This is a genomic window from Pseudomonas sp. UYIF39 (assembly GCF_029963765.1).
Taxonomy (GTDB): Bacteria; Pseudomonadota; Gammaproteobacteria; order Pseudomonadales; family Pseudomonadaceae; genus Aquipseudomonas.
The window spans coordinates 165,929-221,167 of sequence record NZ_JALBYU010000008.1 but is presented as its reverse complement, the minus strand read 5'-3'; the positions used below and the strand labels follow the sequence as shown (position 1 = coordinate 221,167).

Here is a 55,239-nt window from a genome sequence, read left to right as displayed (position 1 = left end):
AAAGGCTTCTGGCTGGATCTGGGCAAACCCTCGTTCGGGCCTGACGCGGTGGGGGCTAAAGGGGTTGAAAGCGTGGAGTTGAACGGTCGCGACGTCAGCCATGTGCAGCCGTTGTCGGCGCTCGATCCCGCCTGGTCTCGAAGCCAGTTCGTGCGCATCGGCAATCCTCATTGCGTGACACTTTTAGAGAGCGCCAAGGCATTGCCGAGCAATGAGCAGATGCGCGAACCCGGGCTGTCCGAAGGGCTGACGCGTATCGCTTATGCCATGCCGACCGGGGTAGGGGAGCCGTGTGCTGCTGGCGTCAATCTGCAATGGGCGATGTTTGAGTCAGAAGGGCGAGTCGTCGCGCGGGTATTCGAGCGCGGAGAAGGGCCGACGGCCTCGTCGGGCACCAGCGCCAGTGCGGTGGCTTGCGCGGCGTGGCGGGTGGGTTGGGTCAGTGCCGGGGAGGTGAAAGTGGTCATGCCCGGTGGTACGGCGCCGATTTTATTGGAGGAAGCGGGTGGTGAATTGAGTCGGGTCAGCCTGTTTGGTACGGCTCGATTGATGAGCTGAATGTTAGATTGCCATCGCGAGCAAGCTCGCTCCCACATTGGATCTGTGTCGTTCACAAATTTCCTGTGGGAGCGAGCTTGCTCGCGATGAGGCCCGTCCAGTCAGCGAAAATTCAGGGCTGATCCGCCCATTCCACCACCGGCATCTGCCGCTTCATCAACACCTTGCCATCGCGCACTGAATACAGCGGCAGGCCCTGACTGCGGATCACCTCGTAATCACTGTCCGCCGACAGAATCAGCAAATTCGCTGGCCGCCCGCGTTCCAGTCCATAACGATCACCCAGGTTCATGGCCTTGGCGCTGTTGTCGGTGACCAGGTCCAGCGCGCTTTGCAGGTTGCGGTACCCGAGCATGTGGCAGATGTGCAGGCCGGCTTCGAGCACCCGCAAGATATTGCCGTTGCCCAGCGGATACCACGGGTCGACGATCGAATCCTGACCGAAACACACGTTCATCCCGGCTTCGAGCAGCTCGTTGACACGGGTTACGCCACGGCGTTTCGGGAAGTTGTCGAAGCGCCCTTGCAGGTGAATGCTTTCGGTGGGGCAGGAGACAAAACTGATCCCCGAATGCCCGAGCAGGCGGAACAATTTGGCGCAGTAAGCGTTGTCGTAAGAGCCCATCGCCGTGGTGTGGCTGGCGGTCACTCGCGAGCCCATGTCGCGACTGCGGGCTTCTTCGGCCAGCACCTCCAGAAAACGTGAGTGCGGGTCGTCGGTTTCATCGCAATGCACGTCCACCAGGCAACCGGTGCGCTCGGCCAGGTCCATCAGGAATTTCACTGAACTCACGCCTTGATCGCGGGTGTACTCGAAATGCGGAATACCGCCGACCACATCGGCCCCCATGCGGATCGCTTCTTCCATCAGCTCGCGACCGTTACGGTACGACTCGATGCCTTCCTGCGGGAACGCAACGATCTGCATGTCGATCAGGTGACGGCTTTCCTCGCGCACTTCGAGCATCGCCTTGAGCGCGGTGAGCTGCGGGTCGGTGACGTCGACGTGAGTACGCACGTGCTGGATGCCGTGGGCGGCGAGGGTCTGGATGGTTTTCCTGGCGCGGGTTTTGGTGTCCTCTTCGGTGATGGTCACCTTGCGCTCGCCCCAGCACTCGATGCCTTCGAACAGCGTGCCGCTCATGTTCCAGCGCGGCTCGCCGGCGGTGAGCGTGGCGTCGAGGTGAATGTGCGGCTCGACGAAGGGTGGCACTACCAGGTTGCCGCCGGCGTCCAGATCATCGGGGCCCAGGGTCGGCGCTTCGGTCTGTCGGGCGATGTTGCTGATCAGGCCGTTTTCCAGGTGCAACTCATGCAGGCCATCTTGGTTGCGCAGGCGGGCGTTGATGATGTGCATCAGGCGAATCCTTTTATAGATCTTGTAATGGTGCGTTGGCAGTACGGGCACCCAGCATGCCGGTCAGTAACACATACGTTAGCGCGGCAGCGGCAATCCCTACCAGCGGCGCGACCCACGGTGAGTTGAACGCAGCAACGGTGCCGACTGCGTAGGCGGCCAAACCGGACCAATTGAACGCTGGCAATCGGGCATCGGCCAGACGTGGATACTGACCACGATAACGGTAGAAGAAGTCCGCCATGATCACGCCGCCAATCGGCGGAATCACGGTGCCCAGCAGAATCAGGTAGGGCACCAGCATGTCGTACATGCCCAGCAGCGCCAACAGCGTGCCGATCACCGCGCCCGCCAGGGTTACGGTTTTGCGACGGCGGGTGCGCAGCAGGTTGCAGCCAGCGACGGCGAAGTTGTAGATGGTGTTGTCCTGGGTGCTCCAGATATTGAGCAGCAACATCGCCATCGCCGCCATGGCGAAGCCTTGCAACAGCAACACTTCGACCACGTCCGGTTGCTGGTAGACGATTGCGCCATAGGCACCGATCAACACCATCAGACCGTTGCCGACGAAGAAGCCGATCAGGCTTGCCAGCACCGCGACGCGTGCTGAACGGGAGAAACGCGTCCAGTTGGTCGCCTGGGTTGCGCCGCTGACGAAGGTGCCAAACACCAAGGTAATCGCGGTCGACCAGTCCAGTGTCCCGGACGGAGCCACCGCGAGCAAACCGTCGAGCCCGCCGACCTTCACTGTGGCGACCCACATCGACAGCATCAGCAGCAACATCATCGCCGGCACGGCGATGTACGACAGAATTTCCAGGCCGCGATAACCAACGTACGCGGTCGCGCAAAACATCAGGCCGAACAGCACCATCAGCCCGAGAACGGCGCCCTCGCTCAATTCGAAATATTTGCCCAGCACCACGGCAGCAGTGGCCGTGCCCCAGGCGTACCAGCCGATTTGGGTAAAACCGAGGATCAGGTCGCTGAGCTTGCTGCCCACTTCACCGAAGCAAAAGCGCCCCATCAGCACCGAATTCAGGCCGCTCTTGAAGGCGATGTAGCCCAAAGCTGCGGCGTATATTCCCAGCAGCAGATTGCCGACGATAATCACCGCCATCATCTCGCCGAAGCTGAACGCCACTCCGAGCTTGCCGCCGGCAAACATGGTCGCGGTAAAAAAGGTGAAACCCAGCAGCACCATGGCCGTGGAGGCCAGGCCTTTGCGGGCATGCATCGGGACTTCGCTGAGGGGGTAGTCGTTGCCGGGATCGTTCTGCGTCATGGGGCGTTCCTTGCTGAATGAGTGACGCGGGGGCGTGTTGCAGTGGTCGTGCCAAGCGTGGGGTGGTGTAGTTATTTATAGCCGAGCGGGGGAATTTGGCTTGAGGAAGGCTCGATAGCGGTGCGGCAGTGGTGCAAGTTGGAACACTGCCGTTGATCATTCCCACGCAGAGCGTGGGAATGGTCATGAAGGTAAAAACCGCAGAAGCGCCGCGACAATCGCTTCCGGCGCATCTTCCTGAACCAGATGCCCGGCATTGGGAACCGTCTGAAACCGCGACCCCGGAATCATCTGATGCAACGCCTGCCCGCGCTCAATGGGAATCCACAGATCGTCTTCCCCCCACAGAATCTGCACCGGACAACGAATCGTCGGGTACAGCCCTTCGACCTCACGGGTATAACGCTCATCCATCTGCGCAATCTGCCGATAGAACGCCGCTTGCCCCGGATCGCCGAGCCACGGCTGCACGTAAGGCGCGAGTTCGTCGTCCGGGATTTCGCGCTTGATCGCCCCGCGAATATAGGTCGGCACGATGGCTTGCTGAATGTAATCGGGCAGGCCACTGAATGCCGCCTCATGCTGACGCACATGCTGCACAAACGGCGAACCCCAGGGCGTCAGCGCCACGGGATCAATCAGCGTCAGACTGCGGTAGTCCTTGCCGTTCAGCAGGTGAGCACGCAGAGCTGTGGCGCCGCCGAAGTCGTGAGCAACCACGTCTGGTCGCTCCAGCCCCCAGTGATCGAGCAAGTGAGCCAACAGGTCGTTCTGCACACCCAGCGACACATCGCCCTCGATTTTCTCCGATAGCCCATAACCCAACAGATCAAAGTAATGCACCCGATGCGTGGTGATGAAGTGCGGCGCAATCCGGTGCCACACGTAAGAAGAGAAGGGCGTGCCATGCACGAACACCAACGGCGGACCGTCGCCCCGTACGGCGTAGCGAACGGAGTGCCCGTTGAAGCGATAGGTCTGAGGCAGCGGCCAGTCAGTCATTGGGGGTGTCCTCTTGGCGTGTTCGAGTCAAAAAGCATAGGCATAAAAAAACCACCGGTCTCGGTGGTTTTTTTGATCTATCGGTTTACTCACCGTGATAGATGCAGCCGCTGGTGCATGTCTCGTGAATGCGGATCGCGCTGAGTTCCGGCAACAGAGGCTTCAATTCCTGCCAGATGAATTTGGCCAGCACTTCGCTGGTCGGATTTTCCAGGCCAGGAATGTCGTTCAGGTAGTTATGGTCCAGGCGCTCATAGAGCGGCTTGAAGATCGCCTTGATTTCCGAGAAGTCGCGGATCCAGCCCGTGTGCGGATCAAGATCGCCGCTCAGGTGGATCGCCACTTTGAACGAGTGACCGTGCAGGCGGCCGCACTTATGGCCGTCCGGTACGTGGGGCAGGCGGTGGGCGGATTCGAAGGTAAATTCTTTGAAGATTTCCACAGTGATTTCAGCTCTGTCAGGTGGCAATCGCCGCGGCGATATGGGCAGGCGGCGAGTTTACCAGTTTGCGTTTGGCGTTGCGGGAAAACACTGACTAAAGGGTCAGCAAGCGCTCCCCGAGGCGACCGCTGGCGGCCAGTTCGAGGAACTCATCGCCCATACGACGGCTTTCATCCATCGTCGTGCGCCAGTATTTCTGCCGACTCGGGGCATCGCCCATGAAGCGTTTGAAGTCGTTGCGGTCCGGGAGTTTGCCGTAGGGCAGGCGCGCCAGGTAATCCTTCGATGGCGCCAGCAACAGGACATCCTGCAAACGCGCAGGACACGCTCGTCGCCACGGCAGGGTCTTGTCGAACCAGCCGGGAATGACCCGGTCGGTGAAATGCGGATAGAGCACGATGTCGTTGCCGCTGTAGGGCAGGTCGAGGTGATAGTCCAGCAGACCGCCATCGCGAAACGTCCCGGCACCGGCCCCCGGCAAATCACGCACGCCTTCCATCACCATCGGGATCGAGCCTGAGGCGAGCAAGGCCTGGCGCAGGTTGCCGGCATTCAGCGCAATGAAGCGCGAGGGGAAATCGTTGAGTGCATGGACCGGCGGTGCCAGACGCGGATCGTGAATGATCAGCCGTTCGAAATGCCGCGACAGGCGCGCCCGGCCGCGCAGGTTGTCGGCAATCACCGATGACAGGCCCAGCCCCAGTCGGCCGCGATGATCGTCCGCCAGCAGGCCGTGGCTTTTGACCACCAAGATGTTCAGTCGGTAATGAGCGTTGTCCAGAATCGAAGCGTCGCGGCCGTCGAGCAGGTCATCGAGCATGCGCCGAGAGCTCTGGCTGATCTGCGCCATGGTCACGCCCTTGACGAAGTTCTGCTCGGTGTAGAGGTGACCGAGGCGGCGGATACCTTCGGCGGCATCCGGCAGGCAAGCGCTGGCGAAGCGCCAGGAACCCACCGACGCACCGATCAACGAGCGCTCCCGCGGTGCCGCCGGCAGCCATTCACCGAACAACGCCAGGTCCAGACCTTGAATCCCCAGCGCCTTGGGACCACCGGCGGCACCCGGCAGTGTGCCGACATCGGCGGCGCTCAAACCGTTTTCACGGATGCGCGCCAAGGCGCGAGGGCCGGCCTTGAGAGTCAGCGAGGGGAACTTGATGTGGATAGCTGTCATACCGGTCTCGAATGCAGGCAAGCGGGGGATTATAAGTGCATGAATCCCCTGTGGGAGCGAGCTTGCTCGCGATAGCTGTGTGACAGTCGACATATTTGTTGAAAGTTAAGCCGCCATCGCGAGCAAGCTCGCTCCCACAGGTTTTGTGTATGTCTGCGATGTCGGGTTGTCATGACCAATGATGGCAATTCAGTTTCAGTTAAGTTCGGATCGCTAAGGTGGCTCCCGTAGGCGACACATAAAAAAATATGGAGACACCCCATGAAAACCCTGACTGCCCTGTTCACCGCGTCCATCATCGGCATGACCGCCAGCATCGCCCACGCTCGCGACCTCGGCCCCGACGAAGCCCTGAGACTGCGCGACGCTGGTACCATTGTGTCTTTGGAGAAGCTCAACGCCACCGCTCTGACCAAACACACTGGTGCCACCATCACCGAAACCGAGCTGGAAGAAGAGTACGGCAAGTACATCTATCAGGTGGAATTGCGCGACCCTCAGGGCATTGACTGGGGCCTGGAATTGGACGCTGTCAGCGGGCAGATTCTCAAGGATCATCAGGATACGTAATGAAGGTAAATCTATGCACCAGCAGTCGAATGGCGCTGGCGCTTCTGGCTTTTTGCTCGGTGGTCATGGCCCGCGACCTGGATCAGGACGAAGCCCTGCGCCTGCGTCAACAGGGGGTGATCCTGCCGCTGGAGCAGCTGTTGCAGCAAGCGCTGGACCGCTACCCCGGGGCCAAATTGCTGGAAGCCGAGCTTGAAGAGAAACACGACGTCTACGTGTATGAAGTCGAGCTGCTGACCACCGAAGGCGTGGTTCGCGAACTGGACCTCGACGCCACCACCGGCCAGTTACTGAAAGACAAGGAAGATTGATCGATGCGTTTGCTTCTGGTGGAAGACCATGTGCCGCTGGCCGACGAACTGATGGCCGGCCTCAACCGTCAGGGTTACGCCGTTGACTGGCTGGCCGACGGTCGCGACGCGGTGTATCAGGGCAGCAGCGAGCCTTATGACCTGATCATCCTCGACCTCGGCCTGCCGGGTTTGCCAGGGCTCGAGGTGCTGACGCAATGGCGGGCCGCCGGCCTGTCGACGCCAGTGCTGATTCTCACTGCCCGTGATTCCTGGGCCGAACGGATCGAAGGTCTCAAGGCCGGCGCCGACGATTACCTGACCAAGCCCTTCCACCCCGAAGAGCTGCACTTGCGCGTCCAGGCGCTGTTGCGCCGTTCCCACGGCCATGCCAACCAGCCGACGCTCAAGGCTGCCGGACTGCACCTGGACGAAGGCCGCCAATGCGTGACCCGCGACGGTGCCGACATCCAGCTCACCGCCGCTGAATTCTGCCTGCTGCGTTATTTCATGCTGCACCCCGAGCAGATACTTTCCAAAAGCCACCTCGCCGAACACCTCTACGACGGTGAAACCGAGCGCGACTCCAACGTGCTCGAAGTCCGCGTCAACCACCTGCGGCGCAAACTCGGGCGCAGCGTCATCGAAACCCGTCGCGGCCAGGGTTACCTGTTCGGCGGGCAAGCCCAGTGAGGTCGATCCAGCGTCGCTTGAGCCTGGGGCTGATCAGCGTGATGGTGATCGTCGGCCTGGTGCTGGCGCAGACCAGCCTGTGGCTGTTCGAAATGGGTTTGCAGCGCTACCTCGAAGCCGGGCTGCGCAACGACAGCGAAAACCTGCTGGTGGCGCTGGTGCGTGGGCCGCAGGGTTTGCAGCTGGATGAGCGACACCTGTCGCCGGCCTATCAGCGACCGTTTTCCGGGCATTACTTCCGCATCGATTTTGCCGACAGCCATTGGCGCTCCCGTTCGCTGTGGGATCAGGAACTGCCGCGCCTCGACCATGCCGGCCTGCACAGCAACCTGGAATTGGGGCCGGAAGGCCAGCAATTGTTGGTGCTGCGTTCGGACTATCGGCGCCTGGGCCAGTCGATTTCAATCAGCGTGGCCCAGGATTACACGCCGGTACGCGAGAGTTTCCAGCGCATGCGTCAAGTCGGATTGGGCCTAGGGCTGACGGGACTGCTGCTGATTTTGCTGCTGCAACGGATCACCGTGCGCCGCGCCTTGCGCCCTCTGGAAAAGGCGCGAGAGCAGATCGCCCAGTTGCAGCAGGGCCAGCGCTCGCAACTCGATGACCAGGTGCCGGTAGAGCTTGAACCGTTAGTGGCGCAGATCAACCATTTGCTGGCGCACACCGAAGACAGCCTCAAGCGTTCGCGCAATGCGCTGGGCAACCTCGGCCACGCCTTGAAAACCCCGTTGGCGGTGTTGTTGAGCCTGGCTTCAAGCGAGAAACTCGACGCGCATCCGGAGCTGCGCAAGGTGATGCAGGCGCAGCTGGAGCAGGTCCAGCAACGACTGAATCGCGAACTTAATCGCGCCCGGTTATCCGGCGATGCATTGCCGGGGGCGTTGTTTGATTGCGATGCCGAATTGCCTGGGTTATTGGCGACGTTGAACATGATTCATGGTGAGCATCTGGACCTCAGCTATGTGGCGCCGAAGGGGTTGCAACTGCCTTGGGATCGCGAGGACTTGCTCGAACTGCTCGGTAACTTGCTGGACAACGCCTGCAAATGGGCGGACGCCGAGGTTCGTTTGAGCGTGGTCGAGACGGCCGAAGGGTTTGAGTTAAGCGTGGAAGACGATGGGCCGGGGATTCCCGAAAACCAGCGCGATCAGGTGTTCAGCCGGGGTACTCGGCTTGATGAACAAACGGATGGGCATGGGTTGGGATTGGGGATTGTGCGGGACATCGTCGATACGTGGGGCGGGGTGTTGCGGTTGGCGGAGAGTGAGTGGGGTGGGTTGAAGGTCGTGATCGAATTACCCAAACGCTGAGTAACCTGTGGGAGCAAGCTTGCTCCCACATTGGATCTTCAGTGGGTACTGAATTTGGGTTAAACCCGGAACTGATCCATCAAACTCTGCTGCTGATTCGCCAGGCTATTGAGCGACTGACTCACCCGCGCCGATTCATTGGCCTGCCCCGACAGCGACTCCGTCACATCCCGAATCGTCGCCACGTTGTTGTTGATCTCCTCGGCCACGGCGCTTTGCTCTTCCGCGGCACTGGCGATCTGCAGGTTCATGTCGCTGATCACCGTCACCGCCTCACCAATCTGCCGTAGCGCCGTCACCGCCTGACCCACCTGTTCGACACTGCCCTGAGCCTGACGATGGCTGTTGTTCATCGAGCCAACCACGTCCTGCGTGCCGCTCTGCAACTGCTCAATCACCAGACGGGTTTCTTCGACAGACTCCTGGGTCCGGCGTGCCAGATTGCGCACTTCATCGGCCACTACGGCAAAACCGCGCCCGGCTTCACCGGCACGAGCGGCCTCGATGGCGGCGTTAAGCGCCAGCAGGTTGGTCTGTTCTGCGATGGCCCGAATCACTTCCAGCACCGAACCGATCTTCTCGCTGTTGGCCGCCAGGCCTTCGACTTGAACCATCGCCGCGCTCATGTCGGCGGCGAGGCTGTCGATGCTGGCGGTGGTGCGGTCGATCACGGTCAGACCGCGACGGGTGGCCTGATCTGCATCCCGCGCTGCCTGTGCCGCTTGCGCTGCACTGCGAGCAACGTCTTGAGCGGTGGCGCTCATTTCGTGGGAAGCGGTAGCGACCTGATCCACCTGACGGTATTGCTGCTCCATGCCAGCGCTGGTCTGGGTGGCGATGGCGGACGACTGATCCGCCGTGCTGCGTGCGTCCTGCACCGAGCGTTTGACCTCGGCGATGATCGGTTGCAGCTTGTCGAGGAAGCGGTTGAACCAGCCGGCCAATTGGCCGAGTTCGTCCTTTTTGTCGTAGGCCAGGCGGCGCGTCAGATCGCCTTCGCCGCTGGCAATGTCCTCGAGCATGTGCGCCACGCCCAGGATCGGCCTGGTCACGCTGCGGGCCATCAGCCACACCAGCAACAGGCCAATCAACGCCGCCAGCACACCCAGGCCGAGTTCGACCAGGGTGCCGGCGGTGTTGCTGTCATCGAGTTGCTTTTTCAACGCTTCGGCGGGGCCGACCAGGACTTTCTCCGGCACCTCGAGCAACACGCCCCAGGACTTGCCGCCGGGAATCGGCTGGAACGGCGACAGCACTTTGAGCTGTTGATTGTTGTGCAGGCTTTCGGTCTTGCTGCTGGCGGCGAGCATGCGGATCAGCTCGGCACCGTTGGTCTTGTCCACGGCGTCCAGGCGCTGGCTGAGTTTGCTGGCGTCCGGGCTGTAGCCGGCCAGCAAACCGACCGGGCTGATGATGCTGACGTTGGTCTGGCCGTCATAGAGCTTCTTGCTCGCACCTTGGCTGACGGCTTGCAGGCTGTTGAGGTTGATGTCCACCGACAGCGAAGCAATGACCTTGCCGTTGACCGTCAGCGGGAAAACGATGCTGGTCATCAGCACGTTCTGGCCGTCGATCACGTAGAAGTAGGGTTCGATCACGCAGGGCTTGAGGGTCGTGCGCGGGCAGGTGAACCAGGCATTGGCCGGTTCGCCGCTGGGGCCGGTGCTGATGTCGGCCATGTCGCTTTCCGGTAGCGCCATCGACGTCACCTTGCCAGGCGTCGGTTGCGACCAGTACAGGGCAAAACGGCCCTTGTCGTTGCTGCCCAGTTCGGCCTGGCCGGCGAACAGATCGTCCTTGCCGTCCAGCGCGTTGGCTTCGAACACCAGCGAGAGGCCGAGCAGTTCCGGGTTGGCTTGTAGGGCTGACTTGACCTGACGTGTCAGGTCTTCACGCAGGTCAAAGGCATCGAGGAAGCGCTTCTCGGCCTGGTCGCGCAGGAACAGCACCTGACGCGAAAAGCCGTGGCCATATTGATAGGCATCCATGAACTGCTGGCGAATCCCCAGCGCCTGGTTTTCACCCTGGGATTCGATCCGGGCCTGGGCAGCTTCGGTGAGCATCTCCATGCTGGATGCTTTCACCATCTCGGAGCTGTGCTCCATGCGATACAGCGAAAGACCCACCAGCAGGGTCACGATGCCGGCCAGGCACAGCCCGGCCAGCAGGGTGATTTTCCATTGAATGGAAAGTTGTCTGAGCGACATGGAGACGTCCTTTATTCGATAAATATCTGAGACTTTGCACTGTAACGGCCGCGATTCGGCTTTCTTTATGCGGTACACCAAAGCTTTTGTGGCGAAGGGGATTACCTGTGGCGAGGGGATTTAGCGAAACGTCGCACCGCCCCGTTGGGTCGCGAAGCGGCCCCCTGCATTACGTCAGCCACACCGAATTGTCAGGTTTTACGACTGCTTCGCAGCCGAACGGGGATAAATCCCCTCGCCACAGGAGATCACAGGCAATTGCCCATCATTTACTGGCCGGGCGCTTTGACACCGGGCCGACTCTGCGGCACAGTGCGCGCCCTCTAATAAAACCCTCTCATTTAATCCGCTGGCGGCTCTTTGCAGGCTGCCGGCCGGACTCTTTCCGTTTGTCTTGAGGTAACGATGATTAATGCTGTAATTGCCGCGGTCGGCGTCATGCTGATCCTCAGCCTGTCCCGCGTGCACGTCGTAATCGCGCTGATCGTGGGCGCCCTGGTGGGCGGTTTGACCGGTGGCCTGGGGATCGACGCCACATTAAAAGCCTTCAACAGCGGCCTCGGTGGCGGCGCGACGGTCGCGTTGTCCTACGCACTGCTTGGCGCTTTCGCCGTGGCCATTGCCAAGTCCGGCCTGGCCCATGCTTTGGCCGACAAAGCCCTGTTGATGGTCGACCGTCAGCACGCCAGCGGTGGCCGGCAGGTCAAATGGCTGTTGATCGGTTTGCTGTGGGTGGTGGCCATCGCGTCCCAGAACATCTTGCCGATACATATCGCCTTCATTCCGCTGCTGGTGCCGCCGCTTTTATATGTGCTGACCAAGCTGCAACTGGATCGCCGGTTGATTGCCTGTGTCATGACCTTCGGCTTGATTACGCCGTACATGTTCTTGCCCGTGGGCTTCGGCAACATCTTCCTTAATGAAATCCTGCTGGCCAACGTTGCGCGTAGCGGGGTAGACATCAGCGGCATCAACGTCACTCATGCCATGGGGATTCCGGCGTTGGGCATGGTCGTCGGGCTCGCGGCAGCGTTTGTCAGCTATCGCAAGAAGCGCGTCTACGATCTGGAGAAGATTGAGCAAGTCGAACAGGTCGCGGTGCAGTACAACCCGTTGAGCCTGATGGTTGCCGGTCTGGCCATCGCGGTGGCGTTTATCATTCAGCTGTTGCTGGATTCGATGATCATCGGTGCGCTGACAGGCTTTCTGATTTTTTCGGTGTCGGGGATCGTGAAGTGGCGTGAAACCGACGATCTGTTCACCGAAGGCATGAAGATGATGGCGATGATCGGTTTCATCATGATCGCCGCGTCCGGTTTTGCCGAGGTGATGAAAGCCACCGGAGAGGTGCAGACGCTGGTCGAAGCCTCGGCTTCGTGGATCGACCACAGCAAAGGCATTGGTGCGTTGCTGATGTTGCTGGTCGGACTGCTGGTGACCATGGGCATCGGTTCGTCGTTTTCCACCGTGCCGATACTCGCCGCGATTTTTGTGCCGTTGTGCGTACAGTTGGGTTTCAGCCCGATCGCGATCGTTTGTCTTGTCGGGACGGCCGGTGCGCTGGGCGATGCCGGTTCGCCGGCGTCGGACTCGACCCTCGGCCCGACCTCGGGTCTGAACATCGACGGCCAGCACCACCACATCTGGGACACCGTGGTCCCGACCTTCCTGCACTACAACCTTCCGTTGCTGGCGTTCGGCTGGGTGGCTGCGATGGTCCTCTAAACACATTTCCCCTGTGGGAGCGGATTCAACTTTTGGCCTGGCGTGCCGTTAAAGCCTTTAACCACGCCAATAAAATCAAAAGAGTGAACCGTCATGCGCATGAGCCTGAAGGCTAAAGTCCTGTCCCTTGCCGTCCTCCCGGTGTTGCTCTTTGCGCTGGTCATCAGCCTGACCACGTTGTTCATTCTGCAGGAGCAGGCCCGCAAGGAAGTCGAGGAAACTCGCCAGCGTCTGCTCAGCGATGCCAAGGCAACGCTGCAAAGCTACGTCGCCGTGGCCATGACCACGATCAAACCTCTTTACGATGCGGCCGCCCCCGGTGATGACGCGGCGCGGGCCCAGGTGGTCAAGTTGCTGTCGAGCATCACCTACGGCAAGGAGGGCTACTTCTTCGGCTACGACTCCAACACCGTGCGCCTGTTCAAGGCCAACAGCCCTGAAGGCGTGGGCCAAAGCTTCAAGGACAACCGCGATCCGAATGGCGTGTACGTCAACCGCGACCTGGTGAAAGTCGCCAAGGACGGCACTCACTACCTGCAATACAGCTCGCCGCTGCCCGGCAACACCCAAGTGCTGGTGCCCAAGCTCGGCTACACCGAATACCTGCCGAAGTGGGACATGGCCGTCGGTACTTCGGTCAACCTCGATGGCATCGAAGCCCAAGTGGCGCTGGTCGAAGTCAAGGTCCAGGAGCGCATGCAAGGCGTGGTGCTGAGCATCGTCGGGATTGCCGCCGTGGTGCTGTTGGTGATCGCGGCCGCCGGGATGCTGCTGGCTAACACCATCTTGCGTCCGCTGAACCTGATGAAAGCCAACCTCGATGACATCGCGGCGGGCGAGGGTGACCTGACGCGTCGCCTGACCATCACCAGCCAGGATGAACTCGGCGAGCTGGCCGGCTCGTTCAACCGCTTCGTCGACAAGATCCACGGCCTGGTGCGCCAGATCACCGAAATGACCTCGCAACTGACCGGGCTGGTGAATCAGGTCTCCGACCAGGCGCAGCGCTCGGATCAGGCCATGGAGCGTCAGCGTCACGAGACCGATCAGGTCGCCACGGCGATCAACCAAATGTCCGCCGCTGCTCAGGAAGTGGCGAAAAGCGCTCAAAACGCCGCGGTGGCTGCCCAGCAGACCGACGAAGAAGGCCAGGCTGCCAAGCGTGTGGTGGCCGGCAGCATCGTGAAGATTCATGCATTGGTGGACGACATTCGCAGCAGTGGCGTGTCTCTGGACAGTTTGCAAAAAGACGTGTCGTCGATTGTCAGCGTGCTTGGGGTGATTCGTTCGATTGCCGAGCAGACCAACCTGTTGGCACTCAACGCCGCCATTGAAGCCGCTCGTGCCGGTGAGGCCGGGCGTGGCTTTGCCGTGGTGGCCGATGAGGTTCGAGCGCTGGCCAGTCGTACACAAATCAGCACCCAGGAAATCCAGGGCATGATCGATCGCTTGCAGGCCGGCACTCAGTCGGCGGTGGAAGCGATGCGCCGTTCCAGCGAGGCCGGCGACGGCACTTCGGCTCAGGCCAACGAGGCCGGCGCTTCGCTCGATACCATGGCCCAGCTGATTGGCACCATCAACTCGATGAACGCGCAGATCGCCAGCGCTGCCGAAGAGCAGACCGCCGTGGCCGAAGAGATCAACCGCAGCGTGCATCAGATTGCGGTGGCGGTGGACAGCGTTGCCGATGAAACCCAACTCGGCGCCCAGACTTCCCGCAGCCTCGCCGACCTCGGTCAGCGCCTGGGCAAACTGGTGGGGCAGTTCCGTATCTGACTTTATTCACCGAATATTGGAGGCAAGCACTGAACCTGTGGGAGCAAGCTCGCTCCCACAGGGATTGTGGTGCCGACAGATACTACGGCCTGTCCCAGTAGGGCACCGTTCCAAAACACTCGACAAAAAAATCAATCACCGTCCGCACCTTCACCGACAACCGTCGGCTGCCCGGCCACAGCACCGCAATCTGCTGCGGCTCAAGGCTGTTGGACACCTGATACGCCCCCAGCACCGGCACCAGCGTGCCATTGCGCACCGCCTCACCAATCAGCCACGACGGAAACATCACCAGCCCCAAGCCTTGTTCGGCGGCTTGGGTCAGGGTGTCGGCGTGGTTGCCGGTGATCGGCCCCTTCACCGACCAGGGCGTCCAGTCCTGCTGATCCTTGCGGAAAAACCAGCGTTGCTGGCCGGTCACGCCCTTGTAGGCCAGGCACTGATGCGCGGCCAATTCTTGGGGATGGTGCGGCGTGCCGTGACGTTCCAAATAGGCCGGGCTCGCGGCGACTTGAAAACGATGGGGCGCCAGAATCCGCGCCTGCATGCTCGAATCGTGCAGCGGGCCGATGCGAAACAGCAGGTCGGCGCCTTCCTGCAGCGGGTCGACGTAGCTGTCGGTCTGCTGGATATCCAGTTGCAGTTTCGGGTAGCGCTCACAGAGCTGCCCCAGCCACGGCGTCAGGTGCCGCTGGCCGAACACCACTGGCGCATTGATCCTCACCAGTCCGCTCGGTTCGCTTTGCTGTTCCTGCAGGGCCTGTTCGGCCTCTTCGAGTTGCACCAGCACCAGCCGCGCGTGATGACCGAGCATGCGCCCGGCTTCAGTGGGCGAGACGGCGCGGGTGTGGCGATAAAGCAATTGCTGGCTCAGGGCTTGCTCCATCAATTGGATCTGCCGGGAAATCGAAGAGGGTGCCAGGCCTTCGCGGCGGGCAACTTCGGAAAAACTGCCGTGGTCCAGCACCGCTACAAACAGCCGAAGTGCCTTGAATCCCAGTTCGTTTAGGCCATGCATGACGAATCCTGCTGTGCGAGTTACGCAAAAGTGTTGTCTGGATGCTCCCATTTATCGCAAAGGACCGCCAGCCGATAATGCGCGCCATTCCAACTGAAGTCCGACCCCCTCTGTAGGAACTGTCGAGTGCAACGAGGCTGCGATCTTTTTATCTTGATCTTTAAAATCAAAAGATCGCAGCCTCGTTGCACTCGACAGCTCCTACAGGGGGGATACGAGGTGCTACTTATGCAAGCTGCGTTAAATGAACAAGCGGGTGTCATCGCGACGCCTGTCACCAAACCGGGGCTGCGGCTGTTGCTGCTGCCACTGGTGATTCTGGCCGGCATGGGTCTGTCCGTAGAGGCCGGTTTGCTCGGGCCGCTTGGCGTTCAGGTCGGGCACTTGTGGGCGACCTTGAGCATCTTCGGTGTCGGCTCGGCGATTCTGTTTTTGCTGTTGCTGTTCAGCGGTCCGCAACAGGGGCCCGCTTTGAATGAGCTGCCGCGCTGGCAGTTGATCGGCGGGTTTTTGGGGCCGATGTACGTGATCGTGCTGACCTTGGCTACGCCGCACATCGGCATTGCCATGACCATGATCGCAATCCTCTCCGGGCAGGTCGGCAAAAGCGTGTTGATCGACCACTTCGGCTGGTTCGGCGCTACCCGAAAAAAGGTCAACGGTGAACGTTGGCTGGCCTTGTTGCTGATTGTCGCGGCACTTGTTCTGATCGCTCGGGGTTGATGATGAATCTGATCATTTTGTTGGCGGTGGTCGTGGCGGCCGGTGCGGTGTTGAGTGTCCAGGCGGCGATCAATGGGCGATTGGGCGAAACGGTAGGTGTGTTGCGCAGCAGTTTGCTGACCTTCGTGGTCGGTGCAGTGACTACCGGGCTGCTGATTCTGTTTTTCGAACCGGCCCATGCCGTGAGTTTGCTGGACGTGCCGAAATGGCAGCTCAGCGGTGCGTTGTTCGGGGTGGTCTACATGATGGTGATGGTTGGCGCGGTGCCGCGGGTCGGCACGGCGGTGGCGACGGTGGCGGTGATCGTCGGGCAACTGGGGATGGGGATGTTGATCGATAACTTCGGCTGGCTGGGCAACCCGGCGATCGAGTTGTCCAGCAGCCGGATACTGGCGATGGTGTGTCTCGCGTTGGCGTTGCTGTTCATGTATCGCAGCAGTACGCGGCAGGGCTGACGCAAGCTCCTACACTGGTGGTACGGGTCGCATTTGCCAGACCCGGACGACCACAACCAATGGAGTCAGGCTCATGATCGACAGTAAAAGTAAATGCGACTGCCCCAAATGCTCCTGCAAACTGGGCGAACATCCGATCGCGCGCCACGGCAAGCACTTTTGCTGTGAAGCCTGCGCCAAGCACCACGAACATGGCGAAGAATGTGCCAGCAAGGGTTGCAAGTGCGCCCAACGCTGACCACTCATCCAAAAAAGGTGGAGCCTGATCGGGCTCCACTTTCATTTCAATTTGCCGGTCGCCACTTGACGTTTTCCACGCCGAACTTCTCCGCCATCGGCTTGCTGGTTTTTTGCACCTTCTCTCGGCCGAAGCGAGGGATTCGTCCGACCCCCGCGTCGCAACTTGCCCAATGCCAGGCATCCGCATTATCCATCTTGTCCAGGCGGATGATGAAAGACTTGGGCGCGCCATGAAGGGTGTATTCAATGACGAAAAGTTTTGCGTTGTTCATAAAGCCCATATTCCTCCCTGTGGTAATACAAGGATCGTCGGAGTTACGGAAAATTCAGTCGAATTGTCAGATGGATGCCGCCCGTAGCGACAAGGCCCGTGGCTCGTTACCATGCAAACTCTGAAACCTCCAATGATTGCTGCCCATGGCCCTTGCCGCGCCCCCAGACCTGAGTGACACCGATGTGCCCGTGCAACCGCTGGCGCGCACCTATCCGCGCGGCTTGTACATCGAGCCGCATGAGCATGTCTGGGGGCAGTTGCTGTATGCAATGAGCGGGGTAATGTGGGTCGAGACGCCCCATGAAGCGCTGGTGGTGCCGCCGCAACGAGCGGTGTGGCTGCCGCCAGGTGTGCCGCACGGGATTCGCGTGGTCTCGGATTTACAGATGCGCAACATTTACCTGCGGCCCTCATTGGCGGTGACACTGGACGACACGGTTCAAGTGATCGAAGTCGGCGGACTGCTGCGTGAGCTGATCGTCGGGTTGGTGGAGCAGGGCAACGATGGCGCGCCCGAGTATTACGAAGCGCTGGTCGGTCTGGCGCTGCTGGAGCTTAGGCGAGCCAGGCGCTCGCTGCTGAAGATTCCTTTGCCGGATGATTCCGACCGGCGCCTGATGAACCTGTGTCAGGCGGTCATGGCCGCGCCGTCGCTGGACATTGCTTTCGAGCAGCACGCCGAAAACGCCGGTGCCAGCGTGCGTACCCTGGCGCGGTTGTTCAAGGACGGTTTGGGCATGGGCTTCGCCGAATGGCGGCGCCAGGTGCAACTGGCAACGGCGGTGGCAGAATTGATCCAGGGCGTGCCGGTGAGTGCGATTGCCCGGGAGCTGGGTTATTCGCCGAGCAGCTTTAGCGACATGTTTCGGCGGGAACTGGGTGTCGCGCCTTCGCAGTTTTCGGCGAGCCAGCGCCAGCCCTAGCCATAACGAAAACGTGTAGCAGCCTTCGGCAGCTGCTACAAGTGGCCTTGCGTCCGGCATTAATGCTTTGGCCGATATTCAGAAGCACTTGGCCGGTGCTCGTCGCTACCGATCTTTAGACTCCGGGCATACCTTAATTAGCCACGGAGTCTGCCATGAGTTACCTCATCTCATTGGCCATCGGTCTGGGCGTCGGTCTGCTCTACGGCGCACTGGATTTTCGTTCCCCCGCACCACCGGCCATCGCGCTGGTAGGGCTGCTCGGCATGTTGGCCGGTGAGAAGGTGTGGCCCATGGGCCGGCAACTGGTCGCTGGCTGGATCTCCTGAACCGTTTATTCATTCGAGGGAAACGCTCATGAAAGCACTGCAATTCGACAAGACCGGTGACCTCTCGGCCCTGCGCTACGTTGAGGTGCCGACCCCCGTCCCCGGCGCCGATGAAGTGCTGGTCCAGATCAAGGCCGCCGGCCTCAACCCCAGCGATGTGAAGAACGTGCTCGGGCGCTTTCCCTACACCACACTGCCGCGGATTCCCGGTCGTGATTTCGCCGGTGTGGTCGTTGACGGCCCGCAAGCGCTGATCGGCCAGGAAGTCTGGGGCACCGGCCGTGAACTGGGCTTTTTCGCCGACGGCTCGCACGCACAATTCGTCAAACTGCCGGCCAATGGCGTGGCGCAAAAGCCGACCCATCTGAGTTTTGCCCAGGCGGCAAGCCTCGGCGTGCCGTACACCACGGCGTGGGATGCGTTGGAGCGCAGTGGGGTGACGGCCGAAACCCGGTTGTTGGTGATCGGCGGCGGGGCGGTTGGCACTGCGGCGCTGGCGCTGGCCAAGGTGCGTGGTGCTCAAGTACTGGCAGCGGCGCGGCGGCCCGAGCAAATCAAGGATTTGCAGACCCAGGGGTATCAGACGCTGCAACTGGATAAACCCGAGGACCTTGGCGCACAGGTGAGCGCCGTGTATGCCGGCGGCGCCGATGTGATTTTCGACACCACCGGTTTCTGGCTGCCGGCCTCGGTCCCGGCGCTGGCCGCGTTCGGTCGCATCGCAATCATCGCCGCGCCGGTGGACGGCCAGGTGCAATTGCCGGCCCTGGCGCTGTATCGCAAGGGCGGTTCGGTGGTGGGGATCAACTCGTTGTTGTACGGCGTCCAGGCATGTGCGGCGATGCTTGATCAGTTCGGCACGTTCTTCGATCAGGGCTTGTTGCCGTTGCCCGAGGGTCTGTTTGAATCGCCGTTGGCAGAAGGTCTGGAGCGGTATGCGGAAGTGAACCAGGGCGGCAGTGACAAGGTGATTTTGTTGCCTTGACCGACATTGATATTGAATGTGCCGCCCCATCGCAAAACTCAGAACTGATAGCCGATACCAGCGTAATACCCCCAGCCATTGGAGCGGGCGCGGAAGTTACCATCGCCGAAATTCAACTCACTGCCATCCTCCCAGTTGCCGCCGTTGTGGAAATAACGGCCGACCAGGGTGAAACGCAAGTGGGTGAACGAGTAGAGCAAGACGTTGGTGGCGACGGTGGCGTTGGCGGTGCGAGCCGGGTTGTCCTTGTGCAAATCCGAGCCGAAGTCGAAGTTGGTGAACCCGATGTAGGTCAGCGACGCGCCGTTGCTGAAGCTGCTGATCGGCACGATGTATTTGAGTTGGGCGCGATAGCCGTCCCATGAATACTCGTTGCTGGCGCCGTAGTTTTCCCACTGGTAGCGCCCATAGAAGTTGGCCGACAGGTTGACCCGCGAATGGGTGTCGATGTCGGTGCCCAAACCGCTGTATAGCGTACTGGCGCGGTTGGCGCTGTTACTCCCGTGGTCGTAGATCCAGTCAAAGGCGACGTACCACTCCTTGAACGGCCCGATGGCCAGGCTGCGGCCGGCGAGGTAATCGATGGAGATCCTCGGTTCGTGCTCCATGAACACCGGCGAGCCGTGGTCCCACACGCCTTTGTCATGGCTGTTGCCGATGTCGAAAATCTTCGGGATGTCGATGTAGCCGTACAACTCGAACGGCCCCTTGCGCCCGAAGTACTCGTATTCCAGGTAGATATCGTCGGCCGGTTGCGGGCCGAAACTGATGTCTTTGCTGCCGATGACGGTCAGGTCCTGATTGAACCAGTCCGAGAGGTACACGCCTTTTTTCGGTGGGCTCGCTTCGGGGCTGAGGCTTTCGCCTTGGGCGGATTCTTCGGCGGGATCGGGTTGTGCCAAAACGGTGCTGCTGAGTAGTCCTGTAACGCTGGCCAGCAGCAAGGAAACAGCAAAGGTGCGCGAGCAAGTCACGCGGCTGGACGTGCGGTGCATTAAAAGTCCCTTTTCGTGCGGATCGAAGGCCCGGTTCTGCGGGCTTGCGCTGTTATGTAGCGAAAACGCTTGTATCAGCGACTAGCAAACGTTTGCACAAGGCATACCAATTTTGCTCAAGGCATGGAAAAGGTTAAGGAGTTGGTGGTTTAACTGTCGTTTCGGTCAGGGTTTGTGCGCCAAAGTGGTATCGCTTGCACGATGATCGTTCGATTGGGGGCCGCTGCGCAGCCCAACGGGGGCAAGCCCCCTCGCCACAGGGTTGATGTAGACTCTTCGGCACTGACTTCACGAGGTGTGTCCCCAATGAGCGAACCGATTCGTCTGACCCAATACAGCCACGGCGCAGGTTGCGGCTGCAAGATTTCTCCTCAGGTACTGGAGGTGATTCTGGCCGGCAGCGGGGCGCAGAACCTTGATCCGAAACTCTGGGTCGGCAACGCCTCGCGTGATGACGCGGCGGTGTACGCCATCGATGAAGAACGCGGCGTGGTGTCGACCACCGACTTCTTTATGCCGATCGTCGACGACCCGTTCGATTTCGGTCGCATCGCCGCCACCAATGCCATCAGCGACATCTACGCCATGGGTGGCGATCCGTTGATGGCGATTGCGATCCTTGGCTGGCCGGTCAACGTACTGGCGCCGGAGATTGCCCGGGAAGTGATTCGCGGCGGGCGTTCGGTCTGCGATGAGGCTGGGATTCCGTTGGCCGGTGGACATTCCATCGACGCGCCGGAGCCGATCTTCGGCCTCGCCGTGACCGGTCTGGTGGAAAAGCGCCATATGAAGCGCAACGACACTGCCACCGCCGGTTGCCTGCTTTACCTCACCAAACCGCTGGGCATCGGCATCCTCACTACCGCCGAGAAGAAGGGCAAATTGCGCCCTGCCGACATCGGCCTCGCTCGCGACTGGATGTGCACCCTGAACAAACCCGGCAGCCGTTTCGGCAAACTCGAGTGCGTCACCGCGATGACCGACGTCACCGGTTTCGGCCTGCTGGGGCATTTGGTGGAAATGGCCGACGGCAGCAACGTGACCGCTCGCATCGAGTATGACCGTGTGCCGCGTCTGCCGGGTGTCGAGTATTACCTCGACCAAGGCTGCGTGCCGGGCGGGACGCTGCGCAACTTCGACAGCTACGCCAGCAAGCTGGGGCGTCTTCAGGAAATGCACAAACGCGTGCTCTGCGATCCGCAGACCAGCGGTGGTCTGCTGGTTGCGGTCGCCCCCGAAGGCAACGAACACTTCCTCAAAGTCGCCGCCGAGCTGGGCCTGACCCTTGAGCCGATCGGTGAACTGATCGAGCGACAGACGAACGCGGTTGAGGTGTTTTGATGTCCATCGAATTCACCGATTACCGCGACATTTTCCTCAACGACCGACCGATGATGGATGCCCGTGCGCCGGTCGAATTTCTCAAAGGCTCATTCCCCGGCGTGATCAACCTGCCGCTGATGAATGACCATGAACGGCAACGGGTCGGCACTTGTTACAAGCAACACGGCCAGCAAGCGGCCATTACGCTGGGGCACCAGTTGGTGTCCGGCGAGATAAAAGCCGAGCGTATCCAGGCCTGGGCCGATTTTGCCCGGGCTCATCCTGATGGGTATTTGTATTGTTTTCGCGGCGGTTTGCGTTCGCAGATCGTCCAGCAATGGCTCAAGGACGAGGCGGGCATCGACTATCCGCGAGTCGGTGGCGGCTACAAAGCCATGCGAACCTTCTTGCTCGACACGCTCGATCAGGCGGTTGTCCAGTGTGATTTCGTTTTGCTGGGCGGCATGACCGGCACCGGCAAAACCGAAGTGCTCACGCAGTTGCGCAACGGCCTGGACCTTGAAGGTCACGCCCATCACCGCGGCTCCAGTTTCGGTAAACGCGCGACGGGCCAACCCTCCAACATCGATTTTGAAAACCGCTTGGCGGTGGACGTGCTGAAGAAGCGCGCCCACGGCATTGAGCAGTTTGTACTGGAAGACGAGAGCCGCGCGATCGGCAGTTGTGCGCTGCCGTTGCCGCTGTTTCAGGGCATGCAGCAGTTTCCGATGGTCTGGCTGGAAGACAGCCTGGAAGGGCGAGTCGAACGGATCCTGCGCGATTACGTGGTGGACTTGTGTGCCGAGTTCATCGGCGTGCATGGCGATGAAGGCTTCGCGCTGTTTTCCGAGCGCTTGCTGGAGAGCCTGAACAATGTGCAGAAACGTCTGGGCGGTGAGCGTCATCGGCGGATGTTGATCTTGATGGAAGATGCGCTGGCGGAGCAGGCGAACAGCGGGGCAGTGGACTTGCACCGGGGCTGGATCGAAGGGTTGCTTCGCGAGTATTACGACCCGATGTATGCGTTTCAGCGGGAGAAGAAAGGGGCTCGCATTGAATTCGTCGGGGAGCGGGCTGCAGTGCTCGAATACTTGCGCGAGCGGGTCAGTCAACGAGATTGATGGTGTTTTTTCCGGCCCCATCGCGAGCAAGCTCGCTCCCACATTAGATTTTCAGTGAACATAGATTTTGTGTATCACCGAGATCCAGTGTGGGAGCGAGCTTGCTCCGGGCGGCGTTCCGACGATGAGGCCCTGGCAGGCGCCAAACCTCTTAAAGCTTACGTCGGGCAGGTCTGCGAACCGTTATTCAGACCTTGCTTGTAGCTGTGGCTCACCAGGCTGGCCTTGCCGTCGCGCCAGGTCAGGGTGAGCACGTACAGCGAGTCGTAGTCGCTAGAATCCCAGTCATCGGTGATGGTTTGTTTCTTGCCGACGGCATCCCCGGCAACCGTGTTGATCAGTTCGGGCAGGTAGCCGTGGGACCAGGCGGTGTAGATGACCGAGTTGTGATACTTGTCGAGGAGCAATTCATCGGCCAGGTCGCTGGTGTCGTTGGCCGAGAAATCGATGTTCACCGGCAAACCGAGCTTGATCGCGCTGGGGTTGATGGTCATCAAGGGACGGATGTAACTATAGGAATTGTCCAGTTCGCCTTCCTCGACATTGCGCGTCGGGTTGGCGGCAAACACGTAGTTGGCCTTGCCGAATTTTTCCGGCAGCAAGGTGGCCAGGTCGATGGCGCGGTTCAGGCCCTGGCAGTTGAGCTGGCCGAGGCCACCCTCTGGTTTTTCCGCGTGACGCAGGAACACCAGCGTCTGAGTGCCGTCTGCCGGTTGGGCGCGGCTTTCGCGGGAGTCCAGCACCAGAAACAACGCGCCGGCCGCCAGCAGGGCGGGCAGTAACAGATAAGCGCGATGTTTGAAGCGGTTGGCGAACTTCAGAGGGTTCATCATGGAATTAAAGGTTCTCCAGCGCATTCGGTTAAGGCTGACAAACCTTTCACACCGCGAAATTCCTGCGTCGGGTGTTTTCCATGTCATTAAGCCGGTCCGTTTCAAAGGGGCAGTGCTCAGAGTCCCCTGAAACTCATTTGGTTCGATTCCGGCGAGTGCGCAGCAATGTACCGGTAACTTTGAACGGGATGGAGCTTAGGTTATTAACAGGATGTTTCAAATTTGTGGACACGTTACACGTAGTGGAGCAGACGCAGGCTGCAATTTTTTGATCATGTTCATCAGCGATATCAATAACGCCAAAAGGTCGCAGTTCTTCGGCCGCTCACATTATGATCGTCACTCTCAATTTCCTCGTGGATCCTCCCCATGACCGATCTGTCCGCGTTCCCGATTACCCAAAAATGGCCGGCTCAATACCCCGAGTGGATCCAGCTTTACTCCTTGCCGACACCCAACGGCGTCAAGGTGTCGATCATGCTCGAAGAGATTGGACTGCCCTACGAACCGCATCGTGTGGGCTTCGACACCAATGACCAGATGTCCCCCGAATTTCTTTCGCTGAACCCCAATAACAAGATCCCGGCCATCCTCGACCCCCACGGTCCGGGGGACCAACCCCTGGCGCTGTTCGAGTCCGGGGCGATTCTGATTTACCTGGCCGACAAGAGCGGGCAACTGCTGGCCCAGGAATCGGCGGCGCGGTACGAGACCATCCAGTGGCTGATGTTTCAGATGGGCGGCATCGGGCCGATGTTCGGCCAGCTCGGTTTTTTCAACAAATTTGCCGGCAAGGACTACGAGGACAAACGTCCCCGCGACCGTTACGTCGATGAAAGTAAACGTTTGTTAAAAGTTCTTGATGGACGTCTGGAAGGGCGCGACTGGATCATGGGCGAGCGCTACACCATCGCGGACATCGCGACGTTCCCCTGGGTGCGCAACCTGATCGGCTTCTATGAGGCCGGTGAGCTGGTGGGCATCGAGGACTTCCCGAACGTCACGCGGGTGCTGGAGCGCTTTCTGGCGCGGCCGGCGGTGATGCGCGGGCTGGAAATTCCCAAGTAAACGCTTCGATTTGATCAAGACCAAGGCAGGCCATGCACTCATTCGATTTCAAGCAAGTAGATGTCTTCAGCCGTGTTGCGCTCAAGGGCAATCCGTTGGCGGTGGTGTTCGGCGCCGATGAGCTCAGTGATGAGCGCATGGCGGCGTTTGCCAGCTGGACCAACCTCAGCGAAACCACATTCATACTCGAACCGCGCGACCCTCGCGCCGATTATCGTGTGCGGATCTTCACCACCCTGAACGAATTGCCGTTCGCCGGTCATCCGACACTGGGCACCTGCCATGCGTGGCTGGAGGCCGGTGGCGTGCCCAAGGGCGAAGAGATCATTCAGGAGTGCGGCGTGGGGCTGGTGCGGGTTCGTCAACAAGGGGCAGAGCTTGCCTTTCTTGCACCGCCATTGCTCAAGTCCGGGCCGGTGGAGGTGGATGTGGTGGAACGGGTACGGCGGGGGCTCGGGCTGGAATCGGGGGCGATTGTGCGCACTCAGTGGGTCGACAACGGTGCCGGATGGCTGGCCGTGATGGTCGAGGATCGCCAGCAGGTGCTGGACCTGCGCCCGGATCATTCGCAAATGCTTGGCCTGGCCGTCGGTGTCATCGCGCCATGGCATCCCGAGCGCGATGGTGATGACGCACAGTTCGAAGTGCGGGCGTTCATCTCCGCTGACGGCATGCCGGAAGACCCCGCCACTGGAAGCCTGAACGCCGGAATTGCCCAATGGTTGCTCAGCGAAGGACTGGCGCCGGCGTCCTATGTGGTCAGCCAGGGCCTGACCATGGGCCGCGCCGGACGCATTCAGGTCGAGCAAGTGGGCGACGAGATCTGGATTGGCGGCGCGGTGGTGACCTGCATCAGCGGGACCTTGAATCTGTAGCGCTGAGCGTCGCGGCCTAACGGTTACTCGCCGCCAGTTTGATCCCGAACCCGACCAGCGCCATGCCGGCGACGCGGGACGCGATTTTTCGCGCCATGGGGATGGCTTTCAAACGACGGGCCGCGGCATTGCCCAGCAGAACCAGCAAACCCTGATACAGCGCGCTGATGAACGAAACATGCAGCATCATCGCCACCAGGGTCAGGCTGGAGGCATCTGGGCGAATGAACAGCGGAAAAAACGCCACAAAAAACAGGATGACCTTGGGGTTGGTCAGGCTCACCACCAGGGCGGTGCGAAAGTAGACCCGGGCCGACCGTTTCGGCTCCAGCCCCGCCGAGTCCCGGGCCGCTGGCGCGCGCAGCAATTGCACGCCGATCCAGCACAAGTACGCGGCGCCGAACCACTGCAGCATCTGGAACAGCAGGGGATTGGCTTGCATCACGGCTGCCAGACCGATGGCCGCAGCAATCATGTACGTCGCATCCCCCAGCAGCGTGCCACCTACGGCGCCGAACCCGGCGCCCAGGCCATTGCGGGCGGTGGCGTTGAGAATGGCGAAGGTGCCCGGCCCTGGCATTAACTGGAAGATCAGAATTGCGGCAATGAAGCTGCCGTAGTTTTGGATTTCAAACATGCTGCGTCACTCCCTGTGTTGGTTTCGCTCAATCCTGAACGTTGTCTTCAGCCGGCGCAATAAAGGCAGATTATTGCCGGGGCCGTAATAAAGTCTTCCACAATCGATGTTTGTGCCCCTGACCGTTCAGGGCATAAGCTTTGGCCCTTCGACTTTCGTCTTTTCCTCCGTTTTCAGGAACCCCTCATGTCCAGTCAGTTCCCCGAAGCACGTCCACGCCGTCTGCGCCGCAATGCGAGCCTGCGCAGCCTGTTCCAGGAAACCGAGTTCAGCTTGAACGATCTGGTGCTGCCGATTTTCGTCGAGGAAGAGATCGACGACTTCGTACCGATCAAAAGCATGCCCGGCGTGATGCGTATTCCAGAGTCGAAACTGGCGGGTGAGATCGAGCGTTATGCCCGGGCGGGGATCAAGTCGGTGATGACGTTCGGCGTGTCGCACCATTTGGACGGTAACGGCAGCGACACCTGGAGCGACAACGGTCTGGTGTCGCGCATGTCGCGCATCGCCAAGGACGCCGTACCCGACATGATTGTGATGTCCGACACCTGCTTCTGTGAGTACACCGACCACGGTCATTGCGGTGTGCTGCACAACCATGAGGTCGACAACGACCAGACCCTGATCAACCTCGGCAAACAAGCGGTGGCCGCGGCCCGTGCCGGCGCCGATGTGATCGCCCCGTCGGCCGCCATGGACGGGCAGGTTCAGGCCATTCGCCGGGCGCTCGATGAAGCAGGTTTCAACCAGACCGCGATCATGGCCTATTCGACCAAGTTTGCCTCGGCGCTCTACGGTCCGTTCCGTGAAGCCGGCGGCAGCGCACTCAAGGGCGACCGCAAAAGTTATCAGATGAACCCGATGAACCGCCGCGAAGCCGTGCGCGAATCATTGATGGACGAGCAGGAAGGCGCCGACGCGCTAATGGTCAAACCGGCCGGCGCGTATCTGGACATCATCCGCGACATCCGTGAAGCCTCGCGTTTGCCGCTGTCGGCATATCAGGTGAGCGGCGAGTACGCGATGATCAAATTCGCCGCACAGGCCGGGGCGATCGATGAGGCTCGCGTGGTGCGTGAGAGCCTTGGTGCGATCAAGCGGGCCGGGGCGGATTTGATCTTCACTTACTTTGCGATGGACCTGGCGCTGGCCGGGATCTAAACCCCACCACAAAACCCTGTGGGAGCGAGCAAGCTCGCTCCCACATTTGATTTTCGGTGTCTTCAAAATTTGCCGAAAAACGGCCTGATCCCGTGATCCTGGAAGTACCGCTCGATCATCTTGGGGTCGGCAGAATTGTCGGCAATCGCCACATACGTATCCGGCCGCAACAGGTAAAACCCGTTACGTCCCAGGCCAGCCGCTTCAAACGCCGGCCGCCAGTCAAACACATGCAATGGCAAATGATGTTCGTGGCACCAGGCGATCATTTCGTCGCTGGTGTCGCCATACACATGCACCTGCCAGGTCAGACACTTCAGCGATTCGAAATTGTCCCCCTCACCGTCGTGAGCCCAGGGCAGGCGGTCGCCGCCGTGAACATGACCGGCAACACCCGTGCTCAACGGCATCCCGCGATAATTCAGGGTGATCTGCGACACCGTGCGAAACAGGAATTCGCGGGACGCCTCAAACGATGCCATTTTCGGAATCACAAAGGGCGCCAGACGTGTGCGCAGCAAATCGGCCATGCGCCCTTCGGCCGTGACGAAACTGAACACCCGATCGGTGGTGGCGACCAGTTTGCGGGCAAACGCGATGCGTTCGGTTTCGTATGTGTCGAGGAGTTTGGCCTCAGCGGCGCCACTCAGCACCGCCGCGAGTTTCCAGGCGAGGTTGATGGCATCGCCAATGCCGGTGTTCATGCCCTGGCCACCGGCGGGGCTGTGGACGTGGGCGGCGTCACCCAATAGAAACGCGCGTCCGGTACAAAAATGATCCGCCACCCGATGATGCACGCGGTAGGTCGAGAACCAGTTCAGTTGCTCGATCTTTACTTTCATATGCTCGATGGCCCGGCTGCTGACGTCTTCAAACTGGAGGGTTTCGGCCTGGTCGGCGCGTTCGTCGCGTACGGTGCCGATCAAACGGGCGCGGCCTGTACCGGCCAAGGGAAATACCGCGAGAAAATCCGCTTCATCGAGATCCACGTGCAGTTCGCCGTTGAACGTCGGCCCGCTGGCTTGCACGTCGGCGACGTAGAAAATCTGCTGGTAGGTGCCGCCGGGAAATCCGGTGTCCAGGGTCTTGCGCACGATCGACCGGGCACCGTCACAACCTGCCAGATAGCAAGCCTGGCAGGTTTCCTCCTGACCATCGGCCAAGCGCAGATAGGCGGTGATGCCGTCACCGGTTTCCAAGAAACTCTCCAGCACCGTGTTGCGCTCCACCTTGATGCCAAAGGCTTCGAGGCGGTCTATCAGCAGCCGTTCGTGTTCGTCCTGAGGAAAAATTTCGAGGAACGCGTAAGGCGTCAGGCCTTCGCCGATGCGGCTCAGCGGCAAGCGCGCCACGGGTTCGCCCTTGACCCAGAAATTGGCGGCGGCCACTCGATGACCGTTCTGCACAATAGCGTCGCTGAGGTCGAGCTGGCGATACAGCTCCAGCGTCCGCGCCTGCACGGCCAGCGCCCGCGAAGTGGTTCCGGGTGCCGATGTCTTGTCGAGAATCCGCACCCGAATCCCCAGTTTGCTCAGCCACAGCGCCAGCACCAGCCCGGTCGGGCCGGCGCCGATAATCAGTACGTCGCTACGGTTCATGAGCCTGTTCTCCACGGTGTGTGGCTCAAGTATGGTTCAGCCGAGATGGACGGGCCGGTTGTCTGCCCAACGGAAAAAGGCCCCGCGTTGCTACGGGGAACAGTGGGAGGCGGCGAGAGTCATAGCGTGCGCCATGCCATTGAACGTATGGTTTACCCGGCTCAACGGATTTGATGGAGCAACATGCAAGCCAATCGATTAATGATGAGCATCGCCGCGCTGCTGGTGCTGGCCGGTTGCGGTACTCAGCGCACGCAAGAGCTCCCTGTGCGCAAGCCTGCCGAGGTCAAGGCCGAGATCGTGCGCCTGCTGCCGGCCCAAACCGCCGATCGCCAGGGCTGGGCTACCGATATTTACGCAGCATTTGCTGCCCAGAACATTTATCCATCCACCCAAAACCTGTGCTCGGTACTGGCCGTCACCGAGCAGGAATCGACCTTTCAGGTGGACCCGCCGGTACCGGGCCTGGGCAAAATCGCCCGCGAGGAGATCGACCGCCGTGCCGACAAAGCCCACATTCCCGGCCTGCTGGTGAGCGGTGCGCTGCAGGTGAGTTCATCCAACGGCAAAAGCTACAGCGACCGACTCAATGCGGCGCGCAGCGAAAAAGAGCTCAGTGCGATTTTCGATGACTTCATTGGCATGGTGCCCATGGGCCGGACGCTGTTCGGTGGGTTCAATCCGGTGCACACCGGTGGGCCGATGCAGGTCAGCATCGATTTCGCCGAGCAACAGGCGAAGGCGTATCCGTACCCGGTGGAAGGCTCGATCCGTCATGAAGTGTTCAGTCGTCGCGGCGGCCTGTACTTCGGTATCGCCCACTTGCTCGGTTATCCGGTGAGCTACAAACAACCGCTGTATCGCTTTGCCGATTTTAATGCCGGTTGGTACGCCAGTCGCAATGCCGCGTTTCAGAACGCGGTTAGCCGCGCGTCGGGCATACCGCTGGCGCTGGATGGTGACCTGGTCCGGTACGATTCGATCATGCCTGGCACCACGGAATTGGCGGTGCGCACGCTCGGCAAGCAACTGGGCATGCGCAATCCGACCATTCGGGACCAATTGGAGGAGGGCAAAAACTTCGAATTCGAGGACACCCAGCTCTATGCACGGGTTTTCGCCCTGGCCGAAGAGGCGGAAGGTCGGCCATTACCGCGCGCGGTGTTGCCGGGGATCGTGCTGCAAAGCCCGAAAATCACCCGAAAACTTACGACGGCGTGGTTTGCCAAGCGGGTCGATGAGCGTTATCAACGTTGCATGGCGCGTGCCGGAAAGTGACAGAGCGCAAAAAACAGGCGTAAAAAAACCCGGCTGATAAGGCCGGGTTTTTCATTGAGTACTGCGGTAAAACCATTCATTCATGCCGCGCGGTTTTCGATCAAACGATCCGAGCCACCCTCAGCAACGCGGTTCTCGATCAGACGATCAGAACCACCTTCAGCAACGCGGTGCTCGATCAGACGATCCGAGCCACCTTCGGCGACACGACTTTCAATCAGGCGATCCGAGCCGCCTTCAGCGACAACCGGGTGAGCAGAGGTAGCGGCGAAAGCGTTAACTGCAAAAACCGAGAAAGCGATGCTGAGGATAGTTTGGCGTTTCATGATGGTGTGCTCCGGGGGTGTAGTTGTTGGGTATGGAGCGGATGTTACGCCGCGGATTTTTTATGAGAACTTCATTGCCGTGATGGTGAACATCGACGGCAATGATAGGACCAACAATCCTCCCCGCGTGGGCGTGATGGTTCAGTCGTCGGGTGGCGGCCGCTCGCAAGGCCGGCATGCAGATTTTCTACGTCCCGCATCACCGCGCAGAGCCCGACGAACTGGCGCGCTGGACCCCCCCAGCCCCTACCAACAAGGTGCCAGCAGTGCGCAAGTGTTTGCGGCAGGACGTGGGGCGGGGAATGCCCACTCGATTGTCACAACGATGGAGTTGATCGCGGCGTTCGGCTGATCGCGGTCAGATGACTTTCACCGCCCGACCGATGAATTGAATCGGCCCGGTAGGCTTGCCGATCGGCGAGCCATTGGGATTTTCCAGGGTCAGTTCAAACAGCTGGTTAGGTTGCAGTGGCGGCAGTTTTTCGAGCGGGATGGACAGTGTCTGTCCCGGTTTGACCAACCCCAGTGACACCGGCCCTTGCCAGCCATCGGCCTTGGTCCAGAACTCGAGTGCCTTGTCGGCCGGAATCTCAAAGATACCCAGCGGGATCAGCTGGATTTCCCTCGGATTGCTGGCCTGAATCACCCAGCCGGGCGCTTTGTCTTGTGGACCGACCAACACCACCAGATAGGTAGGCTTGACGGTGGTTTGCGTCAGCATCAATGCACCGAGCAGCAACGTGGCGACCAGTCCCGCAGCGGCGAACCCGCGCCAGAGAGGCAACAGATTCCACCAGGATAAAGACTGAGCCGCGATTAGCGAAGGTTGCCGGCTCACGCTGTTCACGCTGCGCTCGATGCGCTGCCAAAGGTGTGGTGACGGCGGGTGAGGTCCGGCCAGATCGGCCAGGCCGAGCAGGCGACGCTCCCAGGCGTCCACGGCGGCCCGTAACTCAGGTTCGTCACACAGGCGCTGCTGGACCTGGGTGCGAAGTTCTGCCGACAGTGTGCCCAACACATATTCGCTGGCCAGTTCGTCGAGTTCTTCCGGAGTTTCATTCGTCGGTTTGCTGATCATCCCATGCACTCCCGCAATGCCGTCAGGCTCCGCTTTATCCAGGCTTTGACGGTGCCCAGCGGGGTGCCGAGTTTGTGTGAGATTTCAGCTTGAGAGTACCCGTCGACGTATGCATGCAGGATACAGGCGCGCCTTGCAGGCTCCAGTTGTTCCAGGCATTGATGAATGCGCCCGGAATGAGCCTGAGCATCGAATGTTGCCGTGTCGTCCACCCCATCGAAATCGCCTTGAATCTCTCGGCTGTTGTCACGAATGAAATTCAGGGCCAGATGCCGCGTCAAACTGAACATCCAGCCGCGTGCCGATCCTCGCGCCGGGTCGAACTGTGTGGCGCCATTCCATATCTTGATGAAGGCATCGTGGACGATGTCTTCCGCCAGTGCAGTGTCACGCACCAGGCGTTTGGCAACGCCCAGCAGGCGCGGGCTCTCCTGCACATACAAATCACGCAGGGCCTGACGTTCACCGCGGGCGCAGGCGGCGATGTGGGCTTCGTAATCGAAAAGAGTTTCGGGCAAGGACACTGATCTCAGCCGTCAATAATGGGCAGCAGCCCCGGGCCATAGGGCCGGGGCATGTGCGGAGCAGCGTAGACCAATTCCCGCAGGACTGGTTTCAGTTGGCCGCCCAGAAAATATAATCCGCCTGGTACTTCACCACTTCTTGCTTGCCCTTATTGGCCGCCGAGCATTCAACGCTCGGGGCCACGCCACCTTTGAGGGCTACGCGCTGGATGTAGCTGACGCCCGTCATCGCGCCTTTGCCTTCAGCCGGATTGGCCTTGACCAATTGATAGGGTAGGTTGCCCGGGCTCGAAGGCGCGACAGCCAACTGGGTGCCGGTGACTTTCGAGCCATCCTTCGCTTGCCAGGTGGCAGGTGGCCCGAAATAGGTGCCGATCTGGTTGCCGCTGCGATCATTGAGTACCGCTTTGGGCCCGACAAAGAACCATTCTGTCTGGCCGGCGGCATTGACCTTGTCACGGCATTCGTAAGTAATCTCACCGACCCCGGTGGTTTCCAAGGCGACCTTGTGCCCGTCCGGGACCTTGATGCTGTCGGGCAGACCCGTCTGGGCGTAGACCATAGGGCCAGCGACGAACAAACCGGCAAGGCAAATCAGCTGTTTGGCATTCATAATTAGCTCTCCGTAAATGAGTAATCTGCTCGGCAGCCTCAGGGGCTGCTACAGGTACTACCCATCGGAAAGCGATTTGGATGCAGTGGCATAAAAAGAAATTTTCCAGCATGGTCAGAGTCAGCTGCTACAAAGAGACAATCGTAAAAGGGGGGTGCTTATGTACCAGCTCTACGGACACCAGAACTCCGGCGCAGCCGCGATTGAAGCCGCACTCGAGCTTTGCGAAATTCCTTACCGCTTCATCGACGTTGAATCCTCTCCCGAGGCGACCCACGCGCTGGAGAAGCTCAACCCGCTCAAGCAGATTCCGACCCTGCAATTGCCCGATGGCAGTGTTCTAACCGAGAGCGCGGCGATTCTGATTCACCTGGGGCTCACGTTCCCCCAATCAAACCTGTTGCCGAAAAACACCGCCGCGCGGGATCAGGCCATTCGCGGCCTGGTGTACATCGTCAGCAATTGCTATTCGGCCATTGGCATCATCGACTACCCCGAGCGCTGGTTGGCCGAGGCGGATGAATCGTCCAGGCAAAACCTCATGGCCGGCGCCCGCTCGCGATTGCACAGGAGTTGGGAAGTGTTTGCCGATCAGTTTTCAGGCGATTTGTACCTGGGCGATGAGACGCCGGGGGCGCTGGATGTGCTGGCGGCGGTGGTTTCCAGATGGGCGGGCAGTCGGGAACATTTGCGCAGTGCCCGACCCGGGTTTTTCGCATGGCTTACGCGCATCGACCGGCACCCGACATTGGCACCGGTCTTTGCGCGGCATTGGCCGGACTGATCTATTCGCCGCGAATGTACTGCTCCAACTGGCGAATCAGTTCAGCCTGTTCGGCGATGGCTTCCTTGACCAGGTCGCCGATCGAGAGCAAACCGATTAACTGGCCGTTTTCCACCACCGGCAAGTGGCGCAGGCGCTTGTCGGACATGATGCCCATGCAGGTTTCGACGGTTTGATGGGTATCCACGGTGATCACCGGCGACACCATGATGTCTTCGACCGGCGTACCGACGGAGGAGCGGCCCTTGAGCACGAGTTTGCGCGCATAGTCACGTTCGCTGATGATGCCGACGACCTCGCCATTCTTTACGACCGGCAATGCGCCGACGTTTTTGGCGGCCATGACCATCAGCGCTTCCAGCACCATTTGATGCGGTGCAATGGTGTGGACTTCATGATTCTGTTCAGCCTTTAACTTCAGCAGTTGGGCGACGGTTTTCATGGCAGTTTCTCAGGTGTTGTCGTTGTCCTTGAAGAATCGTAGACACGGGCGCTGAGGGCAAGGCAGAAAGCGGCAGATAACGCGCAAAAAACGCCATTCAGCGGTTTTTCTGCGGAAAACCTCTAGCGCCCGGTCTCAAACGTAAAGGATATACCGTTTGTTACCGGGACCCACACACTGCCAAATCCTTAAGCCTCCACGCTATCCACGCAATGACGCGTAGAATTGCGCCTTGAATCAAATCTTGAGGTTGCAGTGGTGGATTTACAGCGGGGCTTCGTCCTGACCCGGCATTGGCGCGATACCCCGGCCGGTACGGAAGTCGAGTTCTGGCTGGCGACCGACACCGGTCCCCGGCGGATCCGTCTGCCTCATCAACCGTCGGTGGCGTTCATCCCCGCAGCCCAGCGTGAGCAGGCCGAAGTGCTGCTGCGCGGCGAAAAGAACGTCGAGCTGCGGCCGTTGGCGTTGCTGGATTTTGAGCACCGCCCGGTACTCGGTTTGTATTGCCAGCAGCACGGTCAGTTGATGCGCCTGGAAACCGCGCTGCGCAGGGCCGGCGTCGACATGTTCGAAGCCGATGTGCGCCCACCGGAACGCTACATGATGGAGCGCTTCATCACCGCGCCGGTCCGGTTCAGTGGCACGCCGAACGCCGAAGGCCTGCTGCTCGATGCGCAGATGAAACCCGACCCCGACTATCGCCCGAGCCTCAGGCTGGTCTCGCTGGACATCGAAACCACCGCTCAGGGCGAACTGTACTCCATCGCCCTGGAAGGTTGCGGCGAGCGCCAGGTCTACATGCTCGGCCCGCCCAATGGTGACGACAGCGAAGTGGATTTCCAGCTTGAATACTGCGATTCCCGAACCCTGCTACTGAAAAAACTCAACGAATGGTTCGCTCGCCACGACCCCGACGCGATCATCGGCTGGAACGTCGTGCAGTTCGACCTGCGCGTACTACACGAACACGCCCGGCGCCTGGCGGTACCGCTGAAACTGGGGCGTGGCGGCGAAGAAATGCAGTGGCGCGAGCACGGTAGCCGCAACCATTACTTCGCCTCGGCCGCCGGCCGGCTGATCATCGACGGCATCGAATCCCTGCGCTCGGCGACTTGGAGTTTCCCCTCGTTCAGCCTGGAAAACGTCGCGCAAACCCTGCTTGGCGAGGGCAAGTCGATCGACAATCCGTACCAGCGCATGGACGAAATCAACCGCATGTTCGCCGAGGACAAACCGGCCCTGGCCAAGTACAACCTCAAGGACTGCGAGTTGGTGACGCGGATTTTCGCCAAGACCGAGCTGCTGACCTTCCTGCTGGAACGGGCCAGCGTCACCGGTTTGCCGGCGGACCGCAGCGGTGGTTCGGTGGCGGCGTTCACGCACCTTTACATGCCGCTGATGCACCGCCAGGGTTTCGTCGCGCCGAACCTTGGGAACAAGCCTGCGCAAGCCAGCCCCGGCGGGTTTGTCATGGACTCGCAACCGGGCCTGTACGAGTCGGTGCTGGTGCTCGATTACAAAAGCCTCTATCCATCGATCATCCGAACCTTCCTCATCGACCCGGTGGGCCTGATTGAAGGGCTTGAACATCCCGATGACAGTGAGTCAGTGCCAGGCTTTCGCGGTGCGCGTTTTTCCAGAACCCGGCATTGCCTGCCCGCCATCGTCTCCCGAGTCGCCGAAGGTCGCGAAACCGCCAAGCGCGAACACAATGCACCGCTGTCCCAGGCACTGAAAATCATCATGAACGCCTTTTACGGCGTGCTCGGTTCCAGCGGTTGCCGCTTCTTCGACACACGCCTGGCGTCATCCATCACGCTGCGCGGTCACGAGATCATGCTGCGCACGCGACAGCTGATCGAAGCCCAGGGCCATACGGTGATTTACGGCGACACCGACTCAACCTTCGTCTGGCTGCGCCGGGCCCATGGTCAACAAGAAGCCGCACAAATCGGCCGCGCGCTGGTGGATCACGTCAACCAATGGTGGCGCGAGCATGTGCAGCAGCAATACGGTCTGGAAAGTGCGTTGGAGTTGCAGTTCGAAACCCACTACAAGCGCTTTTTGATGCCGACCATTCGCGGCGCCGAGGAGGGCAGCAAGAAGCGCTATGCAGGGCTTGTGACCCGCGCCGATGGCACTGACGAAATGGTCTACAAAGGCCTGGAAACCGTGCGCACCGACTGGTCGCCGCTGGCCCGGCAATTCCAGCAGGAACTGTACCTGCGCATCTTCAATCGCAAACCCTATCAGGACTATGTACGCGACTACGTGCGCAAGACGTTGGCGGGGGAGTTCGACGATCGCCTGATCTACCGCAAGCGCCTGCGCCGCACCCTCGATGATTATCAGCGCAACGTGCCGCCTCACGTGCGGGCCGCGCGGATGGCCGATGAGTACAACGACCAGCAGGGCCGTCCGCGGCAATACCAGAACGGTGGCTGGATCAGTTACGTGATCACCGTCGCCGGGCCCGAGCCGCTGGAAATCCGCGGCGCGCCCATCGACTACGACCACTACGTCTCCCGGCAACTGCAGCCGGTGGCGGACGCCATTCTGCCCTTCTTGGACGACGACTTTTCAACCTTGATGGGTGGGCAGTTGGGCCTGTTTTGAGTCCAGCAGCAACAACGTCCAGTCATCCAGGATACCGTGGAAATACTGGTCAAGTGCTCGATGAAAGTCGCTGTTGGCACCGGCAACCTGGGCGAACAGCGTCATGGAAGAGTGAAACTTGAGATCGTCGGGATGGCCGAATATGCCGGCAATCGAGCTATTTTCGATGTTCAGCACCATTTGCGTGCAGGTGCGCAACCGTGAGCCCAGCAGTGGATGATTGAGGTACGCCGCAGCTTCCTCTTTGGAACGAATGGCAAAGTGGCGGGACATCTCGCTGCCGCCCAGCCCTGAGAATTGCGGAAAGATGAACCACATCCAGTGACTGCGCTTGTGGCCGGCGTTCAGCTCGGCCTGGACCCGTTTGAACACCGGGTCCTGTGCCTGGATAAAACGTTGCAGATTAAAGGAATCGTCCTGATCAGTGCTTCTCATGCCGAAGCCCTCTGACAGACTGCGATGGCTCAGACCATGGCCAACCGCTGTTTGCGTTGTGGCGCGCGAAACGCCTGGTCCAGCGCCTCCAGATCCCCAGCCTCCAGTTGCAATTGCGCGGCTTGCGCGTTCAGTTGCACGTGCTCGGGTCGGACCGCTTTGGGGATGGCGATCACACCTTCCTTACGCAGCATCCATGCCAGCGCTACCTGGGCCGGCGTCACACGGTGACGGGCGGCTATTTGCTTGAGCGTTGCATGGTTCAGCATAGGCCCACCCTGACCGATCGGACAGTAGGCCATGACTGGCATTTGATGCTGGTGGCTCCAGGGCAACAGATCAAACTCGACGCCGCGTTCTTCCAGGTTGTAGAGCACCTGATTGGTGGCACAGGCCGTTGAGGCCAGTTCCTCCAGGTCCTCGACATCAAAATTGGAGACGCCCCAGCGACCGATCTTGCCTTCTTCGCGCAGGCGTTCGAAGGCTTCGACCGTTTCTTCGAGGGGGTACTGGCCGCGCCAGTGCAGCAGGTAGAGATCGATGTAATCGGTATCCAGACGTCGCAGACTGCGTTCGCACGCTTGGGGGATGCCTTTGCGGCTGGCGTTGTGCGGGTACACCTTGCTGACCAGAAACACTTCGTCACGCCTGCCGGCGATGGCTTCACCGACCACTTCCTCAGCGCCGCCCTCGCCGTACATTTCAGCAGTGTCGATGAGGGTCATGCCGAGTTCGATGCCCAGGCGTAATGCCGCCACTTCCTGGGTGTGCCGGGAACGGTCTTCGCCCATGCGCCAGGTGCCTTGGCCGATGACCGGTACGTTGACGCCGGCCAGTTCGAGGGTCCGCATCCAAACCTCCTTTATGAATTTCGATCGATACTTCAGTGGGCAGCAGAATAGCCCGGTGGTTCCGTCGAGCACCAGAAAGGAGGTGTCCCGGGTTGCCAACTTACGGACCGTCGGCACTGCACTTTTCCAGGATTTACGGCTCTATCCTTGGCCAGCCTGCGGCGAATCCCCACCGCCGGCCCATGCCCAAGTTCAATAACCCATGGCTCGAGTTTTACCCCTCACCACCACACAAATCCGCCGCCGTTGCCTGCTGTTGGCCTGCTTGTCGATGCTCGCCGCCTCCGGGTGCAGCCAGCAGCAGGGCAGCGACATCGTCAACCAGTTCCGCGAAGGCACACCCCAGGAATTCCTCCAGACCAGCGTCGACCGCATGGCGACCCTGGCGATGCGCGACAACCTCGACAGCCTCTACCTGCTGATGAGCAAGCTCTACTTGCGCAACCCGGACGAGTTGAAAAAATCCGGCTTCCTCGACGCCCGCACCGCTGGCAAGCAAGTGCGCATGGCCATCGAACAGCAACAGCCGCTGCCGACCCTGGGGGGCAAAAAAGACCTGGCAGCGCTGCGTTTTGCCATGAGCCCGGAGTTTCTCGGCGACCGCGTCGGTGCCTTCATCTATGCCATCGGCAGCATGCTCGTCACTGCCCACGGCAATCGGCTCGAGTTCTACATGACGGATGCGATCAACCCGACGTTCGTCAGCAACGCTGCCCGCAACATCGAAATAGCCACCTGGATACTCAGCCAGCGGCAAAATAAGCACGGCGAGCCTTTGCTGTTTTCCAACGAAATCTCGGAGGAGGGCAGCAACCTGAGTTTTGCCGTGGAGTTCGGCAAGATCGTCGCGCGGCTGGACCTGCTGACGCAGATGCTGGACGAGCGCTACCGCCGGATCGGTTTGAATTACGCGCAGAGTTTGCTGTTTTTGAATTTCTTGCCGGTTCAGTAAGCAAGGAAGTGCATAACGATAGTTCGCATCGATATAACTGGTTATAAGAAAAATCGCTATGCTGCGAGCCAGATTTTTCATGCGTTTCTTGTGGGCGTGTTAATGGAATTCGGTAATTTCGGTTTAGTCGTGGCAGGTCTGGTAGTCGGCTTTATTGTCGGGATGACCGGTGTCGGTGGCGGCTCGTTGATGACTCCCATTCTGTTATGGTTCGGCGTCAATCCGGCCACCGCAGTGGGGACGGATTTGCTGTACGCGGCGATTACCAAGTCCAGCGGTGTGCTGGTTCACAGAAAGAACAAGAACATCGACTGGGCCATTACTGGTTGGCTGACCCTTGGCAGTGTGCCGGCGGTGGTGCTGACGCTGTGGTTCCTGAGCACCTTGCAAACATCGCCCGAGGCGATGAACGCGGTCATCAAACAGGCCTTGGGTTTTGTCCTGTTTGCCACGGCGCTGGCAATTTTCTTCAAGAAACGCCTGCTCGATTTCGCCCATAAACGCGCGGGCGGTCATTACAACCCCAGCGGCAACCGCTTGAATGCGCTGACCGTGATCACCGGCCTGGTCCTCGGCACCATGGTTGCCCTGACCTCCATCGGTGCTGGCGCCCTGGGCACCGTCGCGTTGTTCATTCTCTATCCGCTGCTGCCGACCCGCCGCCTGGTGGGCACGGAAATCGCGCACGCCGTACCGCTGACCCTGGTGGCCGGTCTCGGCCATGCGAGCATGGGCAACATGGATTGGCACGTGCTGGGTTACTTGCTGGTCGGTTCGCTGCCGGGGATTTACCTGGGCAGCCACCTGACGGGCCGCATCTCCGATGAAGTGCTACGACCTTGCCTGGCCACGATGCTGGTGCTGATCGGGTACAAACTGGCCTTCTGATTCCGTCCGTTCCAGAAACAACCCCAAAAATCTGCCGCTGATGCTCAGTGAGCTGCGGGCGCGGCTTAGGGTTGGGTCAGAATTTCCAGCAGATGCCCGTCCGGGTCATCGAAATACACCCGCCGACCTGTGCCGTAAGTATTGATCTCGTTCGGTCGTTGTTTGCCGGGGTCGGCCCACCAGGGTTGCTTTCGGGCTTGCAGGCGGGCGAAGGTCGCATCGAAATCGTCGTCACCGATCAAAAACGCGTAATGCTGGGAGGCAATCGGCGGGTCATTGTCGTAGAAGTCCAGCGACACACCGTTGTCGAGCTTGACGATCAGCATCGGGCCGAAGGGTTCGGGGCTGTGCAGGCCGAGGATGTCTGCCAGATAGTTGGCTGATATTTGCTTGTCGCGGCACCAGACGATGGTGTGGTTCAACTGAGCGCTCATGCAGCGGTCCTCACGGCGGATCAGGGCGTTGTTGTTCAGCGATGAGATTAGCTCAGGCTGTTGCGCAATGACCGCCCTGACCTAAGCTTGGGGCAAGGCGAGACACAATTGCGGTGCGTCACCCGGAACGAACGCCGCGATGCGCAATCATTAGAGCGTGGATATCAAAAGGAGATGCGCATGCTCATCAGGTCATTGACCCTGACTACTCTGCTGGCTTTCGCCGGCCCCTTGCTCGCTGCCGATGACGGCTCACCGCTGGATATAGACAAGGGCAGGGCCCGGCCACTGATTGTCATTGCTCCAAGCACCGCTGACCCGGTTTGGGTGGGCCTGAAAAAGTCGCTGGGCGATGCGGCCAACAAGGAGGGTGTCGCCCAGCGCAATATCAGGGTGTACAGCGTGCTGAACATGTTCGGTCAGCTTGACGGCAAGGATCTCGGCCAACAGGACACGATGGCGCTGATCCGCTCGCTGAAACTCGGTGCGGGGGCGTTGCCCAAAGTCATCCTGGTGGGCAAGGACGGCGAGAAGAAGTTTGAGAGTTCGGGGGATGAATCAAAATCGGTCGATTTGAAGAAAATTTTCGACACGATCGACGCACTGCCAGCGACCGAAAAAGAAGCCGCAGCGGCGACGGTCGCGACGCCTGTTGAAGCTGCAGAACCGGTCAATGGGGCAAAGGGCGCCAAGGGGGCAAAACCAGGCAAACCGGCGAAACCCACCAAGCCGCCTGAAATGCCGGATGATTAAACGCAGTTTTTGTAATTGAATGGCCTCGCCCTCGCTGTCGTTGGCTTCTATAAGAATGCCACCGTGGCGCACAGACGCCTCGGCTTGGGCGAGTCCATTCAATTACAACAATGAAAAATGGGCGTCCTCAAGAGGTCGCCCATTTTTTTTGCTCGGCAGCTGCTAAAAAATCGGGTGTTTCGGCGTGAGATGTACTGGCTTCTATTGGTCTCGGAAGTTTCCTGCAAGTCCTGTCGGTCTTTATGAACTGGTTTCTGTCAGAGAGCACCGCTAGCCTTCGTCAGCCACCGCGAAATCGCGGTCGGACGTGGGAGTCCGCGACACTGAGGGATCCAAGGGACGAAAACACCAATGGCACAAAAAGGAGCCTCGTCTGTGAAAAAGTTCAGCAAGCATCAACCGCAAACCCAAACCGACGCCGATCATCTCGATCCCGCAAAGCCGTGTGAAACCGCAAAAGGCGCAGTCACCCGAAGCCCCATGCGTACCGCAACGACCCAGCAGATTTTCACTGTTGCTCCTGGTGTCGACACACTAACCCTGCTGAATCAGGCCTGCGAAAACCTTGCCTCCATGAATGTCCTGATTGCGAATTTTGCCGGGAAACTGGAAGGCTCGAACCGCAAGGTGCTGCTGTCGATTCAGCAATTGGCGGCGGTCACCGAGTTGTTGGTGAATCAGGCACGGGAAAATCTTGATCCGAGAAGCGATGCACCTGACGCTCAGCCGCCGACTCGGCATTGAGCTGACGCAGTAACGACAATGGGCGACCTCAAGGGGTCGCCCATTTTTTTGCCTGCTAGAGATCTGTAGCAGCTGCCGAGCCTGCGAGGCTGCGTTCGGCGGCGAAGCCGTCGTAAAACCTGCAACCGAGGTCTTTCAGGAAAACCTCACTTGACAGATCACGACCGCTGCGTCCGAACGCGGCCCAAGCCGAACGCAGCCTCGCAGGCTCGGCAGCTGCTACGAAATTTGTGCTTCTCGGCTACTTGCTCAGAGCACTCAATATCGTATGAGCAATCTTGATCCGCTCAGGATTCGGGTAGTTTTTGTTGGCCAGGATCACGATGCCGATGTCTTTCGACGGCACGTACGCCACGTAAGCACCAAAACCGCTTGTTGAGCCGGTTTTATTGATCAATACGTTTTCTGGTTGAGGTTGCGCCGGGGTCAGCCACTGGACTTCGTGAGCCTCCATCGCCATCTGCGTCGAGTTACCCGCCAGCAATGTGTCGAGGGAGACCGGGTAATGGTAGAACTCCCAACCCAGCCCCTGAGTCATCTCGCCCACCTTGTAGTAACCGGTATGCGTCGTGGCGATTGCCCGTTGCATCAAGCCTTCGAGGCTGGCCGGCTTCATGTTTGCCTCAACATACCGAATCATGTCCGCCGCGCTGGTTTTCACCCCATAAGCCTCCGAGTCCAGTGCCCCTGGCCCAACCCGCACAGGTTTGTCTTCCTTGTTGTAACCCTGAGCGTAAAGCCCCATTTGAGCTTGCGGCACCTTGAGGTAAGTGTGTTTCAGCCCGAGTTTCGGCAGCAGGGTATTTTCCATCACGTCATCAAACGGAGCGCCCATGCTTTGGGCGGCGAGGTAGCCGAACAATCCCAGGCTCGGGTTCGAATACTGCCGATGGGTGCCTGCGGCAAAAGTCGGTTTCCACTGCTTGAAATAGCCGAGCATCTTGTCCGGTGCATCGGCGGCGTCGGGGAATTGCAGCGGCAGGCCACCGGCGCTGTAGGTACCCAGTTGCAGCACGCTGATGGTGTCGAACGCGCTGCCACGCAGCTCCGGCAGCACGCTGCTGGCCTTGTCCGACAAGGACAGTTTGCCGGTGGCCTGAGCGTAGGCGGCGAGGGTCGCGGTGAAGGTTTTGCTCACCGAACCGATCTCGAACAGAGTGTCTTCGGTGACGGCTTTGCCGTTTTCCTTCGAGGCCACGCCGTAGTTAAAGTAATGTGGCTGGCCGTTGACGGTGATTGCGATCGCGACACCGGGAATCTGCTGTTGCTGCATCACCGGTTCGATGGCGGCCTTCACGATGGCTTCAATGCGGTCATCAGCAACGCAATGACCGGCGCTGAGGAAAAGTACGATAGCGCTGTAGGACGCGAGTTTGTTATGCATGATTGATTCACTTTCCATGAGTTTCAAGGGTGTTAACCGCTACACTCCGAGCGGCTTTTCAATCCGGGTTGCTGATGGGCGAGCCAAATCTATGCAGTCTGTCGAGGTTCGACAACCGATGATATTTCGGACGAGCCATTAGAAAAATTTGGGAGTGGGCATGATCCGGCCTCAATTACCGCTCAATGCATTGCGCGCCTTCGAGGCCTCCGCCCGGCATTTGAGTTTCACCCGGGCGGCCGTTGAGTTGTGTGTCACGCAGGCGGCAGTGAGTCATCAGGTCAAAAGCCTTGAGTCTCAACTTGGCGTCACCCTGTTCAAGCGCTTGCCCCGCGGGCTGATGCTGACCAGCGAGGGCGAAACCCTGCTGCCGGTGTTGCGCGAGTCTTTCGACCGTATTGCGCGCACCCTTGAGCGATTCGAGGGCGGACATTTTCGTGAGGTATTGACGGTCGGCGCGGTGGGGACGTTCGCGGTAGGCTGGTTGTTGCCACGGTTGACCGACTTCCAGGCGAAACATCCGTTCATAGATTTACGCCTGTCGACCAACAACAACCGCGTGGACGTGGCCGCCGAAGGGCTGGATTACGCCATACGATTTGGTGCCGGGGCGTGGCATGGCATTGAAGCCGTGCGGTTGATCGAGGCGCCATTGTCGGTGTTGTGTGTTCCCGAGATTGCCCGGCAACTGAGAACACCGACAGACCTGTTGCAGCAAACGCTGTTGCGTTCCTATCGCGCGGACGAGTGGCCCGAATGGTTTCAGGCCACGGGCCTCTCGACCCACACAGCGCAGCCACGAAGCATCGTCTTCGACTCGTCACTGGCGATGATGGAGGCAGCGCTGCAAGGGGCGGGGGTGGCATTGGCGCCGCCGCTGATGTTCGCCCGGCAACTGGCGGCGGGTGCAATCGAGCAACCGTTCGCCATCGGGATCACCACCGGCAGTTACTGGCTGACCCGTTTGCAGTCGCGCCCTGAAACGTCGGCGATGGCGGCGTTCAAGAGTTGGCTGCTGCAAGCGGCACACCTGTAGGAGCCCGGAGCAAGCTTGGCTCCTACAGGATTGCGGTGTTCCGATAGACCTAGCGCACCAGACACGGCCGCTTGTTATCGAATTTCCAACCCGGAATCAGAAACTGCATCGCCACGCTGTCATCCCGCGCGCCCAGTCCCATGCCTTTGTACAACTCATGGGCCTTGGCCAGCTGATCCATGTCCAGTTCGACGCCCAACCCGGCTTTCTTCGGCACCTGCACGCAGCCGCCGACGATTTGCAGCGGCGCTTGGGTCAGGCGCTGGCCGTCCTGCCAGATCCAGTGGGTGTCGATGGCGGTGATTTCACCCGGCGCGGCGGCCGCGACGTGGGTGAACATCGCCAGGGAAATATCGAAGTGGTTGTTGGAATGCGAACCCCAGGTCAGGCCCCACTCATGGCACATCTGCGCCACGCGGACCGAGCCCTGCATGGTCCAGAAGTGCGGGTCGGCCAAGGGAATGTCCACTGATTGCAACTGGATCGCGTGGCCCATTTCCCGCCAGTCGGTGGCGATCATGTTGGTGGCGGTTTTCAGACCCGTGGCACGACGGAATTCCGCCATGACTTCCCGTCCGGAATAACCGTTTTCCGCGCCGCACGGGTCTTCGGCGTAAGCCAGGACGTGATGCTGATCCCGGCACAGGCGAATGGCTTCCTTGAGTGACCACGCGCCATTCGGATCGAGGGTGATGCGCGCATCGGGGAAGCGTTCGGCCAGGGCGGTGACGGCTTCGATTTCGTCATCGCCACTGAGCACGCCGCCCTTGAGTTTGAAGTCCTTGAAGCCGTAGCGGGCGTGGGCGGCTTCGGCCAAGCGGACCACGGCGTCGGCGGTCATGGCTTTTTCGTGACGTACGCGGAACCAGTCGTTGTCGGCGTCCGGTTCGCTGCGGTAGGCCAGGTCGGTTTCGCTGCGATCACCGACATAAAACAGGTAACCCAGCATCTTCACTTCATCACGCTGCTGGCCTTCGCCGAGCAGGGCGGCCACCGGCACGTCAAGGTGCTGACCCAGGAGATCAAGCAGGGCGGCTTCCAGGCCGGTGACGGCGTGGATGGTGATGCGCAAATCGAACGTCTGTAACCCGCGACCGCCGGCATCGCGATCGGCGAAGGTCTGGCGCACTTGATTGAGGATCTTCTGATAAGTGCCAATCGGGCTGCCAACCACCAGGCTGCGCGCATCTTCGAGGGTCTGGCGAATGCGCTCGCCGCCCGGTACTTCACCGACGCCGGTGTGACCGGCGTTGTCTTTGAGGATCAAGATGTTGCGGGTGAAAAACGGCCCGTGAGCACCGCTCAGGTTGAGCAACATGCCATCGTGGCCGGCCACCGGAACAACCTGCATGCTGGTGATGATCGGGGCTTTGGCGGTTTCTTGTGTGTTCATTGTCATGTCCTTCAAAACAGATGTTCAGGCGTGGTTGGACGCTGGTTTGGCCAGTGCAATGGTAGGTGCGGATTTCGGTTTGTTGCGTGCGGCGAAGACGATGATTGCGGCGATGATCGAGGTCGCAGCCAAGCCGTACAGCCCGCCCTGAATCGAGCCGGTGCGCTCTTCCAGCAGGCCGAACGTGGTCGGCGCGACGAAGCCACCGAGGTTGCCCACTGAGTTGATCAGCGCGATCACGCCGGCAGCGATCCGTGCATCCAGATACGCCTGAGGAATCGGCCAGAACAGCGACGACGCCGATTTGAAACCCAACGCAGCAAAGCAGATGGCGACGAAAGCGAAGATCGGCCCGCCGGTGGTGGACATGAACATCCCGGCCGCCGCGATCAGCAGGGCAGCGGCGACCCAGGCTTGCTGATGCTTCCATTTGGCCGACAGCGAAGCGAAGGCGTACATGCCGATGATCGACAGCAACCACGGGATCGAGTTGAACAGCCCGACTTGAATATCGCTCAGGTCGCCCATCTTTTTGATGATGCTCGGCAGCCAGAAGGTCGCGGCGTAGATGGTCAATTGGATGAAGAAATAGATCAGGCAGAACAGGATGATCTGGCGATCCTTGAGCAGCTTGCCCAACGACGGTTTGATTGGCGTCGCGGCTTCGCGAGCCAGTTGTTCGTCGTCGATGGCTTTGACCAGCGCGTCCTGCTCTTCTCGACTCAGCCATTTGGCGTCGTGGGGTTTGGAGTCCAGCCAGAACCAGACGAACACGCACAGACCCACCGAGAACATCCCTTCAATGAAGTACATCCATTGCCAGCCGTGCAGGCCGAAACCGCTGATTTGCAGCAGTAACCCGGACAACGGGCCGGAGATCAGCGAAGCAATCGCCGAACCGCTGAGGAAGATGGCAATCGCCTTGCCGCGCTCAACGCCAGGTAGCCAGCGGGTGAAGTAGTAAATCACTCCGGGGAAGAAACCTGCTTCGGCCACGCCCAGCAGAAATCGCAGGATGTAGAAGTGGGTTTCGTTCTGGATGAAGGCCATGCAACCGGCGACCAGGCCCCAGGTCAACATGATGCGGGTCAGCCAGATTCGCGCGCCGACTTTTTGCAGGAGGATGTTGGAGGGGACTTCAAACAACGCGTAACCGATGAAGAACAGACCGGCGCCGAGGCCGTAGGCGGCAGCGCCGATGCCCAGGTCATGCTCCATGTGGGCGCGGACGAAGCCGATGTTCACGCGGTCGATGTAGTTGACGATGAACATGATCACGAACAGCGGCAGAACATGGCGTTTCACTTTGGAGATGGCGGACTTCAGGACCGAATCGGCGCCATCGCTCATCCCGGATATGGATGTATTCACTGCGTTATCTCCCACTGATTATTTTTATGCGGGGTGTGGCTGGGTGTTGCGATGTTGATAGACATCATACAACTACGTTTTTTCATCCCGCAAGAGTGGTTGCTCAACAAAATGGCGCTTTATTGAGCATTTATTATTCTTTTTCGGTGATACATGACCTTTGTAATGGTCTCGAATACGCTATTTGTTGAGTGTTGTCATACAAGCTATGCGGCGTTTTCCTGAGATTCCCGTCCAGCGCAGTGCTACGATTCCGCTAGCCCTGCTTCCGGATGATCGCCATGCAAGAAGACCTCGACGCGCCTGCCCGCAAGCGCACCCACAACCTGGCCCATGACCTGGTCGCCAAACTGACCCAGAGCATCTTGCTCGGCCAGATGCTGCCTGGGGACAAGCTGCCGTCGGAGAACACGATTGTTCAGGAGCACGGGGTCAGTCGCACGGTGGTGCGCGAGGCGATCTCGAAGTTGCAGGCGTCAGGTCTCGTGGAAACCCGCCACGGCATCGGCACCTTTGTGATCGAGCGAGCACCGGAGCAGGGGCTGCGGTTGAACGTCGATACCGCGCTGGGGGTGCGCAGCATTCTGGAGTTGCGCATGGGCCTGGAAACCCAGGCCGCCGCACTGGCTGCAACCCGTCGCACGGAGCATCAATTGGCGCAGATGCGCGAATCGCTAAACGACTATCAAAGCCTGCTGGCCAACAACGACAGCTGCGTCGAAGCCGACAAGCGCTTCCACTTGCTGATCGCCGAAGCCACCGGCAACGTGTGCTTCACCGAAATCATGCAGCACCTGGGCAGCGCCATGATCCCGCGCACCCGGGTCAATGCCGCCGAGCGCGGCGCAGTGGACTTGAGCAAGCTCGGGCAACTGGCCAACCTTGAGCACGAGGCGATTCTCAACGCCATCAAACGTCAGGATCCGGATGCGGCGCGGGCGGCCATGTGGCTGCACCTGACCAACAGTCGCGACCGGTTTTCGGCCGATCGCTGACCACCATTTGGCTACTCGAACAGAACCCGGCCAGTGCGCCGGGTTTTTTGTGGGCGTCAGTCGCATGGGCGCCGGTCTGGATCAGGCCCCGGTGACTTGAGCAACGACCTGCCTGCGCTCCAGATTCAAGGCCAGCACGCTGACCAGCACCACCAGTGCTCCCCCAACGATCATCAATGTCGGCCGCTCGCCCAGCGCAAAAGAGGCAATTGCCATGGCGGTCGGCGGGATCAGATACAGCGTCATCGTCGCGCGGCTCAAATCCACATGAGAGAGCACATAGGCCCAGGCGAGATACGCAAGGGCACTTGGGAAAATGCCCAACCCGATGACCGCAAGCTGCACTTCAATTGGAGCGGTAATGACCTGGCTCACCAGCCCCGGGAGATAAACCAAAAGCAGCAGCGTCCCGAACCACACCGTGTAACACACCAGCGTCAGCCCGTCGTAGCGCCGGGAGTGATGCTTCTGCAAGGCAAAGTAAAAACTCCACGACACCGCCGCCAACAAAATCAGCAATCCATGGGCGTCGATGCTCCCCAGCCCGTGATCCCCGGCCACCACAATCACCACACCGATCAACCCCAGAAGAACGCAGCCCCAGCGCCACACGCTCACCCGGTCCTTGAACACGAAACGCGCCAGCAACGTGCTGAACAGCGGCGTTGATTGCGCCAACACGCTGGAGGCGCCGGCGCTGACACTTTGCTGGCCGAAGTTCAGCACGACATGGTGCAGGCTCACGGCAAAGAAACCGAGCGTGAACAGCAGTGGCAGGTCACGCCTGTTCGGCAGGCTGATGCCTCGGAACACTGCGACCACCGCCATGAATGCCGACGCCAGCAGAAACCGCAGCAAGGCCAGATGACCAGGCTCATAGGCCTGCAAACCGATGTGAATGCCGGTCGGTGAGTATCCCCAGCAGCCGACAACAAATGCCATGGCCAGGATGATTTTGACGGGAGACCCGCTGGAGGGCGTGATTGGCTTCATGATCGGGCACCTGTAGGCGGATGCACCCAGTATCAGAAGCCTGACTGTTCTCCACAACTGACTTATAGTGCGTCAACTCTTCACTTTGGGTGATGTATGGAGCTGGCACAGATACGCATGTTCAAGACCGTCGCCGAGGTCGGCAGCATCGCCCGGGCGGCCGAGTTGTTGCATTGCGTGCCGTCGAACATCACGGCACGGATCAAGTCTCTGGAAGCGGAGCTGGGTGTTGCGCTGTTTCTGCGCGAGGGTCGAGGGCTGCGAATCAGCCCTGCGGGGCAGACCTTTCTGGCTTATGCCTCGAAAATTCTCGCCCTGACGGCGGAAGCCAAGCGCGCGGTGGACCCTTCGGCCCAGCCGTCCGGGCCGTTGCGCATTGGCGCCATCGAGTCGTCGGCGACCGGTCGATTGCCGCGGTTGCTGGCAAAATTCCACAAACGTTTTCCGGCGGTGGCGCTGGAGCTGACCACCGGCACCTGGAGCCAATTGCTCGACGACACACTCAATCACCGGCTCGACGGCGCGATCGTTGCTGTAGATGTCGAGCGCTCACACCTCAAACGCACACCGATGTATCGCGAGGAGCTTTTGTTGATAGCCTCGACGTCCCTGGGGCCGGTACGGAACATCGCGGACTTGCAGGATAAGACCGTGTTCATGTGGCCCCAGGGTTGTCCCTACCGGGCGGCGCTGGAGCATTGGTTGCTGCGGCAGGGGCAGGCGTTGCCGATTGTCAGCCTGGCCAGTTACGGGGCGATTGTCGGCTGCGTCAGTGCCGGGGCGGGTATCGCGCTGGTGCCAAAAGGCGTATTTGATCAGTACGCCAAAGGGGCGGGTTGCGCGGGGTATGAGTTCCCCGAGCTGACGGCGATCGACAACCTGTTTTACTGGCATGAAAACGCCGGGGTTCACCCGGCGCGGGAGGCGTTTGTGGGGATGTTGCGTGAAGAGTTCGAGTAAGCGGATTTCAAGTCACGCTGACATCGCGCATCAATAACCCAAACTGCAAATCCACCGCATCCGGAATCGGCAGGTACACGGTGTGCCCATCCCCCGGCGCCACCTCGATCGGCTCGCCTTTGACGTTTTGCAGATCATGCAAATCGAAATGAAAGTTGCCCTTGGGCGTCATCAGTTCCATGTGGTCGCCCAGACCAAATCGATTCTTCACCTTGACCTCCGCCATCCGGTCACGCCGCTCGCCGGTCAGCTCGCCGACAAACTGCTGCCGCTCCGACACCGAACTGCCGTGCTGGTAGTTCTGGTATTCGTCATGCACATGCCGCCGCAGAAAACCTTCGGTGTAGCCGCGCTGGGCGAGGGATTCCAGGTCCGTCATCAGGTTGCGGTCGAACTCGCGACCGGCCACCGCGTCGTCGATCGCCCGACGGTAAACCTGAGTGGTCCGCGCGCAATAAAAGTGGGATTTGGTCCGGCCCTCGATTTTCAGTGAGTGCACGCCCATCTGCGTCAGGCGCTCGACATGCTGCACCGCGCGCAGGTCCTTGGCGTTCATGATGTAAGTGCCGTGCTCGTCTTCGAAGGCCGGCATCAATTCGTCGGGCCGATTGGCTTCCTGCAACAGGAACACCTGATCGGTCGGGGCGCCGATGCCCAGGGTCGGTTCGGGCTGGAAGGTCTGCACAATCTCTCCGAGCTGGTTTTCCGTGGCCTGCTGCGCCGAGTACTTCCAGCGACAGGCATTGGTGCAGCTGCCCTGATTGGCGTCGCGCTTGTTCATGTACCCGGACAGCAGGCAGCGACCGGAGTAAGCCATGCACAAGGCGCCGTGGACGAATACCTCCAGCTCCATCGCCGGGACTTGCTCGCGGATTTCGGCGATTTCTTCCAGGGACAGTTCCCGCGACAGGATGATTCGGCTCAAGCCTTGTTGCTGCCAGAACTCGACACTGGCCCAGTTCACCGTGTTGGCCTGTACCGAAAGGTGAATCGGCATCTGCGGATAATGTCGGCGGACCAGCATGATCAGGCCTGGATCGGACATGATCAGCGCGTCCGGCGCCATGGCAATCACCGGCGCCAGGTCTTTGAGGAAGGATTTCAGTTTGGCGTTGTGCGGGGCGATGTTCACCACCACATAGAAGCGCTTGCCTTGAGCCTGGGCCTCGTGAATGCCGAGGGCCAGATTGGCGTGATCGAATTCGTTGTTGCGCACCCGCAGGCTGTAGCGCGGTTGGCCGGCGTACACCGCGTCGGCGCCGTAGGCGAAGGCATATCGCATGTTTTTCAGGGTGCCGGCGGGGGCGAGCAGTTCCGGGGGGAGCAGGGTCATGGCAGTGTCGGTCACAAAAGCCGCGGAGAGTAAGCGACTTGCGCCAAGGTTTCATTGATCTGGATCTATGCTTGATGAACAAACGGATGGCACTCGCGCGAACCGTGGCGGACTAAGCATCAGGACGCGACATTGTGTCCTTGCGGACTGACATGGATCGGACATGAACGAAGAGACAGTACAAAACAAATCACTGGTGATCTTGCTAGGGCTGGTCACCGCCGCGTTTATCTGGATTTTGCTGCCGTTTTACGGTGCAGTGTTCTGGGCGGTGATCCTCGGTATCCTCTTCGCGCCCCTGCAGCGACGACTGCAACTGAAGTTCGGCTGGGAGCGCAATCTGACGTCGCTGCTCACCCTGAGCATCTGCCTGGTGATCGCGATTCTGCCGGTGATTGTCCTCAGTATCTTGCTGGTTCAAGAAGGGGCCTCGGTGTACAAGAGCATCGAAAGCGGCGAGCTGGACATCGCCGGGTATGTGACGCATTTCAAACACAGCCTGCCGCCGTACTTCCAGCTCTTGCTCGATCGGGCCGGGGTTGGCGAGTTGGACGGGCTGCGGGAGAAAATCATCAAGAGTGCAGTGACAGGCAATGAGTTTGTCGCCACGCAGGTCTTCAGTTTCGGACAGGGCACGTTTGATTTTTTGGTGAGTTTTTTCATCATGCTTTACCTGCTGTTCTTCTTTCTGCGGGACGGCGCCGAACTGGCCCGCAAAGTTCGCGCTGCAGTGCCGCTGCAGGAGCACCAGAAACGTCGTTTGCAACTCAAGTTCAATCGCGTAGTGCGGGCGACGGTGAAGGGCAACCTGGTGGTGGCGATCACGCAGGGTGCATTGGGCGGTTTGATTTTCTGGTTTCTGGATATTCCGAGCGCGCTGCTCTGGGCGGTGCTGATGGCGTTTCTGTCGCTGTTGCCAGCGGTGGGGGCAGGGATCGTCTGGGCGCCGGTGGCGGCGTTTTTCCTGTTCGCCGGAGCGATCTGGCAGGGCGTGGTGCTGGGGCTGTACGGGGTTTTTGTGATCGGCCTGGTGGATAACGTGCTGCGACCGATCCTGGTGGGCAAGGATACAAAGATGCCGGACTATCTGATCCTTATCTCGACCCTTGGCGGTCTGGCGGTCTTCGGCCTCAATGGCTTTGTGATCGGGCCGCTGATCGCTGCGCTATTTATGTCGAGCTGGGCCATCTTCATTGAAACCAAGCCGCGGGTGCAGCTGCCTTAAGCGCTGATTTGGCCTTGGCAGATGCGTTGCGACAGTGCCTGGGCAGCCGGCAGCGAGGTGAGCGGACCGCTGATCGGTTCGCCGTCCTGCACAAGGTACCAACAGGCGAGCAATCCTAGCTCTCTGAGCGGTGCGGGAACGGCGCTGCCGATAACGGACATGATCTGAACCTGGGACATAAGTACCTCCATCAATCTATGGAGCTACCTTACGGACCTGACGCCTGAACGGACAATCAACGCTTTCGATAGTCGTCATTGATGCCAATGAGGCTTCGCTTCAGTCGACCACCAGATCCAGCATATGAACCACTTCCTGCTCGTTGAGCAGGCCTTTTCGCACCAGGTTTTCTGCCAGCAGCGAAAGAAACTTGGCGCTGCGATGGCCTTCCAGGTGCTTGAGTTCGGTCAGTGCGTTGTACACCTTGCTGGAAGTGCACAAGCCGACAATGCGGTGCGGGTTTTGCGTGGGCATGAGGTCGTCCTTGTTTTTATCAACCTGTTGTTAACGGACAGATCCAAGATTGCGGACCTGACATGACATAAATATGACCGTTTTCCCCAAAGCGGGGGAAGGGTGGCGAGTCAATCTTGCCAACTTGCACCGCAAAGACTGTCCCGACAGCGACCTTGGCGAGATTTATCCAGACCTTTGCCGACGGACGGTCACAAAAAGGCCCCGCTGTTGAGGCGGGGCCTGATGATACCGTTACCAGCGGCCATAGCCGTGGGGAGGGCCGTAATAACCGCGCGGTGGACCGTAATAACCACGTGGCGGGCCGTAGTAAACCGGCGGCGGGCCGTAATAGACCGGTTGTTGCACGTAGACCGGTGCCGGCTGGTAATAAACCGGTGGCGGGCCGTAGTAAACCGGTTGTGGCTGAGCGTAAACCGGTTGCTGTACATAGACCGGGCGGTTGCTGTTGATGATGGCCGAACCGACGATGGCCGTGCCAACGATCGCGCCAAATACCGCCGGCCCTTCCCAACCGTGACCGCCGTGACCGCCGCCAGCCTCTGCCTGCCCGGCGATAGCAAGAGCACCGATCAGCAAGGCTACTGTGGGGATTTTACGGATCATGATAGTTCCTCGGTTCTTCGCCCCGGCGCTTGAGTCTGCAATAGACCCAAGGATTGTCGCGGGGATACTTCTAAGACAGCGTTTTTTTCAAAATCAGCACAGCCGTTGGGTAAATTTTGTGTAAGGTCTGTACTCGCTTCTTTACGGTTCAGTGGGGCCGCGTGCAGACACGCCGTTATGATCGATCAGACCCGATGGATTGGCTAATCCCGTCCATCTGAAAGTGCTATTCAAGGAGATTTTTCATGCAGATGAACCCCGACAGAGACACCCAGCTGTGCATGTCGCTTTCCGCACGTCCCGGGAACTTCGGTTTGCGGTTTCACAATCATCTGTATGAGCAACTGGACCTGAATTTTTACTACAAAGCCTTCAGCAGTCAGGATCTGCCAGGCGCCGTTGTTGGCATTCGCGCCTTGGGGATTCGTGGTTGCGGTGTGTCGATGCCGTTCAAGGAGGCCTGTATTGACCTGGTCGATGAACTGGACGCCTCCGCTGCGGCCATTCAATCGATCAACACGATCGTTAACACTAATGGCCATCTCAAGGCTTACAACACCGACTACATCGCGATCGCCCAGTTGCTTGATACCCACCAGGTGCCGAAGGAGTTGACCTTTGCCCTGCGCGGCAGCGGCGGCATGGCCAAGGCGGTGGCCAGTGCCTTGCGCGATGGTGGCTACAAAAATGGCCTGATCGTTGCCCGTAACGAGCGTTCCGGACGGGCGTTGGCCGAATCGCTGGGCTATCGATGGCAAGCGGAGCTGGGCTCGGAGCGGCCGCAGATGCTGATCAACGTCACACCGCTTGGCATGTGCGGCCCCGAGGCCGATCAGCTGGCGTTCGATGTTGAAACCATCGCTGCTGCCGAGACTGTCTTCGATGTAGTGGCATTCCCCTCGGAAACACCGTTGATTGTGCGCGCTCGTGGTGAAGGCAAGCGAGTGATCTGCGGGCTGGAAGTGATCGCGATCCAGGCGCTGGAGCAGTTCGTGCTCTACACCGGCGTGCGGCCGACCGATGAGCAGTTTCACAAAGCCGTGGAATTTGCCCGCAGTGGCCTTGGCTCTCCTGCTGCCCAGCAAGCGAACCGTGACTGAGGTTACTCATGCATCCTGCCATTCTGGATTATTGGGACGGCGAGTAACGCAGGGTTATTCGAGGCGGGCCAGACGCTCTTCCAGCGCGGCAATTCGCGCCTCAAGCTCTTCGATCCGCTCAACCGATACACCGCCACCCGCGCCACGTTCAGTCGGGTTCTGTCGTGCCGCCAGGATCACTTCGATGTCTGCCGGGTCGCCCAAGGCGTGCATGTAGCGGTCTTCGCGCTGACCAGCCTGGCGCGCAATCAACAGCGCCAGACCGCGAGCGATCAAGCGTTCCAGTTGATGCACCACCTGCTCGGCATCTTCGAAGTCATGCATGCGGCCGCTGCGGGTCAGCAGTTCATTGACCGTTTGCGGACCGCGCAGGAACAGCAGCCCCGCAAGAATGACTTGAGCCGGCACCAGTTCCAGTGCCTTGTCGACCTTGTGTTCCCAGCGATCCGCACGGCTGCCCATCACCAGTTTGGTGAAGCCGCGTCCTTCGAGGGCGCGCAGGCTTTGGCCGACCTGACCCTGGGTCAGGTTCATCACCGGCTCACGGCTGGTTTTCTGGTTGCAGGCAATCACCAGCGCATTGAGTGTCAGCGGATAGGTTTCCGGGCTGGTGGCCTGTTTTTCGATCAACGAACCCAGAATGCGGATTTCCGTGCTGTTAAGCCGCGGGTCGTCGAACGTTGTCTCTTGCTCAGTACTCA

58 protein-coding genes and 1 pseudogene (2 of these 59 only partly in view) are annotated in these 55,239 nt (G+C 59.9%); 30 read left to right on the top strand and 29 right to left on the bottom strand.

All coding sequences use genetic code 11. The features are described from left to right. Positions 1-558 carry the 3' portion of a diaminopimelate epimerase gene (locus tag MO767_RS13745; protein WP_282480927.1) on the top strand. The gene continues 435 nt to the left of window position 1, outside the view, so the window shows 558 of its 993 coding nt (coding positions 436-993); its start codon lies beyond the left edge, outside the window; it ends in the stop codon at positions 556-558. Positions 559-670: 112 nt separating this feature from the next. Here MO767_RS13745 and codA read toward each other — a convergent pair whose 3' ends face one another. The 5 genes from codA to MO767_RS13720 form a co-directional block, all read right to left on the bottom strand. Continuing rightward, complete coding sequence (gene codA, locus MO767_RS13740; RefSeq protein ID WP_282480926.1) at positions 671-1,915, bottom strand: cytosine deaminase; 1,245 nt, start codon at positions 1,913-1,915, stop codon at positions 671-673. Between the two features lie 13 nt (positions 1,916-1,928). Further along, the gene (gene codB / locus MO767_RS13735; RefSeq protein ID WP_282480925.1) at positions 1,929-3,200 is read right to left on the bottom strand and encodes a cytosine permease; all 1,272 of its coding nucleotides are present in this window, start codon (positions 3,198-3,200) and stop codon (positions 1,929-1,931) included. 183 nt (positions 3,201-3,383) lie between these two features. Further along, positions 3,384-4,202 carry an alpha/beta hydrolase gene (locus MO767_RS13730; RefSeq protein ID WP_282480924.1) on the bottom strand — a complete coding sequence of 273 codons (819 nt, stop codon included), beginning with the start codon at positions 4,200-4,202 and terminating at the stop codon, positions 3,384-3,386. Positions 4,203-4,287: 85 nt separating this feature from the next. Further along, positions 4,288-4,644, bottom strand: a complete 357-nt coding sequence (queD, locus tag MO767_RS13725; RefSeq protein ID WP_282480923.1) for a 6-carboxytetrahydropterin synthase QueD — start codon at positions 4,642-4,644, stop codon at positions 4,288-4,290. 94 nt (positions 4,645-4,738) lie between these two features. Further along, the gene (locus tag MO767_RS13720; RefSeq protein ID WP_282480922.1) at positions 4,739-5,818 is read right to left on the bottom strand and encodes a patatin-like phospholipase family protein; all 1,080 of its coding nucleotides are present in this window, start codon (positions 5,816-5,818) and stop codon (positions 4,739-4,741) included. A gap of 261 nt (positions 5,819-6,079) precedes the next feature. On the opposite strand from MO767_RS13720, the gene MO767_RS13715 reads away from it, so the two are divergent. The 4 genes from MO767_RS13715 to MO767_RS13700 are packed head-to-tail and all read left to right on the top strand — an operon-like array spanning position 6,080 to position 8,681. Then, positions 6,080-6,388: a PepSY domain-containing protein gene (locus tag MO767_RS13715; protein ID WP_282480921.1), complete on the top strand. Its 309-nt coding sequence runs from the start codon at positions 6,080-6,082 to the stop codon at positions 6,386-6,388. Next, complete coding sequence (locus MO767_RS13710; RefSeq protein ID WP_282480920.1) at positions 6,388-6,699, top strand: PepSY domain-containing protein; 312 nt, start codon at positions 6,388-6,390, stop codon at positions 6,697-6,699. Before MO767_RS13715 ends, MO767_RS13710 begins: the two co-directional genes overlap by 1 nt. 3 nt (positions 6,700-6,702) lie before the next feature. Continuing rightward, entirely contained in the window at positions 6,703-7,371 is a 669-nt protein-coding gene (locus tag MO767_RS13705; protein ID WP_282480919.1) for a response regulator transcription factor, read from the top strand. Further along, entirely contained in the window at positions 7,368-8,681 is a 1,314-nt protein-coding gene (locus tag MO767_RS13700) for a sensor histidine kinase (RefSeq protein WP_282480918.1), read from the top strand. The genes MO767_RS13705 and MO767_RS13700 overlap by 4 nt, the downstream gene beginning before the upstream one ends. A gap of 59 nt (positions 8,682-8,740) precedes the next feature. On the opposite strand, the gene MO767_RS13695 is transcribed toward MO767_RS13700, so the two are convergent. Then, on the bottom strand, positions 8,741-10,888 hold the full coding sequence (locus tag MO767_RS13695; protein WP_282480917.1) for a methyl-accepting chemotaxis protein: 2,148 nt from the start codon (positions 10,886-10,888) through the stop codon (positions 8,741-8,743). A 408-nt stretch (positions 10,889-11,296) separates the two neighbouring features. Between MO767_RS13695 and MO767_RS13690 the strand changes: the two genes are divergently transcribed. After that, the gene (locus MO767_RS13690) at positions 11,297-12,613 is read left to right on the top strand and encodes a Na+/H+ antiporter NhaC family protein (protein WP_282480990.1); all 1,317 of its coding nucleotides are present in this window, start codon (positions 11,297-11,299) and stop codon (positions 12,611-12,613) included. 93 nt (positions 12,614-12,706) lie between these two features. Further along, a complete protein-coding gene (locus tag MO767_RS13685) occupies positions 12,707-14,389 on the top strand; it encodes a methyl-accepting chemotaxis protein (RefSeq protein WP_282480916.1) in 1,683 nt (560 codons plus the stop codon). 82 nt (positions 14,390-14,471) lie between these two features. Here the strand turns inward: MO767_RS13685 and MO767_RS13680 are convergent, their stop codons facing one another. After that, positions 14,472-15,407, bottom strand: a complete 936-nt coding sequence (locus MO767_RS13680; protein WP_282480915.1) for a LysR family transcriptional regulator — start codon at positions 15,405-15,407, stop codon at positions 14,472-14,474. Positions 15,408-15,635: 228 nt separating this feature from the next. Here MO767_RS13680 and MO767_RS13675 point away from each other — a divergent pair, with 228 nt between their 5' ends. The 3 genes from MO767_RS13675 (at position 15,636) to MO767_RS13665 (ending at position 16,823) form a co-directional block, all read left to right on the top strand. After that, positions 15,636-16,130, top strand: a complete 495-nt coding sequence (locus tag MO767_RS13675) for a DMT family transporter (protein ID WP_140680241.1) — start codon at positions 15,636-15,638, stop codon at positions 16,128-16,130. Next, on the top strand, positions 16,130-16,585 hold the full coding sequence (locus MO767_RS13670) for a DMT family transporter (protein ID WP_282480914.1): 456 nt from the start codon (positions 16,130-16,132) through the stop codon (positions 16,583-16,585). The genes MO767_RS13675 and MO767_RS13670 overlap by 1 nt, the downstream gene beginning before the upstream one ends. 73 nt (positions 16,586-16,658) lie before the next feature. Continuing rightward, positions 16,659-16,823, top strand: a complete 165-nt coding sequence (locus MO767_RS13665; RefSeq protein ID WP_282480913.1) for a metallothionein — start codon at positions 16,659-16,661, stop codon at positions 16,821-16,823. Between the two features lie 46 nt (positions 16,824-16,869). Here MO767_RS13665 and MO767_RS13660 read toward each other — a convergent pair whose 3' ends face one another. Continuing rightward, positions 16,870-17,097, bottom strand: coding sequence for a DUF6555 family protein (locus MO767_RS13660; protein ID WP_282480912.1), 228 nt, complete (start codon positions 17,095-17,097; stop codon positions 16,870-16,872). 145 nt (positions 17,098-17,242) lie between these two features. Between MO767_RS13660 and MO767_RS13655 the strand changes: the two genes are divergently transcribed. The 3 genes from MO767_RS13655 (at position 17,243) to MO767_RS13645 (ending at position 19,336) form a co-directional block, all read left to right on the top strand. Beyond that, positions 17,243-18,022: a helix-turn-helix transcriptional regulator gene (locus tag MO767_RS13655; RefSeq protein WP_282480911.1), complete on the top strand. Its 780-nt coding sequence runs from the start codon at positions 17,243-17,245 to the stop codon at positions 18,020-18,022. A 155-nt stretch (positions 18,023-18,177) separates the two neighbouring features. Next, entirely contained in the window at positions 18,178-18,351 is a 174-nt protein-coding gene (locus tag MO767_RS13650; protein WP_282480910.1) for a DUF1427 family protein, read from the top strand. A gap of 28 nt (positions 18,352-18,379) precedes the next feature. Continuing rightward, positions 18,380-19,336 carry a zinc-binding alcohol dehydrogenase family protein gene (locus tag MO767_RS13645; protein ID WP_282480909.1) on the top strand — a complete coding sequence of 319 codons (957 nt, stop codon included), beginning with the start codon at positions 18,380-18,382 and terminating at the stop codon, positions 19,334-19,336. A 38-nt stretch (positions 19,337-19,374) separates the two neighbouring features. On the opposite strand, the gene MO767_RS13640 is transcribed toward MO767_RS13645, so the two are convergent. Then, positions 19,375-20,331, bottom strand: a complete 957-nt coding sequence (locus MO767_RS13640; RefSeq protein ID WP_282480908.1) for a nucleoside-specific channel-forming protein Tsx — start codon at positions 20,329-20,331, stop codon at positions 19,375-19,377. A 306-nt stretch (positions 20,332-20,637) separates the two neighbouring features. On the opposite strand from MO767_RS13640, the gene selD reads away from it, so the two are divergent. Both selD and mnmH read left to right on the top strand, forming a co-directional pair. After that, on the top strand, positions 20,638-21,672 hold the full coding sequence (selD, locus tag MO767_RS13635) for a selenide, water dikinase SelD (protein WP_282480907.1): 1,035 nt from the start codon (positions 20,638-20,640) through the stop codon (positions 21,670-21,672). Beyond that, positions 21,672-22,775, top strand: coding sequence for a tRNA 2-selenouridine(34) synthase MnmH (gene mnmH / locus MO767_RS13630; RefSeq protein WP_282480906.1), 1,104 nt, complete (start codon positions 21,672-21,674; stop codon positions 22,773-22,775). The genes selD and mnmH overlap by 1 nt, the downstream gene beginning before the upstream one ends. Positions 22,776-22,933: 158 nt before the next feature. Here the strand turns inward: mnmH and MO767_RS13625 are convergent, their stop codons facing one another. Beyond that, entirely contained in the window at positions 22,934-23,608 is a 675-nt protein-coding gene (locus tag MO767_RS13625) for a histidine phosphatase family protein (RefSeq protein ID WP_282480905.1), read from the bottom strand. 369 nt (positions 23,609-23,977) lie between these two features. Between MO767_RS13625 and MO767_RS13620 the strand changes: the two genes are divergently transcribed. After that, a complete protein-coding gene (locus MO767_RS13620; protein ID WP_282480904.1) occupies positions 23,978-24,676 on the top strand; it encodes a glutathione binding-like protein in 699 nt (232 codons plus the stop codon). 32 nt (positions 24,677-24,708) lie between these two features. After that, positions 24,709-25,551 (top strand): PhzF family phenazine biosynthesis protein, encoded by an 843-nt coding sequence (locus MO767_RS13615; RefSeq protein WP_282480903.1) that lies wholly within the window; start codon positions 24,709-24,711, stop codon positions 25,549-25,551. 16 nt (positions 25,552-25,567) lie between these two features. Here MO767_RS13615 and MO767_RS13610 read toward each other — a convergent pair whose 3' ends face one another. After that, entirely contained in the window at positions 25,568-26,188 is a 621-nt protein-coding gene (locus MO767_RS13610) for a LysE family transporter (protein WP_282480902.1), read from the bottom strand. A 186-nt stretch (positions 26,189-26,374) separates the two neighbouring features. Between MO767_RS13610 and hemB the strand changes: the two genes are divergently transcribed. Beyond that, on the top strand, positions 26,375-27,349 hold the full coding sequence (hemB, locus tag MO767_RS13605; protein WP_140894665.1) for a porphobilinogen synthase: 975 nt from the start codon (positions 26,375-26,377) through the stop codon (positions 27,347-27,349). Positions 27,350-27,411: 62 nt separating this feature from the next. Here hemB and MO767_RS13600 read toward each other — a convergent pair whose 3' ends face one another. Continuing rightward, positions 27,412-28,947, bottom strand: a complete 1,536-nt coding sequence (locus MO767_RS13600; protein WP_282480901.1) for an FAD-dependent oxidoreductase — start codon at positions 28,945-28,947, stop codon at positions 27,412-27,414. 183 nt (positions 28,948-29,130) lie between these two features. Between MO767_RS13600 and MO767_RS13595 the strand changes: the two genes are divergently transcribed. Further along, on the top strand, positions 29,131-30,225 hold the full coding sequence (locus MO767_RS13595) for a DUF1615 domain-containing protein (RefSeq protein WP_282480900.1): 1,095 nt from the start codon (positions 29,131-29,133) through the stop codon (positions 30,223-30,225). A gap of 89 nt (positions 30,226-30,314) precedes the next feature. Here the strand turns inward: MO767_RS13595 and MO767_RS13590 are convergent. The 4 genes and pseudogenes from MO767_RS13590 to MO767_RS13575 form a co-directional block, all read right to left on the bottom strand. Further along, a pseudogene (locus MO767_RS13590) lies at positions 30,315-30,551 on the bottom strand (hypothetical protein); the annotation flags it as partial. Positions 30,552-30,909: 358 nt separating this feature from the next. Beyond that, positions 30,910-31,629: an anti-sigma factor gene (locus MO767_RS13585; RefSeq protein ID WP_282480899.1), complete on the bottom strand. Its 720-nt coding sequence runs from the start codon at positions 31,627-31,629 to the stop codon at positions 30,910-30,912. Beyond that, the gene (locus MO767_RS13580) at positions 31,626-32,153 is read right to left on the bottom strand and encodes a sigma-70 family RNA polymerase sigma factor (protein WP_282480898.1); all 528 of its coding nucleotides are present in this window, start codon (positions 32,151-32,153) and stop codon (positions 31,626-31,628) included. The genes MO767_RS13585 and MO767_RS13580 overlap by 4 nt, the downstream gene beginning before the upstream one ends. 91 nt (positions 32,154-32,244) lie before the next feature. Next, positions 32,245-32,766 carry a DUF3455 domain-containing protein gene (locus MO767_RS13575; RefSeq protein WP_282480897.1) on the bottom strand — a complete coding sequence of 174 codons (522 nt, stop codon included), beginning with the start codon at positions 32,764-32,766 and terminating at the stop codon, positions 32,245-32,247. Between the two features lie 160 nt (positions 32,767-32,926). Here MO767_RS13575 and MO767_RS13570 point away from each other — a divergent pair, with 160 nt between their 5' ends. Beyond that, on the top strand, positions 32,927-33,550 hold the full coding sequence (locus MO767_RS13570; RefSeq protein WP_282480896.1) for a glutathione S-transferase: 624 nt from the start codon (positions 32,927-32,929) through the stop codon (positions 33,548-33,550). Position 33,551: 1 nt separating this feature from the next. Here the strand turns inward: MO767_RS13570 and MO767_RS13565 are convergent, their stop codons facing one another. Next, positions 33,552-33,992, bottom strand: coding sequence for a CBS domain-containing protein (locus MO767_RS13565; RefSeq protein WP_046056085.1), 441 nt, complete (start codon positions 33,990-33,992; stop codon positions 33,552-33,554). A 258-nt stretch (positions 33,993-34,250) separates the two neighbouring features. Between MO767_RS13565 and MO767_RS13560 the strand changes: the two genes are divergently transcribed. Continuing rightward, positions 34,251-36,611: a DNA polymerase II gene (locus tag MO767_RS13560; protein ID WP_282480989.1), complete on the top strand. Its 2,361-nt coding sequence runs from the start codon at positions 34,251-34,253 to the stop codon at positions 36,609-36,611. Here the strand turns inward: MO767_RS13560 and MO767_RS13555 are convergent. Both MO767_RS13555 and MO767_RS13550 read right to left on the bottom strand, forming a co-directional pair. Next, positions 36,576-37,046, bottom strand: coding sequence for a DUF1810 domain-containing protein (locus MO767_RS13555; protein WP_282480895.1), 471 nt, complete (start codon positions 37,044-37,046; stop codon positions 36,576-36,578). The genes MO767_RS13560 and MO767_RS13555 overlap by 36 nt on opposite strands. A 29-nt stretch (positions 37,047-37,075) precedes the next feature. Further along, positions 37,076-37,897, bottom strand: coding sequence for an aldo/keto reductase (locus tag MO767_RS13550; RefSeq protein ID WP_282480894.1), 822 nt, complete (start codon positions 37,895-37,897; stop codon positions 37,076-37,078). 202 nt (positions 37,898-38,099) lie between these two features. Between MO767_RS13550 and MO767_RS13545 the strand changes: the two genes are divergently transcribed. Further along, positions 38,100-38,849 carry a hypothetical protein gene (locus tag MO767_RS13545; protein WP_282480893.1) on the top strand — a complete coding sequence of 250 codons (750 nt, stop codon included), beginning with the start codon at positions 38,100-38,102 and terminating at the stop codon, positions 38,847-38,849. A gap of 102 nt (positions 38,850-38,951) precedes the next feature. Further along, positions 38,952-39,737 (top strand): sulfite exporter TauE/SafE family protein, encoded by a 786-nt coding sequence (locus MO767_RS13540; RefSeq protein WP_282480892.1) that lies wholly within the window; start codon positions 38,952-38,954, stop codon positions 39,735-39,737. A 65-nt stretch (positions 39,738-39,802) separates the two neighbouring features. Here MO767_RS13540 and MO767_RS13535 read toward each other — a convergent pair whose 3' ends face one another. Continuing rightward, positions 39,803-40,171, bottom strand: a complete 369-nt coding sequence (locus MO767_RS13535; RefSeq protein ID WP_282480891.1) for a VOC family protein — start codon at positions 40,169-40,171, stop codon at positions 39,803-39,805. A gap of 180 nt (positions 40,172-40,351) precedes the next feature. On the opposite strand from MO767_RS13535, the gene MO767_RS13530 reads away from it, so the two are divergent. Both MO767_RS13530 and MO767_RS13525 read left to right on the top strand, forming a co-directional pair. Continuing rightward, positions 40,352-40,924, top strand: a complete 573-nt coding sequence (locus MO767_RS13530; protein ID WP_282480988.1) for a DUF4174 domain-containing protein — start codon at positions 40,352-40,354, stop codon at positions 40,922-40,924. A gap of 375 nt (positions 40,925-41,299) precedes the next feature. Next, positions 41,300-41,668 (top strand): DUF6124 family protein, encoded by a 369-nt coding sequence (locus MO767_RS13525; protein WP_282480890.1) that lies wholly within the window; start codon positions 41,300-41,302, stop codon positions 41,666-41,668. Between the two features lie 241 nt (positions 41,669-41,909). Here MO767_RS13525 and ampC read toward each other — a convergent pair whose 3' ends face one another. Next, a complete protein-coding gene (ampC, locus tag MO767_RS13520; RefSeq protein ID WP_282480889.1) occupies positions 41,910-43,052 on the bottom strand; it encodes a class C beta-lactamase in 1,143 nt (380 codons plus the stop codon). Positions 43,053-43,212: 160 nt separating this feature from the next. Here ampC and MO767_RS13515 point away from each other — a divergent pair, with 160 nt between their 5' ends. Continuing rightward, a complete protein-coding gene (locus MO767_RS13515; RefSeq protein ID WP_282480888.1) occupies positions 43,213-44,088 on the top strand; it encodes a LysR family transcriptional regulator in 876 nt (291 codons plus the stop codon). A 49-nt stretch (positions 44,089-44,137) separates the two neighbouring features. On the opposite strand, the gene gudD is transcribed toward MO767_RS13515, so the two are convergent. Next, positions 44,138-45,481, bottom strand: coding sequence for a glucarate dehydratase (gene gudD, locus MO767_RS13510; protein ID WP_282480887.1), 1,344 nt, complete (start codon positions 45,479-45,481; stop codon positions 44,138-44,140). A 24-nt stretch (positions 45,482-45,505) separates the two neighbouring features. Continuing rightward, complete coding sequence (locus MO767_RS13505; RefSeq protein WP_282480886.1) at positions 45,506-46,852, bottom strand: MFS transporter; 1,347 nt, start codon at positions 46,850-46,852, stop codon at positions 45,506-45,508. Between the two features lie 281 nt (positions 46,853-47,133). Here MO767_RS13505 and MO767_RS13500 point away from each other — a divergent pair, with 281 nt between their 5' ends. Beyond that, on the top strand, positions 47,134-47,847 hold the full coding sequence (locus MO767_RS13500; protein WP_282480885.1) for a FadR/GntR family transcriptional regulator: 714 nt from the start codon (positions 47,134-47,136) through the stop codon (positions 47,845-47,847). Positions 47,848-47,928: 81 nt separating this feature from the next. Here MO767_RS13500 and MO767_RS13495 read toward each other — a convergent pair whose 3' ends face one another. Then, positions 47,929-48,840, bottom strand: coding sequence for an EamA family transporter (locus tag MO767_RS13495; protein WP_282480884.1), 912 nt, complete (start codon positions 48,838-48,840; stop codon positions 47,929-47,931). A 96-nt stretch (positions 48,841-48,936) separates the two neighbouring features. On the opposite strand from MO767_RS13495, the gene MO767_RS13490 reads away from it, so the two are divergent. Further along, positions 48,937-49,800, top strand: coding sequence for a LysR substrate-binding domain-containing protein (locus tag MO767_RS13490; protein ID WP_282480883.1), 864 nt, complete (start codon positions 48,937-48,939; stop codon positions 49,798-49,800). 7 nt (positions 49,801-49,807) lie between these two features. Here MO767_RS13490 and yegQ read toward each other — a convergent pair whose 3' ends face one another. Further along, entirely contained in the window at positions 49,808-51,133 is a 1,326-nt protein-coding gene (gene yegQ / locus MO767_RS13485; protein WP_282480882.1) for a tRNA 5-hydroxyuridine modification protein YegQ, read from the bottom strand. 163 nt (positions 51,134-51,296) lie between these two features. Here yegQ and MO767_RS13480 point away from each other — a divergent pair, with 163 nt between their 5' ends. Then, positions 51,297-52,358, top strand: a complete 1,062-nt coding sequence (locus MO767_RS13480; protein ID WP_282480881.1) for an AI-2E family transporter — start codon at positions 51,297-51,299, stop codon at positions 52,356-52,358. Here MO767_RS13480 and MO767_RS13475 read toward each other — a convergent pair. The 3 genes from MO767_RS13475 to MO767_RS13465 form a co-directional block, all read right to left on the bottom strand. Beyond that, positions 52,355-52,537 (bottom strand): hypothetical protein, encoded by a 183-nt coding sequence (locus MO767_RS13475; RefSeq protein ID WP_134423592.1) that lies wholly within the window; start codon positions 52,535-52,537, stop codon positions 52,355-52,357. The genes MO767_RS13480 and MO767_RS13475 overlap by 4 nt on opposite strands. A 100-nt stretch (positions 52,538-52,637) precedes the next feature. Further along, positions 52,638-52,832, bottom strand: coding sequence for a hypothetical protein (locus MO767_RS13470; protein WP_003179723.1), 195 nt, complete (start codon positions 52,830-52,832; stop codon positions 52,638-52,640). Between the two features lie 234 nt (positions 52,833-53,066). After that, complete coding sequence (locus tag MO767_RS13465; protein ID WP_046054168.1) at positions 53,067-53,438, bottom strand: hypothetical protein; 372 nt, start codon at positions 53,436-53,438, stop codon at positions 53,067-53,069. Positions 53,439-53,683: 245 nt separating this feature from the next. On the opposite strand from MO767_RS13465, the gene MO767_RS13460 reads away from it, so the two are divergent. Further along, positions 53,684-54,538, top strand: a complete 855-nt coding sequence (locus MO767_RS13460) for a shikimate 5-dehydrogenase (protein ID WP_282480880.1) — start codon at positions 53,684-53,686, stop codon at positions 54,536-54,538. A 54-nt stretch (positions 54,539-54,592) separates the two neighbouring features. On the opposite strand, the gene MO767_RS13455 is transcribed toward MO767_RS13460, so the two are convergent. Then, a protein-coding gene (locus MO767_RS13455; protein ID WP_282480879.1) for a DUF480 domain-containing protein crosses the window boundary here: on the bottom strand, positions 54,593-55,239 show its 3' portion. 1 nt of this gene lie beyond the right edge of the window; 647 of the gene's 648 nt are visible here — the last part of the coding sequence; only part of the start codon is in view: it crosses the right edge, with 2 bases visible at positions 55,238-55,239; the stop codon is at positions 54,593-54,595.

What these genes read in the sequence shown, in the direction of transcription:
- MO767_RS13670 (WP_282480914.1), top strand. Translation starts at nt 16,130, where the DNA reads ATGATGAATCTGATCATTTTGTTGGCGGTGGTCGTGGCGGCCGGTGCG.
- MO767_RS13720 (WP_282480922.1), bottom strand. Translation starts at nt 5,818, where the DNA reads ATGACAGCTATCCACATCAAGTTCCCCTCGCTGACTCTCAAGGCCGGC.
- MO767_RS13555 (WP_282480895.1), bottom strand. Translation starts at nt 37,046, where the DNA reads ATGAGAAGCACTGATCAGGACGATTCCTTTAATCTGCAACGTTTTATC.
- MO767_RS13530 (WP_282480988.1), top strand. Translation starts at nt 40,352, where the DNA reads ATGCTCATCAGGTCATTGACCCTGACTACTCTGCTGGCTTTCGCCGGC.
- MO767_RS13515 (WP_282480888.1), top strand. Translation starts at nt 43,213, where the DNA reads ATGATCCGGCCTCAATTACCGCTCAATGCATTGCGCGCCTTCGAGGCC.
- MO767_RS13640 (WP_282480908.1), bottom strand. Translation starts at nt 20,331, where the DNA reads ATGCACCGCACGTCCAGCCGCGTGACTTGCTCGCGCACCTTTGCTGTT.
- MO767_RS13500 (WP_282480885.1), top strand. Translation starts at nt 47,134, where the DNA reads ATGCAAGAAGACCTCGACGCGCCTGCCCGCAAGCGCACCCACAACCTG.
- mnmH (WP_282480906.1), top strand. Translation starts at nt 21,672, where the DNA reads ATGTCCATCGAATTCACCGATTACCGCGACATTTTCCTCAACGACCGA.
- MO767_RS13705 (WP_282480919.1), top strand. Translation starts at nt 6,703, where the DNA reads ATGCGTTTGCTTCTGGTGGAAGACCATGTGCCGCTGGCCGACGAACTG.
- MO767_RS13540 (WP_282480892.1), top strand. Translation starts at nt 38,952, where the DNA reads ATGGAATTCGGTAATTTCGGTTTAGTCGTGGCAGGTCTGGTAGTCGGC.
- MO767_RS13490 (WP_282480883.1), top strand. Translation starts at nt 48,937, where the DNA reads ATGGAGCTGGCACAGATACGCATGTTCAAGACCGTCGCCGAGGTCGGC.
- gudD (WP_282480887.1), bottom strand. Translation starts at nt 45,481, where the DNA reads ATGAACACACAAGAAACCGCCAAAGCCCCGATCATCACCAGCATGCAG.
- MO767_RS13665 (WP_282480913.1), top strand. Translation starts at nt 16,659, where the DNA reads ATGATCGACAGTAAAAGTAAATGCGACTGCCCCAAATGCTCCTGCAAA.
- MO767_RS13715 (WP_282480921.1), top strand. Translation starts at nt 6,080, where the DNA reads ATGAAAACCCTGACTGCCCTGTTCACCGCGTCCATCATCGGCATGACC.
- MO767_RS13660 (WP_282480912.1), bottom strand. Translation starts at nt 17,097, where the DNA reads ATGAACAACGCAAAACTTTTCGTCATTGAATACACCCTTCATGGCGCG.
- hemB (WP_140894665.1), top strand. Translation starts at nt 26,375, where the DNA reads ATGTCCAGTCAGTTCCCCGAAGCACGTCCACGCCGTCTGCGCCGCAAT.
- codA (WP_282480926.1), bottom strand. Translation starts at nt 1,915, where the DNA reads ATGCACATCATCAACGCCCGCCTGCGCAACCAAGATGGCCTGCATGAG.
- MO767_RS13565 (WP_046056085.1), bottom strand. Translation starts at nt 33,992, where the DNA reads ATGAAAACCGTCGCCCAACTGCTGAAGTTAAAGGCTGAACAGAATCAT.
- MO767_RS13550 (WP_282480894.1), bottom strand. Translation starts at nt 37,897, where the DNA reads ATGCGGACCCTCGAACTGGCCGGCGTCAACGTACCGGTCATCGGCCAA.
- MO767_RS13620 (WP_282480904.1), top strand. Translation starts at nt 23,978, where the DNA reads ATGACCGATCTGTCCGCGTTCCCGATTACCCAAAAATGGCCGGCTCAA.
- MO767_RS13570 (WP_282480896.1), top strand. Translation starts at nt 32,927, where the DNA reads ATGTACCAGCTCTACGGACACCAGAACTCCGGCGCAGCCGCGATTGAA.
- MO767_RS13650 (WP_282480910.1), top strand. Translation starts at nt 18,178, where the DNA reads ATGAGTTACCTCATCTCATTGGCCATCGGTCTGGGCGTCGGTCTGCTC.
- MO767_RS13545 (WP_282480893.1), top strand. Translation starts at nt 38,100, where the DNA reads ATGGCTCGAGTTTTACCCCTCACCACCACACAAATCCGCCGCCGTTGC.
- codB (WP_282480925.1), bottom strand. Translation starts at nt 3,200, where the DNA reads ATGACGCAGAACGATCCCGGCAACGACTACCCCCTCAGCGAAGTCCCG.
- MO767_RS13460 (WP_282480880.1), top strand. Translation starts at nt 53,684, where the DNA reads ATGCAGATGAACCCCGACAGAGACACCCAGCTGTGCATGTCGCTTTCC.
- MO767_RS13480 (WP_282480881.1), top strand. Translation starts at nt 51,297, where the DNA reads ATGAACGAAGAGACAGTACAAAACAAATCACTGGTGATCTTGCTAGGG.
- MO767_RS13685 (WP_282480916.1), top strand. Translation starts at nt 12,707, where the DNA reads ATGCGCATGAGCCTGAAGGCTAAAGTCCTGTCCCTTGCCGTCCTCCCG.
- MO767_RS13585 (WP_282480899.1), bottom strand. Translation starts at nt 31,629, where the DNA reads ATGATCAGCAAACCGACGAATGAAACTCCGGAAGAACTCGACGAACTG.
- selD (WP_282480907.1), top strand. Translation starts at nt 20,638, where the DNA reads ATGAGCGAACCGATTCGTCTGACCCAATACAGCCACGGCGCAGGTTGC.
- yegQ (WP_282480882.1), bottom strand. Translation starts at nt 51,133, where the DNA reads ATGACCCTGCTCCCCCCGGAACTGCTCGCCCCCGCCGGCACCCTGAAA.
- MO767_RS13535 (WP_282480891.1), bottom strand. Translation starts at nt 40,171, where the DNA reads ATGAGCGCTCAGTTGAACCACACCATCGTCTGGTGCCGCGACAAGCAA.
- MO767_RS13470 (WP_003179723.1), bottom strand. Translation starts at nt 52,832, where the DNA reads ATGCCCACGCAAAACCCGCACCGCATTGTCGGCTTGTGCACTTCCAGC.
- ampC (WP_282480889.1), bottom strand. Translation starts at nt 43,052, where the DNA reads ATGCATAACAAACTCGCGTCCTACAGCGCTATCGTACTTTTCCTCAGC.
- MO767_RS13695 (WP_282480917.1), bottom strand. Translation starts at nt 10,888, where the DNA reads ATGTCGCTCAGACAACTTTCCATTCAATGGAAAATCACCCTGCTGGCC.
- MO767_RS13575 (WP_282480897.1), bottom strand. Translation starts at nt 32,766, where the DNA reads ATGAATGCCAAACAGCTGATTTGCCTTGCCGGTTTGTTCGTCGCTGGC.
- MO767_RS13730 (WP_282480924.1), bottom strand. Translation starts at nt 4,202, where the DNA reads ATGACTGACTGGCCGCTGCCTCAGACCTATCGCTTCAACGGGCACTCC.
- MO767_RS13475 (WP_134423592.1), bottom strand. Translation starts at nt 52,537, where the DNA reads ATGTCCCAGGTTCAGATCATGTCCGTTATCGGCAGCGCCGTTCCCGCA.
- MO767_RS13625 (WP_282480905.1), bottom strand. Translation starts at nt 23,608, where the DNA reads ATGATGAACCCTCTGAAGTTCGCCAACCGCTTCAAACATCGCGCTTAT.
- MO767_RS13595 (WP_282480900.1), top strand. Translation starts at nt 29,131, where the DNA reads ATGCAAGCCAATCGATTAATGATGAGCATCGCCGCGCTGCTGGTGCTG.
- MO767_RS13710 (WP_282480920.1), top strand. Translation starts at nt 6,388, where the DNA reads ATGAAGGTAAATCTATGCACCAGCAGTCGAATGGCGCTGGCGCTTCTG.
- MO767_RS13495 (WP_282480884.1), bottom strand. Translation starts at nt 48,840, where the DNA reads ATGAAGCCAATCACGCCCTCCAGCGGGTCTCCCGTCAAAATCATCCTG.
- MO767_RS13645 (WP_282480909.1), top strand. Translation starts at nt 18,380, where the DNA reads ATGAAAGCACTGCAATTCGACAAGACCGGTGACCTCTCGGCCCTGCGC.
- MO767_RS13680 (WP_282480915.1), bottom strand. Translation starts at nt 15,407, where the DNA reads ATGCATGGCCTAAACGAACTGGGATTCAAGGCACTTCGGCTGTTTGTA.
- MO767_RS13615 (WP_282480903.1), top strand. Translation starts at nt 24,709, where the DNA reads ATGCACTCATTCGATTTCAAGCAAGTAGATGTCTTCAGCCGTGTTGCG.
- MO767_RS13655 (WP_282480911.1), top strand. Translation starts at nt 17,243, where the DNA reads ATGGCCCTTGCCGCGCCCCCAGACCTGAGTGACACCGATGTGCCCGTG.
- MO767_RS13610 (WP_282480902.1), bottom strand. Translation starts at nt 26,188, where the DNA reads ATGTTTGAAATCCAAAACTACGGCAGCTTCATTGCCGCAATTCTGATC.
- MO767_RS13465 (WP_046054168.1), bottom strand. Translation starts at nt 53,438, where the DNA reads ATGATCCGTAAAATCCCCACAGTAGCCTTGCTGATCGGTGCTCTTGCT.
- MO767_RS13675 (WP_140680241.1), top strand. Translation starts at nt 15,636, where the DNA reads ATGCAAGCTGCGTTAAATGAACAAGCGGGTGTCATCGCGACGCCTGTC.
- MO767_RS13600 (WP_282480901.1), bottom strand. Translation starts at nt 28,947, where the DNA reads ATGAACCGTAGCGACGTACTGATTATCGGCGCCGGCCCGACCGGGCTG.